Source organism: Bradyrhizobium yuanmingense, from assembly GCF_900094575.1.
In the GTDB taxonomy this organism is placed as follows: domain Bacteria; phylum Pseudomonadota; class Alphaproteobacteria; order Rhizobiales; family Xanthobacteraceae; genus Bradyrhizobium; species Bradyrhizobium yuanmingense.
The window spans coordinates 618787-673082 of record NZ_FMAE01000003.1 but is presented as its reverse complement, the minus strand read 5'-3'; the positions used below and the strand labels follow the sequence as shown (position 1 = coordinate 673082).

Genomic DNA, 54296 nt, shown 5'->3' with positions numbered 1-54296 from the left:
GCAACATGTGGGAGAAGCTCTCCAACGTGCAGGAAGAGGTTCTCGCCAACTATCTCAAGAACGAATACCCGCAGACCATCGCCGTGGTGCTGTCGAAGCTGAAGCCGGAGCACGCCGCGCGCGTGCTCGGCATCCTGCCCGAGGAGCTCGCGCTCGACGTCGTCAACCGCATGCTGAAGATGGAGGCGGTGCAGAAGGAGGTGATCGAGAGTGTCGAGAAGACGCTGCGCACCGAATTCATGTCCAACCTGTCGCAGACCCGCCGCCGCGACGCCCACGAGGTCATGGCGGAAATCTTCAACAATTTCGATCGCCAGACCGAGACCCGCTTCATCACCTCTCTGGAAGAGGACAACCGCGAATCGGCCGAGCGCATCAAGGCGCTGATGTTCACCTTCGACGACCTCGTGAAGCTCGATTCCGGCTCGGCGCAGACCCTAATGCGCAACGTCGACAAGGACAAGCTCGGCGTCGCGCTCAAGAGCGCCAACGAGGACGTCCGCAATTTCTTCTTCGGAAACATGTCCTCGCGCGCGGCCAAGATGCTCCAGGACGACATGGCGGCCATGGGCCCCGTGCGCCTGCGCGACGTCGACGAAGCCCAGGCGCTGCTGGTCAATCTCGCCAAGGACCTCGCCGCCAAGGGTGAGATCATGCTGACCAAGAACCGCGCCGACGACGAGCTGGTGTACTGATGGCCGCTCCGGCAAAATTCCTGTTCGATACCGACTTCGCGGCGCCCGAACGGGCGACGCGCGAGAAGGCCGCGACCGCGGCCGAGATCGCCCAGAAGGTCGCGGAAGCCGAGGCGCGCGCCTACCAGGACGGCTTTGCCGCCGGCCAGCGCGAGGCTAAGGCCGAGAGCGACCGCCGCGTTGCGCTCGCCATGGAAGAGATCAACATCGCGATTCGGGGCGTCGCCTCCGGCATCGGCAACATCGAGACCAGGATGGAGACCGAGGCGGTCGAGGTCGCGATCGCGGTGGCGCGCAAGCTGTGCGCCGACCTCGTCGCCGCCGAGCCGCTCGGCGAGGTCATCGCGCTGGTCAAGGACTGCTTCTCGCATCTGGTCGCGACGCCGCATCTCGTCGTCCGCATCAACGATTCGCTCTACGACAGCGCGCGCGAGAAGATCGAGCGGCTCGCCAAGCAGAGCGGCTTCGAGGGCCGGCTGGTGATCCTGGCCGAGCCGGAAATTGCCACCGGCGACTGCCGGATCGAATGGGCCGATGGCGGCGTCGTGCTGGAGCGCGGCGCCATCGCGGCCAAGATCGACGAAATGGTCGGACGCTATATCGCGTCCCGCAGGGGGAGCTAAACCATGAGCGACACCGACGGACAGGTCCCGCTGCCCGATCTCAACGGCCCGATGCCGCCTGCCGGCACCGACGTCGGCTACAACGAGGACGAATATGCGGCGCGTGCCGCCGCCGACCTCGAGGCGGTGTTCGACGTGCCGGTGCAGGTCTCGGCCGTGCTCGGCCGCTCCAAGATGGACGTCGGCGAGCTCCTGAAGCTCGGACCGGGCACCGTGCTAGAGCTCGACCGGCGCGTCGGCGAGGCCATCGACATCTACGTCAACAACAAGCTGGTCGCCCGCGGCGAGGTCGTCCTGGTCGAGGACAAGCTCGGCGTGACCATGACGGAAATCATCAAGGCCGAACGCGGCTGAGACGCAAGGACATGACGCGCGACGGCGCGAGCAGACGGACAGGAGACTGACATGCGGCTTCTCATCGTTGGCACATTGAAGGGCCAGCTCACCACCGCCACCAAGATCGCGATGGAGAACGGCGCCACCGTGACCCATGCCGAGGATCACGAGCAGGCGATGCGCGTGCTGCGCGGGGGCAAGGGCGCCGACCTCCTGCTGGTCGACGTCGCGCTCGACATCCGCGACCTCGTGCTGCGGCTGGAAGCCGAGCACATCCACGCCCCGATCGTCGCCTGCGGCATCACCAACGACGCCCGCGCCGCGGTCGCTGCGATCCATGCCGGGGCCAAGGAATACATCCCGCTGCCGCCAGATCCGGAGCTGATCGCCGCGGTGCTGGCTGCCGTCGCCAACGATTCCCGCGAGCTGGTCTACCGTGACGACGCCATGGCAAAGGTGATCAAGCTCGCCCAGCAGATCGCCGGCTCGGACGCCTCGGTGATGATCACCGGCGAATCCGGCACCGGCAAGGAAGTGCTGGCGCGCTACGTTCACTCCCGCTCGGCCCGGGCCAAGCGTCCGTTCATCTCGATCAACTGCGCCGCCATCCCGGAGCACCTGCTGGAATCCGAGCTGTTCGGCCACGAGAAGGGCGCCTTCACCGGCGCGGTCGCCCGCCGCATCGGCAAGTTCGAGGAGGCGACCGGCGGCACGCTGCTGCTCGACGAAATCTCGGAGATGGACGTCCGCCTGCAATCGAAACTGCTGCGCGCCATCCAGGAGCGTGTGATCGATCGCGTCGGCGGCACCAAGCCGGTTCCGGTCGACATCCGCATCATCGCGACCTCGAACCGCAATCTCGCCGAGGCCGTGCGAGAGGGCACGTTCCGCGAGGACTTGCTGTTCCGCCTCAACGTCGTGAATTTGAAGATCCCGCCGCTGCGCGAGCGTCCCGCCGACATCCTCGAGCTCGCCCAGCACTTCGTGAAGAAATATGCCGAGGCCAACGGCGTGCCGCTGCGTCCGCTCTCGGCCGAGGCGCGGCGCGTGCTCTCCGCCAACCGCTGGCAGGGCAACGTCCGCGAGCTCGAAAACACCATGCACCGCGCGGTGCTGATGGCCCAGGGCGACGAGATCGGGCCCGACGCCATCATCACGCCGGACGGCGACCGCCTCGACCTCGCCAAGACCGCCCCGGCCGTGGCGCATGCCACTATGGCCGCCGAGCAGGTGACGCGCGCGCTGGTGGGGCGCACCGTCGCCGATGTCGAACGCGACCTGATCCTGGAGACGCTGAAGCACTGCCTCGGCAACCGCACCCATGCCGCCAACATCCTCGGCATCTCGATCCGCACGCTGCGCAACAAGCTCAACGAATATGCCGACGGCGGCATCCCGATCCCGCCCGCAGGCACGCCCGGGGAATATCCGCGGATGCCGATGATGGGGGCGTAGGCGCCCGCGACCATCGAGCGGACGCGAATGCCCGGGCCAAGTCCGGGCATTTTTCGTTTGGCACAGGCCGCCACCCCGTCATTGCGAGCGCAGCGAAGCAATCCAGAATCCCTCGGCGGCGACAGACCGGATTGCTTCGCTGCGCTCGCAATGACGAACCTCAAGAGCATCCTTCGCATGACCGAACCGCGCCACGTGACTATGCCATCCGCGCGGCACGCCCTATAACCCCGCCCGAAAACCACGCGAGGGACCACATGTCTGAAGCTCAAATCACGGATTGGCTGGCGTCGCAGAAGCAGGCGATGATCGACCTGCTCCGCGACGTCGTGAACATCGATTCCGGCTCCTACGACAAGGAAGGCGTCGATGCCGTCGGTGCGCGGTTCGAGCGGCATTTTGCCGAGCACGGCATTCCGTTCCGGCGCGAAAGCCACGGCACGTTCGGCGACGCGATCCATGCCGAGGTGGCAAAGCCCGGCAGCAACGAGAAGCCGGTGCTGTTGATGGGACACCGCGACACGGTGTTCGGCAAGGGCGAGGCCGGGCGGCGGCCGTTCACGATCCGGGATGGCCGCGCCTATGGACCCGGTGTCGCCGACATGAAGTCCGGCCTCGTCATGAACGTGTTCGTGGCCGCCGCCTTCCACAAGTTCGGCGGCGCACCGCATCCGATCAAGGTGCTGATCACCTCCGACGAGGAGATCGGCTCGCCCTCCTCGCGCCCGGTGATCGAGCGCGAGGGACGCGCGGCACGCGCGGTGTTCAATTCCGAGCCGGGCCGGCCCACGGGCAACGTCGTCACCGGGCGCAAGGGTGGCATCTTCATGCACATGGCCATCACCGGCAAGGCCGCGCATTCCGGCGCCAACTTCGCCGCCGGCGTCAGCGCCATTGGCGAGCTCGCACACAAGATCGTCCAGATCCACGCGCTCACCGACCTCGACAAGGGCATCACGCTCAATGTCGGCCTCGTCTCGGGTGGGCAGTCCGTCAACACGACGGCGCCTTACGCGGAAGGGCAGATCGACCTGCGCTATGTCGATCCGGCCGATCGCGCGCGGATCATGGGTGCGATCGAAAAGATCGTCGCGACGCCTTACGTGCCCGGCACCAGCGCGACGCTCTCGATCAAGGGCGAGTTCGTGCCGGTGGTGCAGAGCGCGGACTCGAAGGCGCTGTTCGAAGGCTATCAGGCGGCCGCAAGGCAGGTGGGCCTCACCACGCTGCAGGGCGAGTTCTCCGGCGGCTGCGCCGATTCCGGCTTCACCGCCGCGGTCGGCACGCCGACCATTTGCGGTCTCGGCCCGGTCGGCGGGCTCGCGCACACGCCGGAGGAATATCTGGAGATCGACAGCATCGTGCCGCGCGCGCAGGCGCTGGCGCTGGCGATTCTGCGGGGGTGAACGGAGGTGCGTAGGGTGGGCAAAGCGAAGCGTGCCCACCGTTCCGGTTGCTGCCTTGGAGAGATGGTGGGCACGGCGCAAGGGTTGCCCACCCTACGAGACCGTCACGAATAGCTCGGCGCATCCGGCTTGCGGAAGATGTGGATGGGATCGCCCGGCACGATCGGAGAGCCAGAGAACATCGCGTAGGCGTAGAGCGCGAGATAGGCGATCGCGAGCGCGCCGATGGCGTAGAAGATCAAGGTAGCCACGCGCTTCATCGTTCCGCTCCATGCGTCCGGCGGGACAGTCAGGAGCGCTTCTAGAGCGACGAGGCGGAAAAGGCCAGCCTTGCGCGAGGCTCGCCGACGGCGATCAAATGCCGCGCCGGCCGCGCGCGGGAAGGCTGACATCGGCCAGCCGGGCCGCGTCTTCGTCCTGGTCGACCGCCACATATTGGCCGTGCCAATAGGCCAGCGCGGCGGTGCGGGTCGAGCTCCTGATGTCCCGGACACGGCCGATGACGATGCCGTGCGAGTGCCGCTCGACGATCTCCTCGACTTCGCAATCGAAGGCCGAGAGCGCGCCGACCAGCAGCGGGACACCAGAGACTGCCGTCACCCACTGGCTGCCTGCAAAGCGATCCGCACCCTTCAGCCCGCCCTTGCCGGCAAAGCGTTCGGCAATGTCGAGTTGGTCAGCATTGAGGATGTTCACGCCGAAGGCGCCGTGGCGGCGGATCAGCGGAAACGACGAGGCGTCGCGGTTGATGCTGACCAGCAGCGTCGGCGGCTCGACCGACAGCGAGGTGACCGAGGTCACCGTCATGCCGGAGATGTCCTTGCCCCGCCCGGCCGTGATGATGCTGACGCCGCCGGTGAGGTGGCGCATGGCGCCGCGGAAATCGGCGGACGAGACGGGAATTTCGGTCATGAGCTCGCGGGGCACTACATTCATGGCGCTACTCCCCGCAAGCGGGGGTTCCCTTTATTTAGGTACGATCGTCCGCCGACAACAGGTGGCTCAGGATGGAGCCTTCGAGCCCGGCAAGCTCGGCCGAGCCGCGCTGGCGCGGCCGGGCGGCGTTAACCGTGACGTCATGGGCGATGCGGCCCTCCTCGATGACGAGCACGCGGTCGGCCAGCGCCACGGCTTCCGAGACATCGTGGGTCACCAGGATCGCGGTAAAGCCCTGATCGCGCCAGACCCGCTCCAAGAGGCGCTGCATTGAGATACGGGTCAGCGCATCCAGCGCGCCGAGCGGCTCGTCGAAGGCGAGCACGCGCGGGCGCGAGACCAGCGCACGGCCGAGCGCGACGCGCTGCTTCTGGCCCCCTGAGAGCACCGAGGGCCATTGATCGCGCTTGTCGGCGAGGCCGACCTCGATCAGCGCCTTCTCGGCGCGGGCATGCGCATCGCTCGAGGCACGATCGCGGCCGAGGCCGACCTCGACATTGGCGAGCACGCGGGCCCAGGGCAGCAGCCGCGGCTCCTGGAACATCACGCGGATGTCCTCGGGCTGGATCTCCTGACCGAAGCTGATGCTGCCCGCATCGATCTTGTCGAGGCCGGCGATCAGGCGCAGCAGGGTGCTCTTGCCGCAGCCGCTCTTGCCGACGATCGCGACGAACTGGCCGGCGGGAATGTGCAGGTCGATGCCGCGCAGCACCTCGTTGTCACCGAAGGATTTGCGCAAGCCGCGGATGCTGAGCGGCAGGCCGCTGGCCTGAACTCGGTGTTCTTCTTGCCGCTCCTCGCGCACCACGCGGGCGTGAGGGGCGAAAGTGGCGCGGCCGGCGAGCTCGGTCTCGGGAAGAGAGGTACGAAGCGCTGTCTGCATGTGATTCCCAGTATTTTCGCTCAACGTTTCTGGAAGGCGGGGTGCCAGGAGAGCGTCAGACGCTCCAGCACGCGGGAGGCGCTGTCGGCGAGCTTGCCGAGCAGGGCGTAGATCAGGATCGAGAGCACGACGACGTCGATCAGCATGAACTCGCGCGCTTGCATCGCCATGTAGCCGAGGCCGGAAGAGGCCGCGATGGTCTCGGCGACGATCAGCGTCAGCCACATGATGCCGAGCGCAAAGCGGATGCCGACGAAGATCGAAGGCAGCGCGCCCGGGAAGATGACGCGGCGGAACAGTTCGCCATCGGTCATGCCGTAGATGCGGCCCATCTCGATCAGCTGCGGATCGACGGTGCGGATGCCGTGCAGCGTGTTGAGATAGATCGGGAAGAACACCCCGAGCGCCACCAGGAAGAGCTTTGCGCTTTCGTCGATGCCGAACCGGAGGATGACCAGCGGGATCAGCGCCAGATGCGGCACGTTGCGCACCATCTGCAGGGTGGTATCGGTGAGCCTGGCCGAGAGCTGCGACAGGCCGTTGGCGAGGCCGAAGGCGAAGCCGATGCTGCCGCCGATCAAAAAGCCGACCGAGGCGCGCCAGAACGACACCCAGATGTTGCGGACGAGCTCACCGGAGACCAGCAGCTTCCAGCCCGCGAGCACGACGTCGCTCGGGGCCGGCAGCACCCGCGTCGGCACGAAGCCGGTGACGCTCGCGACCTGCCAGACCGCGATGATGGCGAGCGGCACGATCCACTGGATCAGGCCGTCGGCCCGCGGCAGGCGGATGCTGCGCGGAAGCGAAATGCTGTCGATCAGGCTCATGACTGCGACACCCGGTGCTGCGGACGGAAATCGCTGCCGACGGTCTCGCCGAACGGACCGCCGTTGAAATGCAGCTTCGTCACGTTGGAAGGCTGATCCAGCGCGAGCAGCGGAAACACCAGCTCGGCGAAGCGATAGGCTTCCTCGAGATGCGGGTAGCCCGACATGATGAAGGTATCGATGCCGAGATCCTGGTACTCCTTGATGCGGGCCGCCACCGTCTGGGCGTCGCCGACCAGCGCCGTGCCGGCGCCGCCGCGGACGAGGCCGACGCCGGCCCACAGGTTCGGCGCGATCTCGAGCTTGTCGCGCTTGCCGCCGTGGAGCTGCGCCATGCGGTGCTGACCGACCGAGTCCATACGGGCAAAGTTCTTCTGCGCCAGCGCGATGGTGTCGTCGCTGACATGCCTGATCAGCTCGTTCGCGGCGTGCCAGGCTTCTTCGTTGGTCTCGCGGACGATGACGTGAAGGCGGATGCCGAAGGAGAGTTTGCGGCCACGAGCGGCGGCAACCTCCCTCACCTTCGCGATCTTCTCGGCGACCAGCGCCGGCGGCTCGCCCCAGGTGAGATATTTGTCGACGGTGTCCGCCGCGACGTCGATGCCGGCATCGGAGGAGCCGCCAAAATACAGCGGGGGCCGCGGCGACTGCACGGGCGGAAACAGCAGCTTGCCACCCTCGATGCGGATGTGCCTGCCCTCGACGTTCACCGTCTTGCCGGCGAGCAGGTCGCTGTAGACGCTGAGGAACTCGCGGGTGACCTCGTAGCGCTCGTCGTGGCCGAGGAAGATGCCGTCGCCCTTGTTCTCGACGGGATCGCCGCCGGTGACGACGTTGACGAGAAGCCGGCCGTTCGAGACGCGATCGAGCGTCGCGGTCATGCGCGCGGCGACGCTCGGCGATTGCAGGCCGGGCCGAACGGCGACGAGATAGCGCAGCCGCTCAGTGAACGGCGCGACTGAGGACGCGACGATCCAGGAATCCTCGCAGGACCGGCCGGTCGGCAACAGCACGCCGAAATAGCCGAGCTGATCGGCGGCCTGCGCGACCTGGCGCAGATAGTTGAAATTGACCTCGCGGCCGCCGATGCCGGTGCCGAGATAGCGGCCGTCGCCATGCGTCGGCAGGAACCAGAGGATGTTGGCGTTGGATTGGCTCATGGATTGCCCCTAGCCGTAAGTCGTGCCGACGGCGGCCGCGACGATGCCGATCGACAGCACGATGGCTGCGATCACGCGTTGAACGATGCGCTTCATGTTCAGACCTTTTTGAACGGGAAGAGTTGTCGGCACGGTCAGGCTGCCGGGTTGCGCCAGACGATGTCGCGAATATGAATCGGCTTCGGGATCAGGCCGAGCTTGTAGAAGCGGTCGGCGACGCCCTGCTGGGTCGCGACGATCTCGTCGGTGACGGGACCGACCACGAAATTTGCGCGATTGGCGGCGACGGTCTGGATATCCAAGGGAACGCCGGTAATCGCGGCGAGCGATCTGGCGACCTCGTCGCGGTGCTGCTCGGCCCATTGGCCTGCCGCGGTCGTCACGTCGACGATCTGCTGCAGGATCGCCCCATGGTTCTTCGCGAACTCGCGGTTGGCGATGTAGAAGGAATTGGTCTTGGTGACCTCGCGCGCATTGATCAGGATGCGGCCGTTCTGCTTGGTCTCGCCGATCGCGAAATACGGATCCCAGATCGCCCAGGCCTCGATGCTGCCATTGGCGAAGGCGGGGCCGGCATCCGGCGGCGTCAGGTAGACCGGGGTGATGTCGGCATAGGTGAGGCCGGCCTTCTCCAGCGTCTGCACCACGACGTTGTGGGCGCTGGAGCCCTTGGTGAAGCCGATGCGCTTGCCCTTGAGATCGGCGATGTCGCGGATTGGCGAATCCTTGGGCACCAGGATGCCCTGGCCGTTGGTGATGGGCTGGCCGGCGGCGTAGACGATCGCCGCGCCCGCGGCCTGGGCAAACACTGGCGGGGAATCACCCACCGCGCCGAAATCGACGCTGCCGACGTTCATCGCCTCCATCATCGGCGGCCCCGAGGAGAACTCGATCCACTTCACCTCGATGCCTGAGGCTGCGAAATGTCTTTCCAGGGCAGCCTGCTGGCGCGTGATGACCAGCACGCCGGTCTTCTGGTAGCCGATGCGAATTTCCTTCACCGCGCCTTGCGCGATCGCAGGCGATGCGAACGCAGCGGCGGCCGCAGTTCCAACCGAAAGTTTCAGAAAGTCTCGACGCTGCATCCCACACTCCCGGCCGCGTGCGGCTGTCATCATTCACGTTTGCCGAATGATGGTGCGCGTCATCGGAGCTGTCGAGACGTCCGGGAAAATAGCGATGCGAGCACTGCGCTGCATGCCGCGCGCGTGACTAATCTTTCAAGCGGCGAAGCGAATGAGGATGGAATTTTTCTGCACGCGAATGTGAGGGCTCCACGGATTTGGTCGAGCCCGGACCGGCGGAACATAAAAAGTCGCAAAACAACCCCATGCACAGTAGCCGGGCGTGCGAAAACAACGACTTACGTATTATCCGAAGTGCGGTTGACTCGTCGGGCAAAACAGCGGCAGAATGGCATGATTTCGTAGTGGGTGCCGAGGCGCGGAGCTCCCTCCACCCTCTCGCCGTCATTCCCCGCGAAGGCGGGGAATCCAGTACGCCGCGGCCCGGCGATTCAACCACAACTGTCTCGGAGTACTGGATCGCCCGGTCAAGCCGGGCGATGACACCGAACGTGTGACGGGCGACGTGCCACGAGCACCACCGGCCTATTGCTCCCACCTCACCGGCAGATTCTGCAGCCCGCGGAAGGCCCAGCCGCCGATCCGCAACGCTTCGTCCTCGGCGAGCTCGATGCGCGAGGCGCGCGCGAACAATGTCGGCAGCGCGACGTCGGCGATCATGGCGCGCGAGGCGAAGGCGCCGGCGCAGAAATGCGGGCCGGCGCCGAAGGCGACGCTCTTGGAGGTGTCGCGCCGCACGTCGAACTGATCGGCGCGCTCGAAATGCTTCTCGTCGCGGTTGGCGGAGCCGAACATCAGGAACACGCGCTCGTCGAGCTCGAACGCCACATCGCGAATGGTCCAGGGTTTTGCGATGCGGCGCGGCGACATGCCGATCGGCGAGATCCAGCGGGCATATTCCTCGAAGGCCTGCAGCCACGACACGTCGCCGCGCAGGACCAGATCGAGCTGGTCGGGATGGGTCAGCAGCGCCCAGACCGTGCCGGCGATCGCCTTGCGCGGCTCGTTCTGGCCGCCGGAGATGGCGAGCTTGACGTTGGCGCGCACACTCTCCATCGGCATATCCGAGGCGAGCAGCACGCCCAAAATGCTCTGGTCGGGATGCTTGCGCATCACCGGCAGGATGTCGTCGATCGCGGCGTCGATGCCCGCGGTCGCCGCATGACAGCGCGCCTCGACCTCAGGGTCGCCGGCATAATTGGCGATGCCTTCGATCATGCCTTGCGACCACGCGTCCATGTCCTGAAAGCCGATATTGGTAAGGCCGGTGATCGACTTCAGGCATTCGCCGGAGAACGGCAGCGCGAAGTCGCGCATGAGATCGATCCGGCCCGGTTCGAGTGAAGCGATGATGCGATCCGCATGGGCCTGGAACTGTGCGGTCCAGTAGCCCTTCACCGTCTTCGGTGACACCGTCGGAAACATCGCCCGGCGCTCGACGAGATGCGCCTCGCCATCCTTGCGCATCATGTTGTGGCCCATCAGCCGGTTCATCAGGCCGGCGGGCTGGTGCGAGGAGAACACGTCGATCTGCTTCTCCGAGATCGAGATGTCGTCGCGGCTCGTCAGCAGCGTCGAGCCGAGCTGCGGCACGAAGGCGATCGGCGCCTCCTTCCGCATCTTGGCGAGCATCGGATAGGGGTCGGCCCAGAAGGCAGCCGGGTCGATCTCGATGCGCGGCGCGGTGCTCAAGCTTCGCTCCCTTGTCGTCTCCTCGATGCCGAGGCTAGCGCCTTTCAGTTGCCGCCGTCTGTCCCCATGGATTGGGACAGGCGGGCCCCAAAAAGCTGCCTTTGTCTGCTTTCAACTCAGATGGCAGCTCCGGCCAGCAAGAAAGCGCCGCCAAGCGCGACCATCACAAGTCCAGGCCAGTTCGATTTGACGCCGAAGCCGCTGCCGGGCCTTTCAGGCTCCAGCGTGTCACGTCCGGAGCGAAGCCACTTCCCACCACTGAATCGACCTCGCCAAATGGGCTGAAACGCCATTTGGAGTACGCCGCCGAAAACAAGGAGCACTCCAAGCCATATGAGGATCATGCTCGCCTCCTCTATCCGCGAACGCCGATAGGTTGATGCGCCGAGAACCGTGGTCCATTCAGCGCTGCCCCCGGCTTACGGGATCAGACCGACCTTGAAAGCCGCCGGGACAACCTCTGACCTGTCAAATAGTTGATATATGGACATGATTTCTGCTAGCCGTCCATCCGGGCCGGCTTGGGAAATAGTAGCAATTGGTTCCGCCGAAGCGGATTGGTATCAAGGGCCTTGGGCGGGCGAAGCACGAAGGCTGCTGCAGAAATGCACGCCGCGCGTCTGAAAGATCGGTCGAATCTGATGGGTCCAGCGCAGCAATGACGGGCATCGACTTCGAGCAGATCGTGGACCGCATCCACGAGGCAGCGACCGTTCCGGAGCTCTGGCCGGACGTCCTGGAGAACATCGCTCATGCCGCGGGCGCGCATGGCATGGTCATGATCACCTCGGACTCCGATCAGTGGTCCGGTGTCTGGAATGGTGTCGTGACGTCGCCGTCGATCCGCGAGGCTTTCTCGGCGTTCCTGCGTGGCGACCTCTCCAGCCGGACGGAGACGACCCCGCGACTCCTGGCGCTTGATCACCCCGGCTTCGTCGGCGAGCACGAGGCATTTTCGCCGGAGGAATGGGAGCGCGATCCATATCGGGTGGAATGGAACAAGAAGTGGGGCTTCGAACACGCCTGCGCGACGGCGGTCCGCAGCCCGTCCGGTGAGATCATCGTCTTCCACATGGAAAGACTGGCCGGCCGCCCCGCCTTTTCGCGGCAGGACCTCGATTTTCTCGACCGCTTTCGCCCCCATCTCGCGCGGGCGGCTTTGCTGTCGACACGCTGGCGCCTCACCCGGATGCGGGCGGCAACCGAGGCGCTGTCGCTGGTCGGCTTGCCGGCCCTCGCGATCACGCGCTCCGGGCGGGTTCTGACCGCCAACGCCTTGATCGAAGCCATGACCGACCTTCTGCAATGGTTGCCGAAGGACCGGATCGCGATCAAGGACCGCGCCGCCGACACCCTGCTGCGCGCCGGCCTCGCCCAACTCGATGCGCCGGACAAGGCCGTGTGCTCCTTCGCCGCGCGTCGCGCCAGCGATCTCGATCGGGTGGTGCTTCATCTGGTTTCGATGCCGGGCGAGGCCCGCGATCTCTTCGATGGAGCGGTTGGCCTCCTCATCGCGACGCCGGTCACCGCCTCACAGGCCCCGAGCCTCGCCCTCATTCGCGGCCTGTTCGACCTCACCCCGAGCGAGGCGCGCGTTGCGCGCGGAATCGCGCAAGGACAGACGATCGGCGACATCGCCGCGCATCACGGGCTCAGCCGCGAAACCATCCGCACCCAGGTCAAGGCCGTCCTCGCCAAGACGGGAACGCGCAACCAGAAGAGCGCAGCTGCCCTCTTCGGTGCGATCCCCAAATTACCGCTGAGAGATTGACGCCGGACTTGTCCGGTGGCGTGCGTCGGCAGGGACAAGCTTCGCTTCACCCAAATGGGTGAAGACACAGGCCGGCGCTCCGGGTTCAACTCCGCCCAAATTGGATGTCTGGCGAGAAGCGGCGGCGATGGCGGGACCGGAATTTCCGATTTTCGAAGTGACCCTGGCGCAGCGCAGGCGCAGGACATGGAGCTGGAGCGTCTGCACCATTCAAGGCGCGGTGGTGATGCAGGGCCGGGAAGCCAGTCGACCCGCAGCAAAGTACCAGGCCGAGAGAGCGCTGTTCATGCTGCTGCTCACCGCGCCCTATCGTTCCCGACTTTCCGCATAGCAAGGGGCTCCTCGAGCGCTGCAGGGTTGCCAGTGTGCGGGACAGCAAGCTAAGCGTCGGTCGGCGAGCGACCATGCGTCAGCCAATGGTCGATCTGCCAGGTCTCGTAACCGAGCAATTCGCCGAAGCGCCGTTCTCGATCATCGGACCAGGCTCCGGCCTCGTTCAGCAGCGCAAGCATGGCGTCAATCCGCCACTCGTGACCGGGCAATGTGTAGAACAGCATCCGATATTCGAGCTGCGGCGCCCCAGGACATGGCTCGATCAGCTCGCGCTTCGTCAGGCGGCCTTCAGCGACATGCCGGTCGAACATGCGCCAATACCGAATACAGATGTCCGGCTCCTGGCCGACGATATCCATGAAATATGCGAGGGGCTTGGTGCCTCGGAGCATCAGGCCGAGCTCTCTTTTGGTGTGAACCAGATAGGGCACTTGACGACGCCGTTTGGAATGCATGTCGAGCATGTTGGCGACGCAACGTTAATTTCCGCTGAGGGACCCCGCGCGAACGTTCTGAGCGAAAGGCAACGACGGCTTCCGGCCCAATCCGGACAATTGCAACGAATTTCACGGTGTGCCCTCGTGACGGTGGGCGTCATGATGGCCAAGGCGTACAGCAAAGAAACGGCTAACCACGTTGCAACGACCGCATGCGCGAGAGCATGGAGGAGAAATCAACTCATGATAGTATCGGCCTTGTCAGCCGACCAAAGGGAACTGCCGTGACTGAAATGACCAAGCTTCGATCTCGACTTCTGTTGATTGCCTTGTGGGTCAGTCTCGTCGGAGCTCTCGTCGTTTTCTTTGCGTTCGCCAACACACCAGGCGGAAGCGGTGGTTCATCCTGGGTCTTTAATCTGATCGTGTCCTGGTTGCCGTTCCTGGTGCTGGTGGGCGCCTGGCTATGGTACTCGCGCACGATCCGGCGCTCATCATCCGGGGCGAGCTGGGTCGATCTATACGAGCAGCAGGTCGCGGAAAACAGGCGAACCAATGCATTGCTGGAGAGGATCGCGACCGCTCTGGAAAAGCCGTCTCCTGGTTAGCGCGAACACCGGGCATCGCGGGGACGAAGTCATGCGCTCGGGCATTGCCGCCGACATCCTGCTAGTTGTTCTGGCACTCGCAGCCGCCGTCGTCAGCCGGCCAGCGGCTGCCGACGATCGACAAGTCTGTTTGGAACGGACGAAGGAAGCCTCTGCCGAGATCATCGCTGCCTGCACACGCGCGATCCAGAGCGGAGACTACAACGGCGAAGACCTGTCGAGTTTGTATCATGCGCGTGGCTGTTCCTGGCCATGGACAAGCTTCGCCGATCGCGATGACCGCGCCCTTGAAGATTTCACCGCGGCGATCCGGGTAAACCCGAAAGCTGGCGGCTCACTGCTCAACCGGTCGCACATCTACAACCAACGGCACGACCACGACCGGGCAATAGCCGACGTCGACCAGGCATTCGAAGCCGGCCTGTCAGACCATGGAAAGCGGGTCGGATACGGCGAGCGCGGCTACGCCTATCAAAGGAAAGGGGACAACGACCGCGCCATTGCCGACTATACCGCCACCATCCAGCTGAATGCGAACAATAGCTTCGCTCTCATGGCCCGGGGCAACGCCTATTTTGCCAAAGGCGATTTTGACCGTGCCATTGCCGACTACAACCGGGTGATCGCAGTTGATCCCGAATATGCCCACGACTATGCCGCCTACGGCAGCCGCGCGATTGCGTACCTGCGCAAGGGCGACCTCCGCCAGGCCTTCGCGGACGTCGACCGGAAGCAGGCGCTATCCTGGCTCGCTGCCGGCGTCTTTCTGGCAGCGCTGATCTGGCTTTGTTGCCGAGGGGGCGCACGGTCGTTCGGATGGCGGTCTGGACGAACGATCATCGAGATGTGCGAACAGCAGCTGGTCGACTTGCGGCACACAAACGCCGCCCTGGAGAAAATCGCGGCGGCTGTCGAGAAGCGATCGTCGGGTTAGCTCGGGTTCGTCGGACGTTCGGCCGCGCCGACGTTGCTAACTTCCGGAATGGCCGTCAGAGCCGCCGGACCAACCATCATTCTGGCCGGGTCCAAAGTTCGTATTGTTTCGATCCGGCGGGACCCTCATGCCCTGGTAAAAGGCGTAGCCAATGACTCCCAGCAAGGCGACCAGGCAGATAGGTGCAAGAAGCCAGTCTGGCATGTTCTCATCCTCGGATCGGCCCTACGTGCCGCAACCGCATCGGATGATAGGCCAAATGCTTCAACTAAAGTTGGATGGACACAGACATCGCGGACTTGGAGCCCCTAGTTCAGGCCGCGCGGACCCGTCAGCAGGCGCAGCACAATTCCGAATAATTCGCTCTGCGAGGAGATGCCGAGCCGCTCATAGGCGCGCTTGCGGTAGGTCAGGATCGAATGCAGGCTGATGCCGAGCGCCTGCGAAATCGCCTCCGAGCTGAAGCCTCCGAGGATATGGCGGCAGACCTCCTGCTCGCGCAGGGTGAGCGCGGAGAGCGGCTTGCGCGTCGCGAACAGGGACGCAAGATCGGACGTCGGCTTCTCCTGGAAATGGCGGGCGACGCTGGCTGCGATCGCCGGTGCGATCGCCCCGAGCCGCTCGCGCTGGGCGGCGCTGAAGCGGCCCTGCGCGGCGATCCGATAGAAGTTGACGTAGAAGCAGGTGTCACCGGTCCAGATCGCGGTCGCACATTTGTCGACGATGCCGGAATCCTGGAAGAAGATCTTGCGGTAGCGCGCGCCGTACATGCGCGGCGCGAAGCGAGGCAGCATGATCGGCGCGCCGCCCTCGCCTTCGAACAGCGCATCGCGGTTGGGATCCGTTTCGTGGAACTGGCCGGCATAGGCGGCGCCGAGATCGGCGCCGATCGGGATGTTGCCGGCATCGAGCAGGCAGCTTGCCGCGCCTGCCCGGCTCAGCGCGAACACCATGCAATGGCCGACATCGGCCTGCCGGCGCAGCGTGTCGATGAGCACATCGGGAAAATCGGAGCGGCCGATGGCGAGCACCGCGGGCGTGACATCGCCGGCCGACGGATGAAAGGTTGTCCCGTTGGGTCGCACCGTATTCCTCCGCAAGACGCTCTTTTGCGAGAGGATAGCAGCAACGGAATCTTACCGGAAGCGCTCACGAGCACCGCCGCCCAGGGCCGCTCGGCTGTTGCAGACACCATTGGCGGGTCTCACGCTGCGCCTCCCCCTTCGAGACGGCATCGTCGCGATTTTCTCAGATGAGGCTGATCCGATGGCCCCACCGAGTCACTTCACCCTGTGCCTGAAAGCAATCTCGCGCAGATGACTGAAAAGCTTTGAGAGCCGCTTCAAGCGCTCACTGACCAGCGCGCAAAGAAGCATCAGCCACGTTGCGAGCGCGACACACCACAACAGAAATTCCAATGCTGCGGGCATGAGGGCACCTTTCGAAACGAGTTGCGAAACAAAGGCGGGGCACTGATGCTCGTTGAAAAACGCGAGCACTGCGTCTGCGTTATCAGCCTTTATGGCCTCTCGCGCTGCCGCGATCATGATCGCCTCCGCTGCCGACCGCATTCGAAGGCTATTACGACCTCCTGAATTGCACTAGAATTAATGCTGAAAGTCACAATTCCATTTCGGGGAATGATCCGATGGACAGGCTCGATGAACTTGCGACATTCGTCGCGATAGTTGAGGTTGGAAGTCTGGTAGGCGCAGCAAAGCGATTGAAGCGTTCGCCTCCCGCGGTCACTCGCGCGCTTGCGGCCCTCGAGGAAAGGGTCGGAAGACGATTGGTGGAGCGAACAACCCGCCGCCTTGCACCGACGGATGCCGGACGCCACTTTGCTGAGCGCGCCCGCGAGCTGGTCAACGGCTACTCGACCGTCATGAGCAGGCTTGTCGAGACGGAGGGGGCTCCGCTGCACGGTATCCTGCGAATAGCCGCTCCCACCATCTTCGGACGCCGTCATGTCGCCCCGATCGTATCGAGCTTCCTTGACGCTCATCCGGCGATCCGTATCGAGCTCGTCATGGGCGAAAGGTCGCTCGACCTGATCAGTGAAGGCATCGATGTTGCGGTCAGGATAGGTCAGCCGCGCGACTCGCGCCTCGTCGTCAGATCAGTGGGGTCGGTCCGTCGCGTCCTGGTGGCCAGCCCTTCCTACTTGCGCAGGCAACCTGAGCCTCGACATCCGCGAGACATACCGAAGCACGATGTCGTGTTCTTTTCCGGATTTGCGGGGCCGACCGAACTGCGTTTTCAAAATCGAGGTCGCTTGCACACGGTTCGCGTGATGCCGCGCCTCATGACGACAGATCTCGACACGGTCATTGCCGCCGTGACATCGGGCCAAGGCATCGCTCGACTTTTATCCTATCAGGTCGAAGCCGAGATTTCGTCAGGCAAGCTCGTGCGTCTTCTTCCGGCCTATGAGCCGGCCGTACCGGTTCAAGTCGTGATTCCCGGTTCCCGGCGCACCGCACCGGCTGTGAGGGCATTCGCGGATCACGCCGCTGCGTCGCTCCGTACCCTTTCGATCATCCGCCATTGACTTCAAGGGAGCTGCGCGGGGCGGGGTGTCCGGTTCTCTGCCTGCAGCCAAACCCATCAGTTCCCCCGCGAGGAACGATTGCAGCCCCGCTTTATTGGTCCGTATCTTCAAGGCTTGATCAGGGCGTTGCCCAGGCCGCTCATCGAAGGATCAGTCGATGCGCATCCTTCTCGTCGGGGCTACAGGACTCATCGGATCGGCGATCCACGCCAGGCTGTCCGCCGAAGGACATGACTGCATCTTGGTGTCGCGTCATCCCGCGGCGGCGCACGATCCTCGCCACGTCGCGCTCGACGTCGCCCGGACCACCGATGTGTCGAAATGGAAGGGCCTTCTCGCCGGCGTCGATGCCGTGATCAATGCAGCGGGTGCGCTGCAGGGACAGGACATGCAAGGCGTTCATGTCGCCGGCAGCGCGGCACTCTATGCGGCCTGCGAGACCGCCGGGGTCCGCAGGGTCATCCTGTTCTCGGCAATCGGCAGCAATGTCGATGCGCTCAGCGATTTTTCCCGCACCAAGCGCGAGGGCGAAGCCGCCTTGATGGCGCGGGAGCTCGATTGGGTGGTGCTGCGGCCTTCTGTCGTGGTCGGCCGGCCCGCCTATGGTGGCAGCGCGCTGCTGCGCGGGCTGGCGGCGCTGCCGGTTCTGCCGGTCATGCCGGACACGGCGGCGATTCAACCGGTGCATCTCGACGACGTCGTTGAGACCGTGCTGTTCTTCCTGCAGCCCGGCGCGCCTTCACGGGTCGCGGTCGATCTGGCCGGCCCGCGGCGGATCGCCTTCAGCGATGCGGTCGCGCTGTTTCGCGCCTGGCTGCGCTGGCGCCCGGCCTATCGCCTGCAGCTGCCGCGCTGGGCGGCTTCAATTGCCTATCGTGCGGGCGACGTTGCGCAGATGCTGGGATGGCCAACGCCCATCAACACGACGGCACAGGCGGAAATGCGCCGCGGTGCGACCGGCGATCCCGAGCCCTGGCGTCGATTGACCGGCACTCCACCGCGCGATCTCGAAGTCGCGCTCGCACGCGAGCCTGCGTCGGTGCAGGAACGCTGGTTTGCACAGCTGTATGCGCTCAAGCCGCTGATCTTTGGCGTCTTCGGCGCGTTCTGGATCGCCACCGGCATCATCTCGCTGAGCGCGGGCTGGAATATCGGCATGTCGTTGCTGCTTGAAGGCGGGCTGCAAGGGAACGTCGCGGCGCTCGTCGTCACCGCGGGCGCGCTCGCCGACATCGTCATCGGCATCGCCATTCTCTGGCGGCCTCTGAGCCGCTACGGACTCTGGGCCGCACTGATCATCTCGCTCACCTATGCCGTGATCGGCACCGTCCTGGTGCCGCGACTGTGGGCCGATCCGCTGGGACCGATGCTGAAGATCTGGCCGGTGATCATGCTCAATCTGGTCGCCATGGCCATCCGCGAGGATCGCTGATGATCTATTTCCTCGTGAAGATGGCGCACATCATCGGCGCTGCCGTGCTGCTCGGCACCGGGGCCGGCATCGCCTTCTTCATGCTGGTGGCACATCTGCGCGGCGACCCGCGCGAGATCGCGGGAGTCGCGCGGACGGTGGTGCTGGCCGACTTCCTGTTCACGGCGAGTGCCGTGATCCTGCAGCCGATCACCGGGACATGGCTCGCCTGGTCGAGCGGGTATTCCCTCGGCGACGGCTGGGTGGCGGCGTCGATTGCACTGTATCTCGTGATCGGCGCCTTCTGGCTGCCGGTGGTGTGGATGCAGATGCAGATGCGCGATCTCGCCGTCGCAGCGGTCGCGAGCAACGGCAAGCTGCCCGCCCGCTATCACCGTCTGTTCTGGTGGTGGTTCGCCTTCGGCTTTCCGGCGTTCGCGGCCGTGCTGATGATCTTCTGGCTGATGATCGCCCGTCCGGCCATTCCATACTGGGATTAGGTTCGCCTTCAGGACAACCCACCTGCCTGATCACCCAACCAGAGCGAGGCGCGTGGCCAGCGCACCCCGCTCTCCGTCGCCTCACTACGGAGCCTTCACCTCGGCGCGGGCAGCTGCCGCGGCGTCCATCCCGGCCTGCTTGACTCGGTCCACAATCTCGGCGCCGGTATCGCTGATTTCCGAGACAACCGTGTCCGAGGCTTCACGCAGGGCCTGCGAGACCGCACCGGCGCGCCGGTTCAGGTCAGCCTTCACGTCGTCGCTGACGTCTCCGATATACTGGTTCTCGATCTCGGAGGCGCGGAACGCGCCCGCCACGGCCGCACCAATTGCGATGCCCACGACCCCTAGCACGAGCGGTTGCCGCTCCAGCATGTCCGCCAGTGACGACTTCGCACTCGCCATGGTGTCCTTGTTCGGAAGCGCATTGCCCAGCTTGCTGAATTGCTCCTGCGCGAAGGCGACGCCCTCGTCGAAACGATCCCGGACGCCCTCGGCGGCCTGCGACATAGTATCGGAAGCGGCGGCGGTCGCGCCACGCAGGGTCTCCCCGACCCCTTGCGAGCCGTCGTTGTCCATTTCGGGGGCGGTCGGCGGCGCCACGGTCCGCTTGATCGCGGATGCTGCCGAGCTGAAGCCGCGCGTCCCTAAGTCGGCAACGGGTTCGACGGCCTCGGCAGCAGAACGCGCTACAGTCTTTAACTTCTGGTCGCCGGCCAATAGCCAAAGCGCGCCGCCTCCGATGAGGGCCGCGGCAAGCGGATTGTCCGTGGCGGCCGTTACCAGATTGTCGATAAAACCGGTTTTCGTGCTGCTCATCGCACCATTCCCTTCACGGTGTCCTTGTCTTTTTCCAGCTGGCCGATCGTTTCGCGGGGAGCCAGCTGACGCATATCAAGCCGGTTCATGCCCATGGCCACCAGCGCGGCGGCGATGGCCGCAGCGATGACTGCCGATGTCAGATATGACAGTGGCTGCGACCATCCTGCGGAGATCAATGCGGCCGAGAGGGCAAACAAGGCCATGACGATGGCCGGGATCACCAGAACGGCGCCGCCTACGATCAAGCCGACGGCGCCGCCGATCTTCTGGAGCTTCTCGCCAACTTCTGCCTTTGCCAGGTCGATCTCGTTCTGGAACAGCTTGGCGAACTGCGACATGGCATCGCCGAGCAGCGTCGAGATTTCCCTGAACTCGCTTTTGCTGGTTTTGATATCGCGCTCGATGCTCATGGTAACGTGCTGCCCTGGAAGGATGAGGATTGTTGCGTATGGGGGTTACGGGTCCCGGACTCCCGATTCCAGTTTTGCTCTCCCGCCGAAAACGGTCTCCCGCCCGACGTTTGCCCGCTCCCCGACGTGCTGCCGGGGGTGTTGCGCTGCCCTTGGGATGACGACTGTCCGCCCGATGCCTTCAGGAAGCGAACGGCCGCGAAGCCAGCCAGCACCGATATGCCAAGAAAGGCGGCCGGCTGACGTTTGGCGAAATCGGTCGCGCCTGCGACAAGATCTCGGAAGCTTCCGTCCCGAATCTTCTGGGCGGCATCCTCGACATAGTCCGCCGCCGAACCGATGCCGCGTGCGGCGAAGGGTACGTCGCTCTCGAAAGCCCGTCCGGCCTCGCGGATGTTGGCCGCGAGGCGCTCGACGAAATCGGCGCCCGATCGCTGCTGTTCGCGCGCCTGGCTCTGAATCTGGTCCATGGTTCCGTCCGCGACGCCCTTTGCTGCATCCGCGGCCTCGCCGAACTTGTCTCGCGCGACGTCGGCCGATGCCCGGAACGCATCGCCGGCGCGCTGCTTCATCTCCGCTCCGGCATCGCCGATCTGCTCTTTCATGTCCTTCGCGGTGCCCTTGTCCTGGTTCTTTGTGAACTGCTTCACGTTCTGCGGGTCCAAATCGCTCATGATGGTTTCCTTCAGGTTTTGGTTTGAGAGGGGCTAAAGGCAGCTTTGACGACGTCGTCCGCAGCCTCCTTCAGAGTGTCCGCCATGTTCTGCGTCATGCGGCTGGCATGGGTGCCGAGATCAGCATCGGCGACCCTTTGCGCCGCAGCATCGGCCGCCGACGTGGTGGCGTCTCTTGCGGCCTCGAACCCGGATTGCGCCGCGGCGGCAGCAGCCTGCTTCACCCCGTCGCTCGTCCGGCCCATAACCTTAGCTTCGACCTTGGTCTCGGGAAGAGCAGCCGCAATGATGGCGCCGATCGCGATGCCCAGGCCGCCGATGAGCGCAGCATTGTCGCCAATGGCCTGCCGGGCCTGGTCAGGCGCGCTCGCGGCGGCATCCCTGGTTGCATTCATGCCACTCTTGAGCTTTTCACTCGCAAAAGTGGCAGCACGCGCCGCGCTCTCCCGCAGATCAGCGGCAATGCCGGCGGCCTTCTCCTGCGCGTCATCAGCCATGCCAGCGGTTCGGCTTTGCGCGGAGGACAGCGTCTCCTTGGCATCACCCTGCATCGCCCGTGCGCCCTCGGCCACCCCCTCAAGCATGTGCCCGGCTTTGTCCAAGACCGGGCCGGTGACGTCTGCAGCACGATCGCGCACCGTCTTCGAGGTCAGGGCGAGTCCTGCGCCGATCATGAGAAGTGGCAACGGCGTACCTCGCACCAACCGAAGCAACGGAACGCCCACTGCGGCGCCCGCGGCCACTGCGCCCATCGGGTTGTCCATGATCTGTTGCTTGAGCCCTTCGACCCAGCTCTGGGTCTTGTGGCTGACGTATTCGGTGACTTCGGATTTGATGTGCTGCGGCGAGACTTTGTGGCGAATGTCCTCGGCGGTGTCCGATATCTGCTCCTTCAACCGTCCGACCGTCGCCGCCAGCTCCGCGCGGCTACGCTCGGACTCCCGTCTCAACTCCTCCACGGATCGTGTCATCGCGTTACCCTCTTGCTTTGTTTCTTGGATTTGAGGTCGAACTCACGCTGTGTTGAATCGTTCCTCGCGCCGCTTGGGCGCTTGCTGGGACGACGATATGCGTGAAGCAGCGCAAGGGAGAGCGACGTCGAGCGCCCAGCCATTGCTGGATGCAGAGAGTTCGAAAGGTCTGCTCCGGGTCAAAACGCCGCACTCCTGCGCGGCTCACCGCACCGGCTTCAGCGCCAGGAAGCAGGACCTGTCGTGGCTTACACGCTACCCCGCCGCCGCCTTCGCGGGGGCCACGTTGATCGCCAGCTTGCCGTAGCGATCGGTGAAGGCCTCGGTATCGATCTCTTCCAGCTCGATCTCGCCGCTCATCACGCCCTGCTTCCAGGCCGCCTGCGCCGGATCGTTCTGGAACTCCGGCATCACCTCGCGACCGAACAGCTCCAGCGACTCGCAGATATGCTCGTGACTGTTCTTGCCGGCCTGGTTGAGCAAGATGACCTGGTCGATGTGCGAGGACTGGAAGCGCTTCAGCTTCTTCCGGATCGTCTCGGGCGAGCCGATCAGGCCGCCACGCAGCGCCGCCTCCTGGGCTTGCGGATTGTCGCGCTTCCACTTGTTGTACTCGTCCCACATGTTGACGGTGTAGGGCGCGGGGCGCTGGCGGCTCTGCGAAGCGCCGTAGAAGCGCAGCGCAAACTGGAAGAAGGTGGCGCCGTCGGCGCGGGCGCGCGCCTCTTCATCCGTCTTCGCGCACATGAAGAACGAGACCAGCGCCATGTTCGGATTGATCTCGTAGTCGGCGAGCTTGTGCAGCCGCTTGGTGATGGCGTTGTAATAGGCGTGCACCCAGGCATGCGCGGCATCGGCGCTGACGAACTGGAAGCCGAGCGCACCGAAGCCGTGGCGGCCGGCACGTTCGATGGTCGGCAGCTGCGAGCAGGCCATCCACAGCGGCGGGTGCGGCTTCTGCACCGGCTTGGGCACGACGTTGCGCAAGGGGATGTCGAAATATTTGCCGTGATGCTCTGAGCCTGCGTCCTTGAACATCGGGAAGATGGCCGCGACCGCCTCCTCGAACACCTCCTTCTTGGTCTCCATGTCGCGGCCGAACGGCTCGAGCTCGGTGATCGAGGCGCTCTCGCCCATGCCGAACTCGCAGCGGCCGTTCGAGAGCAGATCCAGCACCGCGACGCGCTCGGCGACGCGCGCCGGATGGTTGGTGGTGAGCTGGAGGATGCCGTGGCCGAGCCGGATGTTCTTGGTGCGCTGGCTTGCGGCAGCCAGGAACGATTCCGGCGAGGGCGAGTGCGAATATTCTTCGAGGAAGTGATGCTCGACCACCCAGGCATGGTCGTAGCCGAGCTTGTCGGCGAGCTCCATCTGCGAGAGCGCATTCTGATAAAGGGCGAGTTCGTCGCCGGCCGCCCAGGGCCGCGGCAGCTGCAGCTCGTAGAAGATGCCGAACTTCATGGCGTCGCTCTCCCGCTTGTTGTTGTTAACGGCATCTTAATGCGCGAGGCGACGCTGTCTACGGATGCGCAATTCCGCCACGTGGGAGACGATCCATCCTCCGGCGCAGCGAGAGGCAGCCAACCGACATTGATCCAAATCAACGCGCTGTCGGGTGGAACGTATCTAAAGTGCAGCAAGGCGACGGCCCGGATGCCGTCACGATTCCCCACAGCTTCAAGAGACCGAATATGTCGGCCCCTGACGACACGACGTCGCGCGTGCGCCGTAAGCGCATGGAGATTTTCGCCTTCCTGTTCCTGACCGCGATCGTGATGCCCGTCCTCGCGGTCGGGACGGTCGGCAGTTACGGGCTCGGCGTCTGGATCTACCAGATGTTCGCCGGCCCTCCCGGCCCGCCGCCCTCCCCGCATTGATCGGCAACTAGCGAAAGACAGGCATCATGGCTCACGCCACACTCAACCGCCGCGCCTTGATCACCGGCCGGGTGCTCAGCGCCGACCGCGTCATCGCGCCGCCGGGCGCCGAGATCGCCAGCATCATCGTGCAGGCGCGGCCCGAACGCCTTGCCGAACTCGAAGCCGAGATTGCCGCGCTGCCCGGCTGCGAGATCCACGGCCGCGACGCGCGCGGAAAGCTCGTCGTCGTGGCTGAAGCGGCGGATGCCGGCAGCCTTGGCACCATGCTCAACACCATCCAGTCGCTGCCGAACGTCTATTCCGCAGCGCTCGTCTTCCACGCCATTGAAACCGCCTGAGTCAGGAAGAGCCATCATGACATCGCCGAAGCTCGACCGCCGCCAGATGCTCAAGCTCGAGGCCGCCGCGATCGCCGCGGCCGCCGCCGGCCTGCCGGCACCGGCGCTCGCCGCCAACCTCGCCGCCGAGCGGAAGGAGAGCGAATTGAAATGGGACAAGGCCGCCTGCCGCTTCTGCGGCACAGGCTGCTCGGTGATGGTCGCGACCAAGGACAACCGCGTCGTCGCCACCCATGGCGACATCAAGGCCGAGGTCAATCGCGGCCTCAACTGCGTCAAGGGCTACTTCCTCTCCAAGATCATGTACGGCCATGACCGGCTGACGCAGCCGATGCTGCGCAAGACGGGCGGCAAGTACGACAAGAACGGCGAGTTCACGCCCGTCACCTGGACCGAAGCCTTCGACATCATGGAGCTGAAGTGGAAGGAAGCGATCAAGAAGCGCGGCCCCAACGGCGTCGCCATGTTCGGCTCCGGCCAGTGGACGATCTGGGAAGGCTATGCCGCCGTCAAGCTGTTCAAGGCCGGCTTCCGCACCAACAACATCGATCCCAATGCGCGGCACTGCATGGCCTCGGCGGTCGCCGGCATGATGCGCACCTTCGGCATCGACGAGCCGGCCGGCTGCTACGACGACATCGAGGCCACCGATGCCTTCGTGCTGTGGGGCTCCAACATGGCGGAGATGCATCCGATCCTGTGGACGCGCATCGCCGACCGCCGGCTGTCCGCACCGCATGTCCGCGTCGCCGTGCTCTCCACCTTCGAGCACCGCTCGTTCGACCTCGCCGACATCGGCATGGTGTTCAAGCCGCACACCGACCTGTACATCCTCAACGCCATCGCCAACCACATCATCAAGACCGGTCGCGTCAACAAGGACTTCGTTGCCGCACATACCGTGTTCAAGCGCGGCCAGACCGACATCGGCTACGGCCTGCGGCCCGAGCATCCGCTGCAGAAGAAGGCGACGGGCGCGGCGAAACCCAACGACGCCACCGACATGAGCTATGACGAATTCGCCAAGTTCGTGTCGGAGTACACGCTGGAGAAAGCCGCCCAAATGTCGGGCGTGCCGCTGAACCGGCTCGAGGCGCTGGCCGAGTTGTATGCCGACCCGAAGACAAAAGTGGTCTCGTTCTGGACCATGGGCTTCAACCAGCACACCCGCGGCGTCTGGTGCAACAACCTCGTCTACAACATCCACCTTTTGACCGGAAAGATCTCCGCGCCCGGCAACAGCCCGTTCTCGCTGACCGGCCAGCCCTCGGCCTGCGGCACCGCGCGCGAGGTCGGCACCTTCTCGCACCGTCTGCCCGCGGACATGGTGGTGACCAACAAGAAGCATCGCGACCACACGGAGCAGATCTGGCAGCTGCCCGAAGGCACCATTCCGGACAAGCCGGGCGCGCACGCCGTGCTGCAAAGCCGGATGCTGAAGGACGGCCTGATCAACGCCTATTGGGTGCAGGTCAACAACAACCTGCAGGCCGGTCCCAACGTCAACGAGGAGATCTATCCAGGCTTCCGCAACCCCGACAATTTCATCGTGGTCTCCGATGCCTATCCAACCGTGACGGCGCTCGCCGCCGATCTGATCCTGCCCACCGCGATGTGGGTGGAGAAGGAAGGCGCCTACGGCAATGCCGAGCGGCGCACCCAGTTCTGGCACCAGCTCGTCCCCGCGCCGGGCGATTCGAAGTCGGATCTCTGGCAACTCATGGAGTTCTCCAAGCGCTTTAGAATCGAGGAGGTCTGGCCCGCGGAGCTGATCGCCAAGAAGCCGGAATATCGCGGCAAGACCCTGTTCGACGTGCTCTACAAGAATGGCCAGGTCGACAAATTCCCGGTCACCGATATCGAGCCGGGCTATGCCAACGACGAATCCAAGGCGTTCGGCTTCTACGTCCACAAGGGCCTGTTCGAGGAATATGCTCAGTTCGGCCGCGGCCATGGCCACGACCTCGCGCCGTTCGACACCTATCACCGGGAGCGCGGCCTGCGCTGGCCCGTCGTCAACGGCCAGGAGACCAAGTGGCGCTTCCGCGAAGGCAGCGACCCCTACGTCAAGCAGGGCACCAACGTGCAGTTCTACGGCCATGCCGACGGCAAGGCCCGCATCTTCGCGCTGCCCTACGAGCCGCCGGCGGAATCGCCCGACAACGAATATCCCTACTGGCTCTCGACCGGCCGCGTGCTGGAGCACTGGCATTCCGGCACCATGACGCGCCGCGTGCCCGAACTGTTCAAGGCTTTTCCAGAAGCGGTCTGCTTCATGCATCCGGACGATGCGCAGGAGGCGAAGCTGCGCCGCGGCGACGAGGTGAAGGTGGTCTCCCGCCGCGGCTTCATCCGCGCCCGCGTCGAGACGCGCGGCCGCGACCGGCCGCCGCGCGGCCTCGTCTTCGTGCCGTGGTTCGACGAATCCAAGCTGATCAACAAGGTGACGCTCGACGCCACCGATCCGATCTCGCTGCAGACCGACTTCAAGAAATGCGCCGTGCGCATCGAGCGGGTGAACATGTCATGATGAAACGATCCGCAATCATCCTGCTCGCCTTCGCGATCGCAGCCGGCACAAGCTCGCTGACGGCGCAGACCGTGAGCTCCGGCCTGCGCGGCCCGACCCCGCTCAACGACGAGGGCCCGGCGCCGCCGATGCTGCCGAACCGCAACACCTCCGAGAAGGAGGTGCGCAACTATCCGGAGCAGCCGCCCGTCATCCCGCACAATATCGACGGCTATCAGGTCGATCTCAACGGCAACAAATGCCTGTCCTGCCATGCACGGGCGCGCACGGCGGAGTCGCAGGCGCCGATGGTGTCGATCACGCACTTCATGGATCGCGACGGCCAGTTCCTGGCCTCGGTCTCGCCGCGCCGCTTCTTCTGCACCGAATGCCACGTGCCGCAGAACACCGCCAATCCGCCGGTCAGCAACGATTTCACCGACATCGACACGCTGCTGTCGCGCGCAAGCCCGGGTGGCCGCAGATGACGACGACTGCCGACGATCCCAACGCGGAGCTGAATGCCAAGCGCGGCGTCATCGCGCGCAGCCGGGCGTTCCTGCTCGAGCTGTGGCAGGTGCTGACCCGGCCGAGCTCGGTGTTCGCGCTCGGCACCCTGGTGCTGGCCGGTTTCGTCGCCGGAGTGATCTTCTGGGGCGGCTTCAACACCGCGCTGGAGATCACCAACACCGAGAAGTTCTGCACCGGCTGCCACGAGATGAAGGACAATGTCTACGCCGAGCTGAAGTCGACCGTCCACTTCACCAACCGCTCCGGCGTGCGCGCGACCTGCCCGGACTGCCACGTGCCGCACAACTGGACCGACAAGATCGCGCGAAAGATGCAGGCCTCCAAGGAGGTCTGGGGCAAGATCTTCGGCACGATCGACACCCGCGAGAAATTCCAGGATCACCGGCTCGAGCTCGCCGCGCACGAATGGGCGCGCTTCAAGGCCAACGACTCGCTGGAATGCCGCAACTGCCACAGCGCCGATTCCATGGACATCACGAAGCAGTCGCCGCGGGCCTCGGTGGCGCACCAGCGCTTCCTGTTCACCAAGGAAAAGACCTGCATCGACTGCCACAAGGGCATCGCCCACCAGCTGCCCGACATGCGCGGCGTTCCCGGCTGGCAGTAGGGTTTGGCGACGCCTGAGTGAACGCCTCGTCCTTCGAGATGGCTGCTTCGCAGCCTCCTCAGGATGAGGCTCAACGGCATCTTGCCCGCCAAAAATGCCGCCGCGCACTCAGCCCTCATCCTGAGGGCCCGCCAAAGGCGGGCGTCTCGAAGGATGGCGGCCGGGAACGGACTTCAAATGCGACGGGCCCGCGCTTGAACCAGCGGGGCGAATGGTTAGTTTGGGGGAAGGCGAATCGCCTCATTCGCCGCTCCCTCAAGACAGACATGGCCACTTTCACCCCGCATCAGGATGCTGCGCTCAAGGCCGTCGGCGACTGGCTCAAGGCCAAGCCGGGACGGGGCGGCACGCCGCCGGTGTTCCGCCTGTTCGGCTTTGCCGGCACCGGCAAGACCACGTTGGCGCGGCACATCGCCGAGGGCGTCGACGGCGAGGTGAAGTTCGCCGCCTTCACCGGCAAGGCGGCCCTCGTCATGCGCAACAAGGGCTGCGACGGCGCCTCCACCATCCATTCGCTGATCTACCGCGCCCGCGAATCCGGCGAGGAGCAGCCGAGCTTCGAATTGTGGGACGATGCGCCGGCGTCGAAGGCGAAGCTGATCGTAATCGACGAATGCTCGATGGTCGATGCCGAATTGGGGCGCGACCTGATGTCGTTCGACTGTCCGCTGCTGGTGCTCGGCGATCCCGCGCAGTTGCCTCCGATCCAGGGCGGCGGCTTCTTCACCAATTCCGAGCCGGACGCGATGCTGACCGAGGTGCATCGCCAGGCCCAGGACGATCCGATCGTGCGGATGTCGATGGACGTCCGCGAGGGACGCGAGCTCGACATTGGCCGTTACGGCGAGAGCGAGGTCGTCTCGCGCAAGGAGCTCGATCCCGATCGCGTCATGGGCGCCGACCAGATCCTGGTCGGCCGCAACAACACGCGCCGCGCCTACAACATGCGGGTGCGCCAGCGCCAGAACATCGAGGACCAGTTCCCGGTCGCCGGCGACAAGCTGGTGTGCCTGCGCAACAACCGCAAGAAGGGCCTGTTCAATGGCGGCCTGTGGCGCGTCAAGTCGCGCAACACCTCGCGATCGAAATCGCGCATCCTCTCAATGCGGTTGTCGCCGGATGAGGATTTCGGTCACAAGGTGACCAAGGTCTCAGTGCGCGCCGATTGCTTCGAGGGCGGCGTCGAGCAGATCGCTTGGGAGCAGCGCAAGCCCTATGACGAGTTCGACTACGGCTACGTCCTGACCGTGCACAAATCGCAGGGCTCGCAATGGGACGACGTCGTGCTGTTCGACGAGAGCTTTGCGTTCCAGGATTCGCGGGCGCGGTGGCTCTATACCGGCATCACGCGTGCCGCGAAACGGCTGAGCGTGGTGGTATGAAGCTGCCGTAGCGCGGATGAGCGTAGCGATATCCGCCGCTTGTAGCTGCGCTCATCCGGGCCACGGACCCGCACAATGAGCAGCCACGACGAGGTGCGTTCACCGCCCGCTAGGCTTTGTGCTGTATCAGCTTGCGATCTGCCTCGGAGTGGAACGCATGACCTCTCGCGCGACAAAGCCTGATGACCTCGATCGCCGGCTCGATGATGTTGCAGTGAGCCGCCGGAGCTTCCTCAAGTCCGGAAGCGCGGCAGCGGGCCTTGCGCTCTCGAGCACAATTCCGGACACCGCTTTTGCATTGCCGGCGCAGGTACGACGCACGGATGCGGGCAAGCCTGTGCGCGTCTCCAAGGAACGGCTCAATACGCTGGCCGCAAAGTTCTATGCCGTCTTCAACGAAGGCAATATCCTGCCAGCTGCCTTTCCCGAAAGATATGCGGCACGAAACGACGTGGAGCTGCGGCGCATCGTCACCTCCACGCGCATCCCGGATATCGGAGAACGCGTCAAGGTCAGCGGCCTGCTTGCGGTTCCGGTCGGCGCGCGCGGCACCTTGCCGCTCCTGTCATGGCAGCACGGCACGATCCTCTCCTTCGATCAGGTCCCGTCGAACCTGCTGCGGCTGAAGGACGAAAATTACGAGCTGCGCGACAATGTCGATTCGATCGAGACCCTGTTCAATATTCAGCGCTTCGCCGGCAACGGCTATGCGGTCGTCGCGGCCGATTATGTCGGCAAGGGCCCTTATCGCAACGGTCGGAGCGAAGCCTATGCCGTGAAGGGCGCGACGGTGCAATGCTGCCTCGACATCCTGACGGCAGGGTTGCACGAATTGCGGACACTGAGCCTGCGCCAATCAAACCTGTTCCTGAACGGTTGGTCGCAAGGCGCCTTGAACACGCGGTGGCTGAAACAGGAGCTGCAGCGCCGCGGCATCAAGGTGCGGGCGACCGCCACACAGAGTCCGTTCAATGATCTCGCCGAGAGCTTTCACTATTGGACGAACCCCACGGCCTATATTCCGGCCTCGGAAACCTCCTACCCGATGCCGCCGGCCTGGATCACACCCTGCCTGATCGTCCTGCTCGGCAGCTATCGCCGCTACTACGGGCTGACCGACTTATTCAAGACGGCGGTCAAGCTCCAATATCAAGCCTTCGCGGAGAAATACTGGTCCGATTACAGCCTCGAGGGCGAGATCGCGAAGAGCATTCCGCCCGCCGGCGATTTCCTGGTCGAAGGCTTCTTCGATCGCTTCACCAACGAGACCAACAGCGCATTGCTGCGCCGCCTTGGTGGCAATGGTGCGACGTACTGGCAGTACGATTCCCCGATCAGATTTTACTACGGGCTGGCCGATGAGGCGCTGCATCCCCGGCTGGTGCGGCCCGCAATCGCCGCCGGTGGGCATTTCGCCGCGGGCGTCGCGGTCAATGGCGCAAGCCATCGCGGCACGTTCCTGTCGAGCCTCTATGGCGAAGCGGCCGTTCTGAACGGACACGCGACGGCGTTCGACTGGTTCAATTCGCTGGCGTGAGCGCGGCTACTTCCCCGCGACGAAGTAAAAATCTTCCCGCCCTGGCGGCGACCCATACGTGAACGGCTGCTGCTCGTGCCTGGTCGCGGCCCAGACGTCGTCGCGCACGATGTCGAACAATTTTCGGATCTCGACCTTCGGCTGCTTGATCTCGCGCGCGAGCGCGGTGGCGAACGGGCTGTTGGGGCTACCATCGCCATCCATCGCGGTCTGGCCGTGCTTGGCGGCGTAGACCACCATGAAGCCCGCACCTGGCTCGATGTTGGAAAAGCCCTTCTCGACCAGCTTCAGCGACAGCGTGCGCTGCATGGCTGGCGCGAACGGATTGTCGCGGCAGGCATCGAGGACCACGAGGCGCACTTTTCGCGCCGCGCCGACCGCGGCGATCACCTGCTCGAGCGCGACGGCCTCGGTCTCGGCGTCCTTGTCGGCGGTGAGCTTGGCGTCGACCGGAACGAGATAGTTCACCCCGCCGATCTCGAAACCATGGCCGGCATAATACACCATGGCCCAATCGGCCTTTTCCGCTTCCTCGGCGAAGGCCTTCAGCGTCTGGAAAAACGCATCGCGGGTGAGGTCCCTGGTGTCCATCACGGTCTGGAAGCCGAGGTCGCGCAGCACGCCGGCGATCAGCTTCGAGTCGCGCGGCGGATTTGGCAACGCATGGACGTTCTTGTAGGCGCCGTTGCCGACCACCAGCGCGACGCGACGGCCGGTCGTCGCGCTCGCCGCCTCCTTCGGCGTCAGGGCGGCGAGCCGCTCCTGCGCCATGGCGCGGGCGCGCGCAACCTCGGTCTCGTCGAACCTCGTCAGCGAATAGGCGGCGGCGCGATAATCGGCGCGGGCCTGCGCGAGATCCTTCCTGCGCTCGTAGATCTGGCCGCGGCCGGAATGGGCGCGGACATTGTTCGGGTTGATCTGGATGACCGTGTTGTAATCCTTCAGCGCGGCGTCGAGATCGCCCTTCATCATGTTGACGTCGGCGCGGCTGTTGATCGCGAACGCGTTCCTGGGCTGCTTTTCGATCAGGCCATTGCAATCGGCCAGGGCGCGGTCGAACTTGCCCATCATGCCGTAAGTGACGCAGCGGTTGCCGGCGATCTGCGGCGCAGCCGCATCAATCTTCTCGGCCTCGGCGAAATCGGCGATGGCGCCGTCGAAATCCTTCAACAGCGTGCGCGCGCGGGCGCGATTGGTCCAGGCGAGCAGGAATTTCGGGGTGTACTTGATCGACAGGCTGAAATCGTCGATCGCGCTCTGCAGCGCGCCGCGGCGCGCGTGGATGACGCCGCGGTTGTTGTAGGGAACGCCATAGGCCGGGCGTTTCCGGAGCGCGAGATTGTAGTCGGCCATCGCGAGATCCTCCTGCCCGCTCCGCTCATAGGCGAGGCCGCGCAGGTTGAGCGCGACGACGTTGTCGGGATCGAGGTCGATGGCCATGGACAGCGTCTCGATCGCGTGGACATGGTCGCGCTTGTTGAGCAGGACATTGCCACGCGCGGACAGGGCGATCGCCTTGTCCTTGGCGGTGAGGCGATCGGCGCTCAGCAGATTCTCGCAGGCGGCGGCGCGGGCCTGCAGCTCAGCCTGGCGGTCGCGGCACAAAGCGAGATCGTCGCCGGCTCGGGGATCGGCCGCGGCAAAGCAAGTGCCGGCGGCGAGGACGGCCAGGATCAGGAGTACGACGCGCAGCATATTGTCAGGCCAGCTCCAGCCACCATTTGGTCGATCACCGATCGCGCCGGTTCATCTAGCGCGGAGTTCCGCATCCCGCCAAGCCGGCCCGTCGCCGCGTCAGCCGCGTCCTCACGGTCTCGTGTCCGCCCCGGCGTAACAATCTGCGGTACGGCCCGTATCTCGGATGATGCGAAAACGCGGCCGGGCAGGCTGTTCGCCCGGTCCCGACCGCCCTAGACTGTCAGCCCTTCCGAAAGAGGATGCCATGCGCCGAACCGCCCTCGCCACCCTGCTCGCCGCAACCACCGCCCTGACGCTGGCTTTCGTGATGCCGTCGCGGGCCGCGGAGGAGGCGGTCGTGATCCCAGCCCCTACATTGGACGCGGCGCCCGCGAGCGGCGTCCAGACCGCCGTGCTCGCCGGCGGCTGCTTCTGGGGCGTGCAAGGCGTCTTCCAGCACACCGCAGGCGTGGTCAACGCGGTCTCCGGCTATGCCGGCGGCACCAAGGCGACCGCCGATTACAAGACCGTGTCGAGCGGCCGCTCCGGCCATGCCGAGGTGGTCGAGATCAAGTACGACCCGAAGAAGATCTCCTACGGCAAGATCCTGCAGATCTACTTCTCGGTGGTGCACGACCCGACCCAGCTCAACCGCCAGGGTCCCGACGTCGGCCCGCAATATCGCTCGGCCATCTTCACCACGTCGGACGAGCAGAAGAAGATCGCGGAGGCCTATATTGCCCAGCTCAACGGCGCCAAGGTGTTCAACAAGCCGATCGTGACCAAGATCGGCGCGCTGGAGGCGTTCTATCCGGCGGAGGCCTATCACCAAGATTATCTGACGCTGCACCCGAACCAGCCCTACATCGTCTATAACGACATCCCGAAGGTCGAGAACCTGAAAAAGCTGTTCGCGGATAACTACATCGAGAAGCCGACGCTGGTGAATGCCGGCAAGGCCACCAACTGATCGCGAGATCCCCAAAGCAACGGGAGACCCATGCCCGACACCAAGACGAAAGCGACCGACGACAAGGTCATCAAGAGTGAAGAGCAGTGGCGGCGCGAGCTGACGCCGATGCAATACGCCGTGCTGCGCGAGAAGGCGACCGAGCGTCCCTTCTCGGGCGAATATGAGCACGACCACCGTACCGGCACCTATGTCTGTGCCGGCTGCGGCAATGTGCTGTTCGAGTCGGATGCCAAGTTCGATTCCGGCTGCGGCTGGCCGAGCTTCACCCAGCCCGCAGTCGAGAGCCACATCGACGAGGAGCGGGACACCAGCCACGGCATGATCCGCACCGAGGTGCTCTGCTCCAAATGCAGCGGCCATCTCGGCCACGTCTTTCCCGACGGCCCCGGGCCGACCGGCCTGCGCTACTGCATCAATTCCGTGGCCCTGAAGCTCGAGCCCAAATAAACCCAAGCCCGCCGCCGGGTTCCCCCATGGAACCCGGCGGCGCGATGTGCTTTTCTGCTCTGGCGGTGCGGCCGATCATCGCATTTCGGTGGCCGCCAGGGAGGATGCCATGGCGCTTGGGACCATCCTGATCATCCTGGTGATCATCTATCTCGTCGGCGGCCTGTCCGGCCGGTTCGGCGGCTACGGCTATGGCCTTGGCCATTCCGGCATCGGGCTCGGCGGAGTCGTGCTGGTGATCCTGGTCGTGCTGCTGCTTCTTGGCAAAGTTTAAGCCATATAAGTCTTTGAAACATTGATAAGTTTCGTCTCCGCGGGGCTGCCATGCGCTGATTCATCATCTCGCATCGCGGGGGTCGCATTTTTGTCAAATCGGCCTATATTAGAGGGCGACAACGACATGCGGCGGGCCCGCTCGATTGCGGCCCCTGCCCTCCCCAACCCCACGCGCTTAAAGCCCCAGAGAAGATCACGAGGTCTTTGACCATGCGTCCACTGCGTCCGTTCAACTTCAACACCTCCGCCGAGCTCTTCCCCGCCGCCATCCGCAAGAAGAAGCGCGCGGGCTTCACCTATCGGCGGTTCGGCACTGCGGCCGAGGCCGTGCAGTTCGCGATGGAGCAGTTGCCGACGGACTCGCTGAACGGCGCCTATCTCCAGGTCGAGGAAGCGCGCTTCGACCAGAACGGCATCCGCTCGCTGTACGAGAGCGATGCCTTCCCGCTGCCCCGCCGGCCCAAGCCGGCCCCGGCCGCGGAGACCGACGCCGACGCTGCGTAAGCTTTCGCAACAAAGTTCGATGTACGCAGAAGGCGCGATGGCCGAAAGGTCGTCGCGCCTTTTGTGTTTGGGGGCTTTCTCACCCGCTATCTCTCATCCGTCATTGCGAGCGCAGCGAAGCAATCCAGCGTCCCTCCGCGGAAAGATTCTGGATTGCTTCGCTGCGCTCGCAATGACGACGCAGGGAGATCGAGCGCATTGTCGACCAGTCGGACTCGCGGCGAGCGCTCTCAGCCAGGCTACATCCGCGGCTGCTTTTCCAGCCAGCGCTGGAGCAGGCGGACGTTGCGCGTGTTGGCGCGGAACATGACGTCGAAGGCGTCGCCCGCGAACGGGACGAGGCCGACCACGCCGTCAACCGCGACATTGCCGAGCATGCGCGCCGTGATGTGCCAGGGCGCGCCCAGCGCGCGGGCTTCGCGCACCAGCCACAGCGAGATCGCGGTGGTGATGACGTCGCCGACGACGGGAATCAATCCGATCAGCCCGTCGATGCCGTAGCGGATGTTGGTGCCGGGCAGGATGAAGGCGACGTCGAGCAGCTTGGCGATCGCCTCGAGCCGCGCGATCCGCTGCTCGCGCGTCAGATTGCCGAACGGGCTGCCTTGACCGAACTCGAAACGAAACTCGCGAAATCCCTGCTCCAAGCTTTCCGGCCTGATCTCGTGGCCGTCCTGGTCGATGATCGGGCCGCGCGCCTCGTCGCGCGAAAAGCGCGCATGCGAGCCGCTCCCGGAACGGGATTTGCGCGGAGCGAGGATGTCGTCGTCTTGCATGGCCATGGCCTTCAGTGAACGCGCCAGCGCGGCGGAGGTTGCGGCCGCGCCCGAACGCCGCGCGTCAGGTCGGCACCGGCGCCGCTTGCGGCTCCTCGACGTAGCGATGCACCAGCCAGGATGAAATCACCGCCGGCACGAAACCGACGAGCCCGTACAGGATGAACTGCACCGCGCCCGAATCCGGCCCGCGCGAGCTGTGGGTGAGCGAGGCCAGAGCGAAGGCGAACAGGCCGACCAGGAGCATCCGCAAGACCGGCCCAATCCGGCGGATGTGGATCAGGATGTCATCGACTGCGCCGATCATCAGCGCAGGCAAGAACCCGAACAGGTAGCTGTATTGGAGCGTCTTGAAGAACACCGCGAACAGCTTGCCGACCTCGCCGAGGTTGGTCTGGGCCCAATAGCCGGACTGGTAGGTCGTCGTCAGCAGCAGCAGGAACCCGCCGATGAATGGGACGACCAGCGCAAATACCAGATAGCGTTTCATCAAGCACCTCACACTCTGCAGGCGTTATAGCAGCGCAGCGGGAACCTTGAACAGCGGGCGCCGGGCTCCTTTAAGGGGAACAAGTGGCAAGGCGATGAGTTCATGCTGGACCTGAATTGACCCCTGGCAGACTGGAGCCGCCGATGGCCCGCAAATTTCTCCTGGCGACGATCGCGCTGGCGGCCCTGAGCAGCCTGCCGACGGCACCCGCGCTGGCCCAAGGCCATATGGGCACGCCGCAGGAGCGGCAGGCTTGCACGCGCGATGCCCAGCGCTTCTGCCGCAAGGACCTCGGCAATGACGGCGCGGTGCAGAGCTGCCTGCAAGCCAACCGGGCCAAGCTGTCGAAGTCCTGCAGCAAGGTGTTTCAGAGCCACGGCATGTGAGGACGGACCCATACCCGCGAACGGAGAGTGACGCCATGTTGCACGACGAAGAGCTCTCGATCCTGCGGGACATCAGCCAATCCGTTGCCTTTGCCGACGACCGGCATGGCAAGATGGGGCAATTGATCGCCGACGGCTACGTGATGAAAGACGGCGATCTGTTCGAACTGACGCCCAAGGGCGTTACCGCTGTCGAGGAGCACGCCGCCGCTCTCGGCGCGAGCGATGAGGAACAAGCGTCTCCGATCGGCTGATCTGATCGCGCGACGTGACTGGCGTGCAACAATTGCGAATTCCTTTGTGCCGGCCATTGCGGGCGCGTGACAATGGCGCATACTTCGCTCGGGCGGCGCAGCACTTTCGATTCGAGCATCAAGAAGTCGAGCGACCACACGCGGGATCGAAGCTCCCGATGTGAAGGCTGCGACATGCGGCAGATCAAGCCGCGTGCGGCGCCCCAAAACCAAGCGGCTCAAGCCTTAAGGGAACTCGGGGATCCATTCCACATGACACGCCTTCAGACCATCGCTTCGCTCTTCGCAGTCGCCACCACCTTCGCTCTCCAAACCTCACCCAGTTTCGCCTTCACGCAAGAAGCCCAGCAGATGTGCTCGGGTGACGCCATGCGGCTGTGCTCCAGCGAGATTCCCGACATCCCGCGGATCACCGCCTGCATGGTGCGGAACAAGGCGCAGGTCAGCCCCGGCTGCCGCGCCGTGATGGACCGCCAGCACGCCGCCGCCGCGGCATCGCGCAAGCGGGAAGCCGCGGCGCAGTAGTCCTCTCGGACGTCATTCCGGGGCGTGCGAAGCACGAGCCCGGAATCCATCGGGCGGCATGTGACGCGGTGAAATGGATTCCGGGTTCGCGCTACGCGCGCCCCGGAATGACAGAAGAGCCTCAATCGCCCCACTGCGCGAAGGCGTCGTTGAAGGCGCGCTCGCCGGGGGCGCCCTTCTCGATGGCGATGATGGCACGGCGCTGGTTGGCGTAGACCAGCGGCACGTCGAACCAGGAGCGCTCCTTCAGGAGCTGGACGTTGCGGGCGCGGTCGGCGTCGACATTGGAGAGGCCGACCAGGAAGAAGCCGTCGGTGACCTTGACCGCGAGGCCGGCGAGCGGCGTGCCGCGGGCCTGCTCGTTCGACTTCATCAAGATGCCCGGCACGTTGGAGACGCTGCCGCCGGGGAAATCCTGCGGCAGGATGAAGGTCAGCTCCGCCGTGTGGCTCGCCGGCAACGAGGAATCGGTGTTGCGGCGGAACGACATCGTCATCTTGAACTTGCGGTCGGGAATCTCGATGTCGGCGCGCACGGCGACGTCGGCCTTCTGGTTGCCCGAGGCCTTGATCGGCTCGAGCCGCCACACCACCGAGCCGACATATTGCTTGCCCTTCGGATCGGACGGATCCTCATCGTAGAGCACGACCTTCTGCGCCACCGGCGCGACCGGCTGGTCCGCCGAGGGCTGACCGACGCGATCGGGAATCTTGGGCTTGCTCTGCGGCTGCGCCGGGGTCGGCGTATCCGCAACTTGCGGCGCGGACGGCTTGAGAAAGCCGTTGACGATCTGGACCAGTTGCTTGCCCCAGAGGATGCCGGCGCCGACCAGGATGAGCACGATGCCGACGGCAATCGCGCTCTTGAACGGAAAGGCGGAGCCGGTGCGGGCGCGCTTCTTGACGTCGCGATCGGGGGCGATGCGCGGACGCGGCGACGGCGGCTGCGGCGCGTAGCGCTCGGCCTCCTCGATCGACTCGTCGTAGGAATAGGGCGCTTCGGTCTCGCCGGCGCGGTTTTCCAGACTCGGCTCCAGCCGGTCGAATTCCGGCGAGGGCGAGGGCACGTTGGCGTAGGTGCGGCGCGCGGCGCGGCTGGCCTGCGCGGCGGCACCGCCGAGATCGTTGGCGTCGGCCGTGATGTCACGGAAGCCGCGCACGCCGGGTGAGGACGGCAGCGGCGGCGGTGGGCCGACGTCGGGCGGACGCCGCCCACCCTGGCGATCGCGGCCGGCCGGCGGCTCCGGCGGCGGGGCGGCGGGGCCAGGTGGGCGCGGGGCGTCGAAACGGGGCGCGCGCGGCGGCCGCGGGGCCTCGCCTTGATCATCGACGTTGAAGGACGGGCGGTCGGCGCGCGGCGGCGTCGGGGCCGGACGCGTGCGCGGCGGCACTGCTGCCGGGTTGGCCTCGGTGGCACGGGTGCTGGCGCGGCGGAAGGCATCGCCACTCGAGCCGGAGCGGGCGGCGCCACCGGGACGCGAGGCCTCGCGGGCCCGCTGGGCGGCCTCCGATTCGACCTTGCGGACGGCCTCCTCCAGCGACAACCGTTCCCGGGTGATCTCGGATTCGGAGAGCGGCGGCTGCACGCTGCGCAGCTGCGCGATCAGGGCCGTGCGCGCCCGTTCATAGAGCGCGCGACGGCTTTCGCCGGGAGCGTTGGGGTCCAGGGCGGCAATAGCGCGGGCGATCAGCGGATAGTAATCAGCCATTTCTACTCAACTATACGCGCGTCCCGGTAAGATATCGTTAAGCCTCAAACGGATTTTGCACCAGGATAGTATCTTCGCGTTCCGGGCTGGTGGAAAGCAGCGCGACCGGACATCCCACCAATTCCTCGATCCGCCGGACATATTTGATGGCCTGCGCCGGCAGGTCGGCCCAGGACCGCGCATTGGCGGTCGGCTCCTTCCAGCCCTCGATGGTCTCGTAGATCGGCTCGACCCGGCTTTGCGCGCCCTCGCCGGCCGGGAAATGGTCGATCTCCTTGCCGTCGAGCCTGTAGCCGGTGCAGACCTCGATCGAATCGAAGCCGTCGAGGATGTCGAGCTTGGTCAGCGCCAGGCCATTGATGCCGCAGGTCCGGACCGCCTGGCGGACCAGCACGGCGTCGAACCAGCCGCAGCGGCGCGGACGGCCGGTATTGGTGCCGAACTCGCGGCCGCGCTCGCCGATCTTGCGGCCGATCTCGTTGTCCTGCTCGGTCGGGAACGGGCCCTGGCCGACGCGGGTCGTGTAGGCCTTGCACAGGCCGAGCACGTAGCCGACCGCGCCCGGCCCGAGGCCGGCGCCGGTCGCGGCCTGCGCCGCCACCGTGTTGGACGAGGTGACGTAGGGATAGGTGCCGTGGTCGACGTCGAGCAGCGCGCCTTGCGCGCCCTCGAACAACATGCGCTTGCCGGCGCGCCGCTCGATATCGAGCAGCCGCCAGACCGTCTCGGCATAGGGCAGGAGCTGCGGCGCCATCGCCATCAGCTCCTTCAGGATCACCGCGCTGTCGAATTCCGGCAAATTGAGGCCGCGGCGCAGCGCGTTGTGGTGCGCCAGCAGGCGGTCGATCTTGTGCGGCAGCGTCTGATGATCGGCCAGATCCATCAGGCGGATGGCACGGCGGCCGACCTTGTCTTCATAGGCCGGCCCGATGCCGCGGCGGGTGGTGCCGATCGCAGTCGCGGCGCTGGCGGATTCGCGGTGCGCGTCGAGCTCGCGGTGCAGCGGCAGGATCAACGTGACGTTTTCCGCGACACGCAGGTTGTCGGGGCCGACATCGACGCCCTGCGACCTGAGCCTGGCGACCTCGTCGAGGAAGGCGGCGGGGTCGAACACGACGCCGTTGCCGATCACCGACAGCTTGCCCTCGCGCAGCACGCCGGAGGGCAGCAGCGCGAGCTTGTAGGTCTTGCCGTTGATCACCAGCGTATGGCCGGCGTTGTGGCCGCCCTGGAAGCGGACGACGATATCCGCCTGCTCCGACAACCAATCGACGATCTTGCCCTTCCCTTCGTCGCCCCACTGGGCGCCGACGACGACAACATTGGCCATTCGCGGGTAATCCTGTTCAATCTGTCTCTAGAAGGCATGATCCTCGCGGAAAACCGGTGCCCACTCTTCCGGGATCACGCCTGCGCCCAGCCCAATCGGCAGCCGGAGCCGCCCGCACGCAAGGCAGCCAACCGGATAAAGGAAGCAGCCCTTCTAGGCAAGCAAGAACGGGGCTTTTTCGGGGTCCAACGTCCGGTCCAAGCCCTTGATATCCGCGGAAAATCCCGAACCCTGGCAGGCCGGCGCAACAGCTTCGACCAAAGCGGGAGAGGCCGCCTTCGCCGCCAGCATGGTCGCGATGCGCCCGTCGGCGTTGATGCAACCTCGATTTCCGTGTCTTTGGACCTGCCGGGTGATCAGCCGGCCCGGACCTCGCCGGGCCGGAGGGCTCGGCGTACTCGACGCGGGGCCCAACCGTCACAATGTCCGCCACCGGCCAGACCACGCCCGCGGAAACATCCGGCCACAGCTGGATCGCCAACCAGCCTTACCTGCTGCTCAGCATCACCGCGCTGTGCTGGGCCGGCAACGCCATCGTCGGTAGGCTCGCTGCCGGCCACATTCCGCCGGTGACGCTGTCGTTCCTGCGCTGGTTCTTCGCCTTCCTGCTGGTGCTGCCGTTCGCCTTCAAGCACCTCGTGCAGGACTGGCCGGCGATCCGCGGCAAGCTCGGCCTGATGGTCACGCTCTCGGTCACCGGCATCGGCGCCTTCAACACGCTGCAATATTGGGCGCTGGAGCACACCCAGGCGCTCAACACGCTGCTGCTGCAGTCGGCCGCGCCGCTGCTGGTGGCGTTGTGGTCGCTGGTCATCCTCGGCATTCGTCTCACCGCCGCGCAGGCCTTCGGCGTGCTGCTGTCGATGTGCGGCGTGCTGACCATCCTGCTGCACGGCGATTTCACCACGCTGTCGAGCATCGACTTCAACAAGGGCGACCTGATCTTCCTGCTCGCGCTCCTGATCTTCGCGCTCTATTCGGTGCTGTCACTGAGGCGGCCGCCGATGCACGGCCTCTCGTTCCTCGCCTTCACCTTCGGCTGCGGCGCCGCCTGTCTCATTCCGCTGGAGATCTGGGAACTGTCCGCTCGCCCGGTGATGAAGCTCGACGGGCCGAACCTCCTGACGCTGTTCTACGTCGCCGTCTTTCCCTCGACGCTCGCCTATCTCTGCTTCAATCGCGGCGTGCGCCTGATCGGCGCCAACCGCGCCGCACCGTTCTTCCACGTCGTGCCGGTGTTCGGCTCGATCATGGCGATGGCGTTTCTGGGCGAGCACCCGCAGGCGTTCCACTTCATCGGTTTCGCATTGGTGCTGGCGGGCGTGTTCGCGGCGTCGCGAAAGCAGGCAAGTTAGGCGGCTTCATCGAAGCGCTCGCTGCACTTCCCTTCTCCCCTTGTGGGAGAAGGTGGCGCGAAGCGCCGGATGAGGGGTTCTCTCCGCGCATTCAATTGGGAGTGGACTCGCGGAGAGAGACCCCTCACCCGTCTCGCCGCTACGCGGCGAGCCACCCTCTCCCACAAGGGGAGAGGGGAAAAGTGCACGCGCTGCTACTTCGTCTTGAACTTGCTGTACGCCTCGCTCGTCGCAATGATCACGTGCTCGGCGCAGCCGTTGACGCGATGCGGATCGGCTTCGCGCTCGTAGGCTTGCGAGGTCATCATGTCGAGAAAGGCCGAGACGGACGGGTAATGGACCAGCGCGACGAAGTCCCAATCGTTGCCCGCGTGCGGACCGAGTGCGACCGCCTTGCCTTCACCGGTCCAGAGCAGCGTGCCGCCGCGCGCCTTGATCATCGGCACCGTGATCGCGCTGTAGCGCAAGTATGCGTCCCAGCCCGACCCGTCGCCATCGAGCGAGCGCGCGTGGAAGCGCATCAGGTTCAGCATCACCACCGGCGCATTCGGATCGAGCCGCTCCAGGCCCTCGATGTTCAACATATTGACCGCCAATGGCACCTCCTTAGGGCTCGGCTGCATTGTAGCATTGCGGCGCTGTGACTTGTGCCATCGCGGCAATCGGGCGCAAGTTGTATCCAACGCCCATGACGACCGCTTCGCCCGCGCCACCGGCCGCCAATCCGGCCAGCTGGCTCAACAACCAGCCTTATCTGCTGCTCAGCCTTAGCTCGCTGTTCTGGGCCGGCAACATCGTGCTCGCGCGCCATGTCGGGGCGCATGTGCCGCCGCTGACGATCACCACGATCCGCTGGTTCGGCGTGTTCCTGATCCTGTTGCCGTTCGCCTGGCCGCATCTGAAGCGCGACTGGCCTGCGTTGCGCAAGAGCATGCCCCTGATGCTGTTCCTGTCGCTGGTCGGCTTTGCCTTCAACAACGCGATCTCGTACTGGGCGCTGCAATACACCGAGGCGCTGAATGCGCTGCTGATCCAGTCGGCGGGTCCGCTGTTCGTGGCGCTGTGGTCGCTGGTGCTGTTCGGCGTGCGGCTGACCGGCGCGCAGCTCGGCGGCATCGCGATCTCGCTGCTCGGCGTGCTGATCATCATCCTGCGCGGCGACCTCGCGGCGCTGGCAAGCATCAGCTTCAACAGAGGCGACATCATGTTCGCCTCCTCGCTGGTGGCGTTCGGGCTCTACTCGGCCTTCATCCCGCGCCGGCCGAAGATCCACCAGCTCTCCTTCCTGTCCTTCACCACCTGCTGCGGCGCGACGATGCTGCTGCCGACGGCAATCTGGGAGGCGGCGAGCGGCCGCGTGTTGCAATTCGACGCGACCACGCTGGCGACACTGGGCTACATCCTGATCTTCCCCTCCACACTCGCCTATCTCTTCTTCAACCGCGGCGTGGCGCTGATCGGGCCGAACCGGGCGGCGCCGTTCTTCCATTTGGTGCCGGTGTTCGGCTCGGCGCTGGCGATCGTGCTGCTGGGCGAGAAGCTCCAGCCGTTCCACCTGATCGGTTACGCCCTGGTGCTCGCCGGAGTCGTGCTTGCATCGCGGCGGGGCTCGGCGATGACATAATTCCGCGCGACGGACGCGGTCACGACCTATAGCCATCTTCCGATTCCCCTTTGGACAAGCTAGGTTCCCCGCCAACCAAAAAGAGGGAACGACCGACATGATTTCAGGGCTGATTCGAAACCTGCGGACCGTCGCCGCGGCCGCGCTATGCCTCACGGCAGCATCCACCGCTCACGCCGACACCTATCCCAGCCGCAACATCACGCTGGTGCTGCCCTTCGCGGCCGGCAGCGGCACCGACACCACGACGCGGCTGATTTCGCAGCATCTGTCGCAGGCGCTCGGCGTTCCCATCGTGATCGAGAACAAGGCGGGGGCCAACGGCATGCTTGCCGCGACCTATGTCGCGAAGGCTGCTCCCGACGGCTACACGCTGCTGGTGACGACCAACACGACGCATTCGGCCAATCCCTATCTGCTCAAGAGCCTCACTTACGATCCGGTCAAGGATTTCACCCCGATTGCCCGCACCGGCGATCTGCCCTTCATGCTGGTCATCAATCCCGAGGTGCCGGCCAAGACGGTCGGAGAGCTGGTGGCCTATGGCAAGGCCAATCCGGGCAAGCTGAGCTACGCCTCGGGCTCGTCGGCGGCGATCGTATCGGGCGCGACCTTCGCGCACAATGCCGGGCTCGACCTGCTGCACGTGCCCTACAAGAGCTCGCCGCCGGCGCTCAACGACGTCATGGGCGGCCGCGTGTCGATGATGTTCGTCGACATCCTGACCGGCCTGCCCCATGTCAACGGCAACGCGCTGCGCGCGCTCGCCGTCACCACCAAGAACCGCACGCCGCTGGTGCCACACCTGCCCTCGATGCAGGAGGCCGGCGTGCCGGACTTCGACATCACGTCCTGGCAGGGCTATTTCGGCCCGGCCGGCATGCCGAAGGAGATCGTGACCCGGCTCAACACCGAGATCCGCAAGATCATCGAGAACCCGGAGATCAAGGCCAAGCTCGCCACGCTCGGCATGGACGCTTTTTCCGGCACGCCGGAGCAGCTCGGCACCTTCGTGAACGAGCAGCTGGTGCTGTGGGAGAAGCTGATCGCCAACGCGAAGATCGAGAAGCAGTAGAACGGTCTCGTAGGGTGGGCAAAGCGCAGCGTGCCCACGAAGAGTCGCACCGTACTCAAAAAGAAAAGGTGGGCACGACGCTTCGCGTCTTTGCCCACCCTACGAATTCAGCGTAAGAATTTACGCCGCGCGGACCTTGGCGAGGAAGCCATCGACGGCATCGCGCAGCGCGCCGGACTGGGTGTCCAGCTCGCGGGCGTTGGTGAGCACATCGCTGGCCGCGCTGCCGGTCGCTTCGGCGGCCGAGGTGACGCTGCCGATATGGGCGTTGATCTCGCTCGAGCCGGCCGCGACCGACTGGATGTTGCGGGCGATCTCGCGCGTCGCCTCGCCCTGCTGCTCGATCGATGCGGAAATGCCGGCTGTGATCTCGCTCATCTCGGCGATCGTCTGGGTGATGCCGGAGATGGCCGACACCGCATCGCTGGTCGAGGTCTGCATCGCCGCGACCTGGGCGGAGATCTCCTCGGTCGCCTTCGCGGTCTGGTTGGCGAGCGCCTTGACCTCGGAGGCGACCACGGCGAAGCCGCGGCCGGACTCGCCGGCACGCGCCGCCTCGATGGTGGCGTTGAGCGCGAGCAGGTTGGTCTGCGCCGCGATCGAGTGAATGAGCTTGACCACCTCGCCGATCTTCTCGGCACCGGTGGAGAGCTCCTGCACCGTGGCGTTGGTGCGCTCGGCATCGCTGACGGCACGGCTCGCAACTTCAGTCGAGCGCGTCACCTGCCGGGAGATTTCCGCAACCGAGCTCGACAGCTCTTCGGCGGCGGCCGCAACGGTGCCAACATTGCCGGACGCCTTCTGCGAGGCGGCACCGACGGTCGCCGCGCGCGAGGAGGCATCGCTGGCGGTCGCGGTCATCGATTGCGCCGTGGTCTGCATGCCGGCTGCGGCCGAGGAGACCGAGCGGACGATGCCGTTGACGCTGCGCTCGAAATCGTTGGCGATCTCCTCCATGGCGCTGCGGCGATCCGCCGCGGCGCGTTCCTTGGCGTCCGCGTCGGTCTTCTCGAGGTCGCGGATGCGGATCGCGTTGTCCTTGAAGATCTGCACGGTCGATGCCATCGCGCCGATCTCGTCGCCACGACCGACGCCGGGGATGTCGCCTTCGAGCTTGCCGTCGGCCAGCTCCCGCATCCGGGTGCCGAGCAGCCCGAGCGGAGCACTGATGCTGCGGCCGATCATCCAGGCGACGCTGCCGGCAACGATGACGATGCCGAGCACCGCCAGGCCGAGCAGCCAGTAGACCGGACCCATCTTGGCGTCGATGTCATCCAGATAGGCGCCGGTGCCGAGATACATATCGAAGCCGGGGACCGCGACCGCGTAACCGATCTTGCGGATCGGCGTTTCCTGGCCGGGCTTCATATATTCATAGTGAAGCAGGATCTCGCCGTTGGCCTTGACGCCGTTCATCAATTCCAGCGACAGCTTGCGGCCGTTGGTCACGACGTCCATTCGGTTGGTGCCGATCACCTTCGGATCGGGCGCAAGCTGGGTGAGACCGTCATAGGACGTGCCGAACAGGTAGCCGGCACCCTTGTCATAGGTCATCGCGTTGCCGTAGCGGCGAAGCTCGGCCATAGCGGCGTCCTTCGTCATTTCGCCGGCATCGACGCGCTTCTTCAACGCGGCGGCATAGTTGCGCGCCAGCTCGACGATCGCCTTGGCCTGGTCGATGCGCGCATTCACCATCTCGCGCTTCATCAGATAGCCAGCGAGAACTCCGGAGATGCAGAGGCCGAACAGCGTGACTCCAACGAGAATGCCAAGCTTCGGGGCGATCTTCAGATTGCTCAACTTCACGGGGTTAGCTCCGGCAATATTGGGGTACGGGCGCATGACGAGATCGATCAAATTCGAATCAAGTCTTAGTGGCGGAGCCCTTAGCAAGTTACTTACGCACCTCCGTAGAAGCCCGGGGCTTGCACGGAAAAACGGAAATATACCTCACCCGCAACAACCGTGAATTGTACGCACCTGCCCGAATTTCGCGTAAAAGACGCAAAGGCCCGCTCGTCGAGGCGGACCACGACAAGAAACCAAATCGGGAGCAGATAATGCCGAAATACAGGGTGGTGACGCCGAAGGGTGCGAGCTTCACGGTCGCCGGCAGCGATTATTCCTATGAGCGCGAGGCGCTCGATCCGATCGATGCCGAGATCGTCGAGGCGCCCGCCGACGAGGCCGGGTTCATCGCCGCCGCGAAGAACGCCGACGCGATCTACGCCAAGGGCATCCCGATCACCAAGACCATCATCGACGCGCTCGAGAGCTGCAAGGTGATCACGCTCGGCTCGGTCGGCGTCGACAGTGTCGACGTCAAGGCCGCCACGGCCCGCGGCATTCCGGTCACCAACATTCCCGACACCTTCATCGAGGAGGTCGCCGACCACGCCATGATGCTGCTGCTCGCCGGCTTCCGCCGCCTGGTCGAGCAGGACCGCATGGTGCGCGACGGCCGCTGGGCCGAGGGCCGGCCGGCGCTGCTGAAAATCCCGAGGCTGATGGGCCAGACGCTTGGCTTCATCTCGTTCGGCCGGGTTGCGCGTGCGGTCGCGAAACGCGCCGCGCCTTTCGGCCTGCGAATGATGGCCTACGATCCCTTCATCCAGGAAACGCTGATGTACGAACACGGCGTGATCCCGGCGACGCTGAACGAGGTGCTGTCGCAATCCGACTTCGTCTCGATGCATGCCCCGGCGCGGCCCGAGGTGCACCACATGCTGACCGAGAAGCACTTCCGACAGATGAAGAAAGGCTCGATCTTCATCAACACCGGCCGCGGTGCCACCGTGGACGAGGAGAGCCTGATCAAGGCGCTGCAGGAGGGCTGGATCGCGCACGCCGCCCTCGACGTGCTGGAAAAGGAGCCGCCCTCGCACAACAATCCCCTGCTCGGCATGGAGAACGTGACCCTGACCGCCCATGTCGCCTCGGCCTCGGCACGGTTCGACGAGGCGCGCAAGCGCCGGGTGGGCTACGAATTGTCACTGGTGCTCCAGGGCATGTGGCCGGTAAGCTGCGTCAATCCGTCGGTGCTGCAGAACACCGCGCTCCGCCGCTGGCAGCCCGTCAGCATGGACCGCGGGCCGAACAGCTAGGCGGGCGGCGCAGCAAGCGCCCACGACCGAAACGGCCCTTCACCGGCGATCAACGCCGGGAAGGGAGACATCATAGGGAGGTACTGATGAGGAACGACATCACACGTCGTGATGCCTTGGCGCTGGGCCTGTCCGCTGCAACGCTCGCGGCCACCGGTGCTGCAGCGCAAACATCCGCTATCAAGGCTGCCGACGTCCCGGCACCCAAGCGCGAGATCGAAAAGGGCGCGTCCTTGCGCATGCTGCGCCCGGTGCGCTTCGTCCAGGCGGACGAGGACGTGTTCCGCGCCAATGCGGCAAAGTTCACCAAGGACACCGGGGTCGAGGTCAAGGTCGACTTCGTCGGCTGGGAGGACATCAACCAGCAGACCGCGGTGACCTCGAATTCCGGCGCCGGCCCCGATATCATCATCGGCTTCTCCGACGCGCCTCACATCTACATCGACAAGCTGATCGAGCTCACCGACGTCGCCGACTATCTCGGCAAGAAGTACGGCGGCTGGCTGCCGCTGGCGCAACGCTACGGCAAGAAGAACAAGAGCGAGTCCTGGATCGGACTGCCGTTCGGCGCCACCGCAGGTCCCCTGATCTACCGCAAGTCGGTCCTGCAATCGGTCGGCTTCGACAAGGTTCCGGAAGATCATGCCGGCGTGCTCGACCTCTGCCGCAAACTGCAAAAGGCCGGCAAGCCGGCCGGCTTCGCACTCGGCAACGCCAAGGGCGACGGCAACGGCTTCGCCAACTGGGCGCTGTGGTCGCACAACGCCTCGCTGCTCGACGAGGAAGGCAACGTCACCATCAATAGCAAGGAGACGATCGCCGCACTGAACTGGGTCAAGGAACTGTATCCGACCTTCATCGCCGGCACGCCGTCCTGGAACGACGTCAGCAACAACCGGGCCTATTCCTCTCAGGAGATCGCGCTGACGGCCAACGGCGTCTCACTGTACTTCTCGCTGAAGAACGATCCGGCCACCAAGGCCATCGCCGAGGACAGCGAGCATCAGCTGCTGCCCAAGGGCCTCGCCAAGGTCTCGCCGATGGCGGGCCTGACGCTGAACGCCATGGTGTTCAAGCACAGCCCGTACCCCAATGCCGCCAAGGCCTTCCTGCAATACATGCTGGAGAAGGACCAATACGAGCCGTGGCTCAACGCCAATTCCGGCTATTGGTCGCAGCCGCTGGCCGCCTATGCCGAGGCCGCCGTGTGGTCGCAGGATCCGAAGGTGAGCCTGTTCAAGAACACGATGAACAGCACTTACTATGACGGCTACAAGGGGCCGATCTCGACGGCGACCGGCGCGGTCAGCGCCGATTACGTGCTGATTCAGATGTGCGCCTCCGTCGCCACAGGCGCCGCCACGCCGGAGGCCGCGGCCGCCGAAGCCGAGCAGCGCTGCAAGCGCTACTTCCGGCGACAGCGGTAGAGCGACGACGACAGAGCCGCCGTCATTGCGAGGAGCACTTGCGACGACGCAATCCAGACGATCACTGCGGAGACAGACTGGATTGCTTCGCTTCGCTCGCAATGACGGTGTCGTGACACTTCAGACGGGACAAACCAATCTATGTCCGTGACCACCCTCTCCTCCCACGCACTGGCGCAACGACAGCCGAACTGGATCGTGCGCCTGTTCGACTACAAGCCGTTCCTGATCGTGATGTGCCTCGCGCCCGCGCTCGGGCTGCTCACGGTATTCCTGACCTACCCGCTCGGCCTCGGCGTCTGGCTCGCCTTCACCGACACCACGATCGGCCGTCGCGGCATCTATGTCGGGATCGAGAATTTCCAGTACCTGCTCACGGATCCCTTGTGGTGGAACGCGGTGTTCTACAGCGTGTTCTACACGGCCGTGGCGACCTTCGGAAAATTCGCGCTCGGCTTCTGGCTCGCCCTGCTGCTCAACAACCATTTCCCGTTCAAGAGCCTGCTGCGCGCCATCGTGCTGCTGCCCTGGATCGTCCCGACGGTGCTGTCGGCGCTGGCGTTCTGGTGGATCTACGATCCGCAGTTCTCGATCATCTCGTACCTCTTGGTCGACGTTCTGCATTGGCGCGACAGCAATATCGACTTCCTCGGCTCGCCCTGGCCGGCGCGGTTCTCGCTGATCGCCGCCAACATCTGGCGCGGCATTCCCTTCGTCGCGATCTCGCTGCTGGCGGGCTTGCAGACCATCTCGCCCTCGCTCTACGAGGCCGCGATGCTGGACGGCGCCAGCGCCTGGCAGCGCTTCCGCTACATCACCTTCCCGATGATGCTGCCGATCCTCGCCATCGTCATGACGTTCTCGATCATCTTCACCTTCACTGACTTCCAGCTGGTCTACGCCATTACCCGCGGCGGTCCGGTGAACTCGACGCATTTGCTGGCGACGCTGGCGTTCCAGCGCGGCATCGCCGGCGGCGAGCTCGGCGAAGGCGCGGCGATCGCGGTGTCGATGATCCCGTTCCTGGTGTTCGCGACGCTGTTCTCCTATTTCGGCCTGGCGCGCCGCAAATGGCAGCAGGGAGAGGCCAATGACTGAAACCGTCGCGCAATCGACCGTCGCGGACGCAAAAGCGCCGCCCGACACCATGGCCTGGGATTCCGGGCTGCGGCGGCTGATGATGATCTACCTGCCGCTCGGCTGCTTCGTTCTGATCCTGCTGTTTCCGTTCTATTGGATGGCGATCACCTCGTTCAAGCCGAACGCGGAGCTGATGAACTACCGGGACAACAACCCGTTCTGGATCTCCTCGCCGACCCTGGCGCACATCAAGCATCTGTTGTTCAACACCGCCTATCCGCAATGGCTGAAGACGACGATGCTGGTCGCGATCGGCTCGACCACGCTGTCGCTGATCGCGTCGACGCTGGCGGCCTACGCGATCGAGCGCCTGCGCTTCCGCGGCAGCCCCTATGTCGGCCTCGGCATCTATCTCGCCTATCTGGTGCCGCCGTCGATCCTGTTCATTCCGCTCGCCACCGTGGTGGTGCAGTTCGGCCTGTTCGACTCGCCGCTGGCCCTGATCCTGGTCTATCCGACCTTCCTGGTGCCGTTCTGCACCTGGCTCCTGATCGGCTATTTCAAGTCGATTCCTTACGAGCTCGAGGAATGCGCGCTGGTCGATGGCGCCACGCGGCTGCAGATCCTGCGCCGGATCACGCTGCCGCTCGCGGTGCCCGGGCTGATCTCGGCCGGCATCTTCTCCTTCACGCTGTCCTGGAACGAGTTCATCTACGCGCTCGCCTTCATCCAGAGCGGCGCCAACAAGACGGTGCCGGTCGCGATCCTGACCGAGCTCGTCACCGGCGACGTCTATCAATGGGGTGCGCTGATGGCGGGATCGCTGCTCGGCTCGCTCCCGGTCGCGATCTTCTACTCGCTGTTCGTGGATTACTACGTCTCTTCGCTGACGGGTGCGGTGAAGGAGTAGCCCCGCTCTCTCGTCCCCCTCTCCCCGTTCTCACGGTCTGCAGGCGGGGAGAGGCGAAGAGCGCTGCGGCCTTTGGCCCGGCTTCACAATACTGCAACATGCGATCCGCATAAGCGTTGCGTCCGCCAACAGGAGACGCACATGCGCGCGACTTTTCTTTGCACCGTCGCCACGATCATCCTCACCGCGAGCACAGCGCTCGCGCAGAGCGAGGGCGAATTCCCCGCCAAGCTCGCCGGCCACGCGGTGATGCCCGCCGAAACCTTCATCGAGGCGCCGGCTGATGCCCCCGCCGATCTCAAGGCGGCGGGCAAATATACCACCGGCAAGCGGGTCGACGCGCTCGGCACCGTGATGGGCAAGTCCTTCGAGCGTCCGACCGGCGTGTCGCTGCCGTTCAAGGGCCAGCCGCTGCAAGGCCATTCCGGCATCAAGACCATGCCCGACGGCACGTTCTGGGTCCTCACCGACAACGGCATGGGCGCGCGCGCCAACTCGCCGGATTCGATGCTGTACCTCAACCGCTACAAGATGGACTGGGCCAGCGGCAAGATGGAGCGGCTGGAGACCATCTTCCTGCACGACCCCGACAGACGCGTCCCCTTCCGCATCGTGCATGAGGACACCCAGAAGCGCTATCTCACCGGCTCCGATTTCGACACCGAAGGTTTCCAGATTGTCGGCGACACCTTCTGGATCGGCGACGAGTTCGGCCCCTATGTCCTGAAGGCGGACAAGTCAGGCAAAATCCTCGGCGTGTTCGATACGGTCGCCGACGGCAAGCCGGTGCGCTCGCCCGACAATTGGGCGGCGGGGACGCCGGCCGCGCCGGGCGCGACCTACACCAATGTCAATCTCCGCCGCTCCAAGGGCTATGAGGGCTTCGCCGCGTCCAAAGACGGCAAGTTCCTCTACGGCCTGCTCGAGGGACCGCTGTGGGATGCCGACAAGAAGGACTGGGAGAAGGTCGACGGCAAGGAAGCCTCGCGCATCCTCGAATTCGACGTCGCCGCCGAGAAATTCACCGGCCGCTACTGGCATTATGTGTTCGAGCAGAACGGCAACGCCATCGGCGACTTCAACATGATCGACCAGGCCTCCGGCCTCGTCATCGAGCGCGACAATGGCGAGGGCACCGCCGACAAGGCCTGCCCGCAAGGCCAGCGCGGCGAGAACTGCTTCCCCGACCTCGCCAAGTTCAAGCGCGTCTACAAGATCGAGCTGACCGACGCCAATGTCGGCAAGCCCGTGCGCAAGATCGGCTATATCGACCTGATGAAGATCAGGGATCCCGACAAGAAGGCGCGGAAGCCGCTCAACGACGGCGTCTACACCTTCCCGTTCTTCACCATCGAGAACGTCGATCGCGTCGACGACACCCACATCATCGTCGGCAACGACAACAACCTGCCGTTCTCCTCCAGTCGCGATCCCAACAAGGCCGACGACAACGAGTTCGTGCTGCTCGAGGTCGCGGATTTCCTGAAGGCGAAGTGAGGCGAGGCTCGCTCTCTCTCCCTCCCGCTTTTCCGCGGGAGGGAGAGTCATTGCCCATGGCTACTTCCCGAAAATCACCGGGACGTTGATGGGTATGGTTGCATAACTGATCTCGGCCGGCACCGGCGGGAATGGTTGGGCCTGGCGCACCATGGCCATCGCCTGGGCATCGAGCGCTGCGACGCCCGAGGAGCCGCCGAGGCGGCTGGACAATACCTGACCGTTACGGCCGAGCGTGAAGCTCACCTTGACCACGCCCCTCTGGCCATTCGCGCTCGTCGGATACTGGTGGAAGCGCATGAGATGCGCGCGGACGCGCTGATAATAGGTCGCCATCGCAGACGCGAGCGAGCCGGCATTGACGGCAGAGGCCAGCGGAGCCTGCCGCTCCGCGCGCGGCGGTGCGCTGGTGCGCGGCGCCGGAAGGGCATCCGACGGCTTCCGGGCGTCGAGGCGGACCGCCTTGGGCTTCGCCGGGGCGGGCTTCTCCACGGGCACAACTTTCGCGGGCTCGGGCTGCGGCGGGCTCGGCTCGAGCTTCTGTTCCGGTGGAGCCAACACCTCCGGCCGCTCCTGCGGCGGTGTCGGCGGGATCATTTCCTCGACAGCCTGCTGCTGCACCGGCTCGGGCGGTGACGCATCCGCCTGCTGCATCATCGGTCCCGGCGCGATGTCCAGCGGCGTTGACTGCGGTGCCGACGTCTCCGGCGTCATGTCGATCAGGATGGCCGGCATGTTGACGCCCTCGTCCGGCACCTGCTTCAGCCAGTTCATCGCAAGCAGCGCGGCGCCGAGATGCAGCGCCACGATCATCGCCGCCGAGGCGCCCCAGCGCGCGCCCTCCCGCTCGTCAAGCGGCTGATGCAAGGCAAAGGCGTTCGCTGCCATCAGCTGCGTCCGTCGAGCCCGACGAGGGCGACCTTGAGATAGCCGGCGTTGCGCAGGGTGTTCATCACCTCCATCAGGTCGCCATAGGAGACGGCCTTGTCGGCGCGCAGATAGATGCGCTCGTCCTTGCGGCCCTTGGTGGCGGCATCGAGTGAGGTGCTGAGCCCGTCGCGAGCGACGATATCCTCACCCACGGCGATCGAAAGGTCCGGCTTGACGGTGACGAAGACCGGCTTGTCGGGCCGCGGTGCCGGCTCGGCGGCGGTCGCCGGGAGATCGACGCCGATGTCGACGGTGGCGAGCGGTGCGGCCACCATGAAGATGATCAGGAGCACCAGCATCACGTCGATGAACGGCGTGACGTTGATCTCGTGGGTGACGTCGAAATCGCTCGTCTCGCCGCGCGAGCCGAGCTTCGATGTTCCGAGCTTGACGGCCATGGCTACTCCGCTGCCCGCGTCAGACGGAAATGGCCGTGGTCGCGCTGGCGGCTCACCAGCAGCATGAGCTGCGCCGAGGCGTCGCCGAGCAAAGCGCGGTAATTGGCAATGCCGCGGACGAGGTGATTGTAGATCACCACCGCCGGAATCGCGGCGACGAGACCGAGCGCGGTCGCGAGCAACGCTTCGGCAATGCCGGGCGCGACCACCGCCAGACTGGTGGTGTGGCTCTCGGAGATGCCGATG

The 54296-nt window shown here is 65.0% G+C and carries 61 protein-coding genes (2 of these 61 only partly in view); 34 read left to right on the top strand and 27 right to left on the bottom strand.

Translation table 11 applies throughout. The annotated features are described in order from the left end of the window. The 5 genes from fliG to GA0061099_RS12900 all read left to right on the top strand — a co-directional run. Positions 1–695: the 3' portion of a flagellar motor switch protein FliG gene (gene fliG, locus GA0061099_RS12920; RefSeq protein WP_035999044.1), read on the top strand. 400 nt of this gene lie to the left of the window's left edge; only the last 695 of its 1095 coding nucleotides appear in the window; its start codon lies beyond the left edge, outside the window; it ends in the stop codon at positions 693–695. Beyond that, positions 695–1318 carry a FliH/SctL family protein gene (locus tag GA0061099_RS12915; RefSeq protein WP_036022160.1) on the top strand — a complete coding sequence of 208 codons (624 nt, stop codon included), beginning with the start codon at positions 695–697 and terminating at the stop codon, positions 1316–1318. Before fliG ends, GA0061099_RS12915 begins: the two co-directional genes overlap by 1 nt. 3 nt (positions 1319–1321) lie before the next feature. Beyond that, the gene (gene fliN, locus GA0061099_RS12910; RefSeq protein WP_035704875.1) at positions 1322–1672 is read left to right on the top strand and encodes a flagellar motor switch protein FliN; all 351 of its coding nucleotides are present in this window, start codon (positions 1322–1324) and stop codon (positions 1670–1672) included. Positions 1673–1723: 51 nt separating this feature from the next. Next, a complete protein-coding gene (gene flbD / locus GA0061099_RS12905) occupies positions 1724–3109 on the top strand; it encodes a sigma-54-dependent transcriptional regulator FlbD (protein ID WP_025034232.1) in 1386 nt (461 codons plus the stop codon). Between the two features lie 257 nt (positions 3110–3366). Beyond that, positions 3367–4515, top strand: coding sequence for a M20 family metallopeptidase (locus GA0061099_RS12900; protein ID WP_036022158.1), 1149 nt, complete (start codon positions 3367–3369; stop codon positions 4513–4515). A gap of 104 nt (positions 4516–4619) precedes the next feature. Here GA0061099_RS12900 and GA0061099_RS41095 read toward each other — a convergent pair whose 3' ends face one another. The 9 genes from GA0061099_RS41095 to GA0061099_RS12865 all read right to left on the bottom strand — a co-directional run bounded on the left by GA0061099_RS41095 (position 4620) and on the right by GA0061099_RS12865 (position 11442). Continuing rightward, complete coding sequence (locus GA0061099_RS41095; protein WP_035999067.1) at positions 4620–4775, bottom strand: hypothetical protein; 156 nt, start codon at positions 4773–4775, stop codon at positions 4620–4622. Between the two features lie 94 nt (positions 4776–4869). Beyond that, positions 4870–5451 carry a flavin reductase family protein gene (locus GA0061099_RS12895; RefSeq protein WP_036022156.1) on the bottom strand — a complete coding sequence of 194 codons (582 nt, stop codon included), beginning with the start codon at positions 5449–5451 and terminating at the stop codon, positions 4870–4872. Positions 5452–5485: 34 nt separating this feature from the next. Continuing rightward, positions 5486–6334 (bottom strand): ATP-binding cassette domain-containing protein, encoded by an 849-nt coding sequence (locus tag GA0061099_RS12890; RefSeq protein WP_036022154.1) that lies wholly within the window; start codon positions 6332–6334, stop codon positions 5486–5488. Between the two features lie 20 nt (positions 6335–6354). Beyond that, complete coding sequence (gene ssuC, locus GA0061099_RS12885) at positions 6355–7161, bottom strand: aliphatic sulfonate ABC transporter permease SsuC (protein ID WP_074447712.1); 807 nt, start codon at positions 7159–7161, stop codon at positions 6355–6357. Next, the gene (gene ssuD / locus GA0061099_RS12880) at positions 7158–8321 is read right to left on the bottom strand and encodes an FMNH2-dependent alkanesulfonate monooxygenase (protein WP_074447711.1); all 1164 of its coding nucleotides are present in this window, start codon (positions 8319–8321) and stop codon (positions 7158–7160) included. The genes ssuC and ssuD overlap by 4 nt, the downstream gene beginning before the upstream one ends. 9 nt (positions 8322–8330) lie before the next feature. Continuing rightward, a complete protein-coding gene (locus GA0061099_RS42745) occupies positions 8331–8453 on the bottom strand; it encodes a hypothetical protein (protein ID WP_260344179.1) in 123 nt (40 codons plus the stop codon). 2 nt (positions 8454–8455) lie between these two features. Next, the gene (locus GA0061099_RS12875) at positions 8456–9406 is read right to left on the bottom strand and encodes a sulfonate ABC transporter substrate-binding protein (protein WP_036022150.1); all 951 of its coding nucleotides are present in this window, start codon (positions 9404–9406) and stop codon (positions 8456–8458) included. Positions 9407–9931: 525 nt separating this feature from the next. Continuing rightward, entirely contained in the window at positions 9932–11098 is a 1167-nt protein-coding gene (locus GA0061099_RS12870) for a cytochrome P450 (protein ID WP_036022148.1), read from the bottom strand. Positions 11099–11214: 116 nt separating this feature from the next. Further along, on the bottom strand, positions 11215–11442 hold the full coding sequence (locus GA0061099_RS12865) for a hypothetical protein (protein ID WP_036022145.1): 228 nt from the start codon (positions 11440–11442) through the stop codon (positions 11215–11217). 314 nt (positions 11443–11756) lie between these two features. Here GA0061099_RS12865 and GA0061099_RS12860 point away from each other — a divergent pair, with 314 nt between their 5' ends. Both GA0061099_RS12860 and GA0061099_RS12855 read left to right on the top strand, forming a co-directional pair. Continuing rightward, complete coding sequence (locus GA0061099_RS12860) at positions 11757–12869, top strand: helix-turn-helix transcriptional regulator (RefSeq protein ID WP_036022142.1); 1113 nt, start codon at positions 11757–11759, stop codon at positions 12867–12869. A 127-nt stretch (positions 12870–12996) separates the two neighbouring features. Further along, positions 12997–13200 (top strand): hypothetical protein, encoded by a 204-nt coding sequence (locus GA0061099_RS12855; protein ID WP_050995847.1) that lies wholly within the window; start codon positions 12997–12999, stop codon positions 13198–13200. Positions 13201–13249: 49 nt separating this feature from the next. Here the strand turns inward: GA0061099_RS12855 and GA0061099_RS12850 are convergent, their stop codons facing one another. After that, positions 13250–13594: a hypothetical protein gene (locus tag GA0061099_RS12850; RefSeq protein ID WP_225184190.1), complete on the bottom strand. Its 345-nt coding sequence runs from the start codon at positions 13592–13594 to the stop codon at positions 13250–13252. A gap of 329 nt (positions 13595–13923) precedes the next feature. On the opposite strand from GA0061099_RS12850, the gene GA0061099_RS42065 reads away from it, so the two are divergent. Continuing rightward, complete coding sequence (locus GA0061099_RS42065) at positions 13924–14247, top strand: hypothetical protein (RefSeq protein ID WP_225126228.1); 324 nt, start codon at positions 13924–13926, stop codon at positions 14245–14247. A gap of 31 nt (positions 14248–14278) precedes the next feature. Next, entirely contained in the window at positions 14279–15181 is a 903-nt protein-coding gene (locus tag GA0061099_RS12840; protein ID WP_074447710.1) for a tetratricopeptide repeat protein, read from the top strand. Between the two features lie 308 nt (positions 15182–15489). On the opposite strand, the gene GA0061099_RS12835 is transcribed toward GA0061099_RS12840, so the two are convergent. Then, positions 15490–16266, bottom strand: coding sequence for a helix-turn-helix transcriptional regulator (locus GA0061099_RS12835; protein WP_036022134.1), 777 nt, complete (start codon positions 16264–16266; stop codon positions 15490–15492). 195 nt (positions 16267–16461) lie between these two features. Beyond that, positions 16462–16728, bottom strand: coding sequence for a hypothetical protein (locus tag GA0061099_RS12830; protein ID WP_141697582.1), 267 nt, complete (start codon positions 16726–16728; stop codon positions 16462–16464). 101 nt (positions 16729–16829) lie between these two features. Here GA0061099_RS12830 and GA0061099_RS12825 point away from each other — a divergent pair, with 101 nt between their 5' ends. The 3 genes from GA0061099_RS12825 (at position 16830) to GA0061099_RS12815 (ending at position 19643) form a co-directional block, all read left to right on the top strand. Beyond that, positions 16830–17732 (top strand): LysR family transcriptional regulator, encoded by a 903-nt coding sequence (locus tag GA0061099_RS12825; protein WP_036022131.1) that lies wholly within the window; start codon positions 16830–16832, stop codon positions 17730–17732. Positions 17733–17889: 157 nt separating this feature from the next. Continuing rightward, the gene (locus GA0061099_RS12820) at positions 17890–19164 is read left to right on the top strand and encodes an SDR family oxidoreductase (RefSeq protein ID WP_036022129.1); all 1275 of its coding nucleotides are present in this window, start codon (positions 17890–17892) and stop codon (positions 19162–19164) included. Next, positions 19164–19643 carry a DUF2269 family protein gene (locus GA0061099_RS12815; RefSeq protein WP_036022126.1) on the top strand — a complete coding sequence of 160 codons (480 nt, stop codon included), beginning with the start codon at positions 19164–19166 and terminating at the stop codon, positions 19641–19643. The genes GA0061099_RS12820 and GA0061099_RS12815 overlap by 1 nt, the downstream gene beginning before the upstream one ends. A gap of 84 nt (positions 19644–19727) precedes the next feature. Here the strand turns inward: GA0061099_RS12815 and GA0061099_RS12810 are convergent, their stop codons facing one another. The 5 genes from GA0061099_RS12810 to GA0061099_RS12790 all read right to left on the bottom strand — a co-directional run bounded on the left by GA0061099_RS12810 (position 19728) and on the right by GA0061099_RS12790 (position 23981). Continuing rightward, positions 19728–20462 (bottom strand): hypothetical protein, encoded by a 735-nt coding sequence (locus GA0061099_RS12810; RefSeq protein ID WP_036022124.1) that lies wholly within the window; start codon positions 20460–20462, stop codon positions 19728–19730. Then, entirely contained in the window at positions 20459–20875 is a 417-nt protein-coding gene (locus GA0061099_RS12805) for a phage holin family protein (protein WP_036022122.1), read from the bottom strand. The genes GA0061099_RS12810 and GA0061099_RS12805 overlap by 4 nt, the downstream gene beginning before the upstream one ends. Further along, complete coding sequence (locus GA0061099_RS12800) at positions 20872–21549, bottom strand: hypothetical protein (RefSeq protein WP_036022119.1); 678 nt, start codon at positions 21547–21549, stop codon at positions 20872–20874. Before GA0061099_RS12800 ends, GA0061099_RS12805 begins: the two co-directional genes overlap by 4 nt. A gap of 11 nt (positions 21550–21560) precedes the next feature. Continuing rightward, the gene (locus GA0061099_RS12795) at positions 21561–22520 is read right to left on the bottom strand and encodes a DUF3618 domain-containing protein (RefSeq protein WP_036022116.1); all 960 of its coding nucleotides are present in this window, start codon (positions 22518–22520) and stop codon (positions 21561–21563) included. A gap of 255 nt (positions 22521–22775) precedes the next feature. Then, entirely contained in the window at positions 22776–23981 is a 1206-nt protein-coding gene (locus GA0061099_RS12790; RefSeq protein ID WP_036022114.1) for an LLM class flavin-dependent oxidoreductase, read from the bottom strand. 230 nt (positions 23982–24211) lie between these two features. On the opposite strand from GA0061099_RS12790, the gene napE reads away from it, so the two are divergent. The 7 genes from napE to GA0061099_RS12755 all read left to right on the top strand — a co-directional run bounded on the left by napE (position 24212) and on the right by GA0061099_RS12755 (position 31304). Beyond that, a complete protein-coding gene (gene napE / locus GA0061099_RS12785; protein WP_018318384.1) occupies positions 24212–24397 on the top strand; it encodes a periplasmic nitrate reductase, NapE protein in 186 nt (61 codons plus the stop codon). 26 nt (positions 24398–24423) lie between these two features. Next, entirely contained in the window at positions 24424–24738 is a 315-nt protein-coding gene (locus GA0061099_RS12780; protein WP_036022112.1) for a chaperone NapD, read from the top strand. A 16-nt stretch (positions 24739–24754) separates the two neighbouring features. Continuing rightward, positions 24755–27268, top strand: a complete 2514-nt coding sequence (gene napA, locus GA0061099_RS12775) for a nitrate reductase catalytic subunit NapA (protein ID WP_074447709.1) — start codon at positions 24755–24757, stop codon at positions 27266–27268. After that, positions 27265–27735: a nitrate reductase cytochrome c-type subunit gene (locus tag GA0061099_RS12770; protein WP_036022095.1), complete on the top strand. Its 471-nt coding sequence runs from the start codon at positions 27265–27267 to the stop codon at positions 27733–27735. Before napA ends, GA0061099_RS12770 begins: the two co-directional genes overlap by 4 nt. Further along, a complete protein-coding gene (locus tag GA0061099_RS12765; protein WP_035998932.1) occupies positions 27732–28385 on the top strand; it encodes a NapC/NirT family cytochrome c in 654 nt (217 codons plus the stop codon). The genes GA0061099_RS12770 and GA0061099_RS12765 overlap by 4 nt, the downstream gene beginning before the upstream one ends. A gap of 266 nt (positions 28386–28651) precedes the next feature. Further along, positions 28652–29767 carry an ATP-dependent DNA helicase gene (locus GA0061099_RS12760; RefSeq protein WP_035998929.1) on the top strand — a complete coding sequence of 372 codons (1116 nt, stop codon included), beginning with the start codon at positions 28652–28654 and terminating at the stop codon, positions 29765–29767. 157 nt (positions 29768–29924) lie between these two features. Further along, entirely contained in the window at positions 29925–31304 is a 1380-nt protein-coding gene (locus GA0061099_RS12755) for an alpha/beta hydrolase family protein (RefSeq protein ID WP_050995845.1), read from the top strand. Between the two features lie 6 nt (positions 31305–31310). Here the strand turns inward: GA0061099_RS12755 and GA0061099_RS12750 are convergent, their stop codons facing one another. Then, on the bottom strand, positions 31311–32999 hold the full coding sequence (locus GA0061099_RS12750) for a caspase family protein (RefSeq protein WP_036022093.1): 1689 nt from the start codon (positions 32997–32999) through the stop codon (positions 31311–31313). A gap of 247 nt (positions 33000–33246) precedes the next feature. Here GA0061099_RS12750 and msrA point away from each other — a divergent pair, with 247 nt between their 5' ends. The 4 genes from msrA (at position 33247) to GA0061099_RS12730 (ending at position 35181) form a co-directional block, all read left to right on the top strand. Further along, positions 33247–33951, top strand: a complete 705-nt coding sequence (gene msrA / locus GA0061099_RS12745) for a peptide-methionine (S)-S-oxide reductase MsrA (protein WP_036022090.1) — start codon at positions 33247–33249, stop codon at positions 33949–33951. 30 nt (positions 33952–33981) lie between these two features. Beyond that, on the top strand, positions 33982–34401 hold the full coding sequence (gene msrB / locus GA0061099_RS12740) for a peptide-methionine (R)-S-oxide reductase MsrB (RefSeq protein ID WP_036022087.1): 420 nt from the start codon (positions 33982–33984) through the stop codon (positions 34399–34401). Positions 34402–34510: 109 nt separating this feature from the next. After that, on the top strand, positions 34511–34675 hold the full coding sequence (locus tag GA0061099_RS12735) for a DUF3309 family protein (protein ID WP_036022085.1): 165 nt from the start codon (positions 34511–34513) through the stop codon (positions 34673–34675). Between the two features lie 212 nt (positions 34676–34887). After that, a complete protein-coding gene (locus GA0061099_RS12730) occupies positions 34888–35181 on the top strand; it encodes a hypothetical protein (protein WP_024337713.1) in 294 nt (97 codons plus the stop codon). A gap of 239 nt (positions 35182–35420) precedes the next feature. Here GA0061099_RS12730 and GA0061099_RS12725 read toward each other — a convergent pair whose 3' ends face one another. Together GA0061099_RS12725 and GA0061099_RS12720 are read right to left on the bottom strand one after the other, a co-directional pair. Continuing rightward, positions 35421–35963, bottom strand: coding sequence for a DUF4112 domain-containing protein (locus tag GA0061099_RS12725; RefSeq protein ID WP_085972009.1), 543 nt, complete (start codon positions 35961–35963; stop codon positions 35421–35423). Positions 35964–36021: 58 nt separating this feature from the next. Further along, positions 36022–36447 (bottom strand): DUF5413 family protein, encoded by a 426-nt coding sequence (locus GA0061099_RS12720; protein ID WP_035998913.1) that lies wholly within the window; start codon positions 36445–36447, stop codon positions 36022–36024. 143 nt (positions 36448–36590) lie between these two features. Between GA0061099_RS12720 and GA0061099_RS12715 the strand changes: the two genes are divergently transcribed. From GA0061099_RS12715 to GA0061099_RS12705, 3 genes are all read left to right on the top strand, one after another. Continuing rightward, on the top strand, positions 36591–36833 hold the full coding sequence (locus GA0061099_RS12715) for a hypothetical protein (protein ID WP_036022082.1): 243 nt from the start codon (positions 36591–36593) through the stop codon (positions 36831–36833). A 35-nt stretch (positions 36834–36868) separates the two neighbouring features. Further along, complete coding sequence (locus GA0061099_RS12710) at positions 36869–37087, top strand: PIN domain-containing protein (protein WP_036022080.1); 219 nt, start codon at positions 36869–36871, stop codon at positions 37085–37087. A 252-nt stretch (positions 37088–37339) separates the two neighbouring features. After that, positions 37340–37612: a hypothetical protein gene (locus GA0061099_RS12705; protein ID WP_036022099.1), complete on the top strand. Its 273-nt coding sequence runs from the start codon at positions 37340–37342 to the stop codon at positions 37610–37612. Positions 37613–37733: 121 nt separating this feature from the next. On the opposite strand, the gene GA0061099_RS12700 is transcribed toward GA0061099_RS12705, so the two are convergent. Together GA0061099_RS12700 and GA0061099_RS12695 are read right to left on the bottom strand one after the other, a co-directional pair. Further along, positions 37734–39320, bottom strand: coding sequence for a hypothetical protein (locus GA0061099_RS12700; RefSeq protein WP_074447708.1), 1587 nt, complete (start codon positions 39318–39320; stop codon positions 37734–37736). Between the two features lie 37 nt (positions 39321–39357). Then, positions 39358–40650 (bottom strand): adenylosuccinate synthase, encoded by a 1293-nt coding sequence (locus GA0061099_RS12695; RefSeq protein WP_036022070.1) that lies wholly within the window; start codon positions 40648–40650, stop codon positions 39358–39360. A 422-nt stretch (positions 40651–41072) separates the two neighbouring features. On the opposite strand from GA0061099_RS12695, the gene GA0061099_RS12690 reads away from it, so the two are divergent. Next, complete coding sequence (locus tag GA0061099_RS12690; RefSeq protein ID WP_035998893.1) at positions 41073–42005, top strand: DMT family transporter; 933 nt, start codon at positions 41073–41075, stop codon at positions 42003–42005. Between the two features lie 194 nt (positions 42006–42199). Here GA0061099_RS12690 and GA0061099_RS12685 read toward each other — a convergent pair whose 3' ends face one another. Further along, the gene (locus tag GA0061099_RS12685; RefSeq protein WP_192893391.1) at positions 42200–42589 is read right to left on the bottom strand and encodes a DUF1330 domain-containing protein; all 390 of its coding nucleotides are present in this window, start codon (positions 42587–42589) and stop codon (positions 42200–42202) included. A 104-nt stretch (positions 42590–42693) separates the two neighbouring features. Between GA0061099_RS12685 and GA0061099_RS12680 the strand changes: the two genes are divergently transcribed. Next, a complete protein-coding gene (locus GA0061099_RS12680) occupies positions 42694–43629 on the top strand; it encodes a DMT family transporter (protein WP_036022066.1) in 936 nt (311 codons plus the stop codon). Between the two features lie 97 nt (positions 43630–43726). Continuing rightward, positions 43727–44704 (top strand): Bug family tripartite tricarboxylate transporter substrate binding protein, encoded by a 978-nt coding sequence (locus tag GA0061099_RS12675; protein WP_035998887.1) that lies wholly within the window; start codon positions 43727–43729, stop codon positions 44702–44704. A 120-nt stretch (positions 44705–44824) separates the two neighbouring features. Here the strand turns inward: GA0061099_RS12675 and GA0061099_RS12670 are convergent, their stop codons facing one another. After that, positions 44825–46510 carry a methyl-accepting chemotaxis protein gene (locus GA0061099_RS12670; RefSeq protein WP_035998883.1) on the bottom strand — a complete coding sequence of 562 codons (1686 nt, stop codon included), beginning with the start codon at positions 46508–46510 and terminating at the stop codon, positions 44825–44827. Positions 46511–46764: 254 nt separating this feature from the next. Here GA0061099_RS12670 and GA0061099_RS12665 point away from each other — a divergent pair, with 254 nt between their 5' ends. From GA0061099_RS12665 to GA0061099_RS12645, 5 genes are all read left to right on the top strand, one after another. Beyond that, entirely contained in the window at positions 46765–47808 is a 1044-nt protein-coding gene (locus GA0061099_RS12665) for a C-terminal binding protein (RefSeq protein ID WP_036022064.1), read from the top strand. A gap of 86 nt (positions 47809–47894) precedes the next feature. Next, a complete protein-coding gene (locus GA0061099_RS12660; RefSeq protein WP_057028022.1) occupies positions 47895–49235 on the top strand; it encodes an ABC transporter substrate-binding protein in 1341 nt (446 codons plus the stop codon). Positions 49236–49376: 141 nt separating this feature from the next. Beyond that, positions 49377–50333 carry a carbohydrate ABC transporter permease gene (locus GA0061099_RS12655; RefSeq protein ID WP_035998865.1) on the top strand — a complete coding sequence of 319 codons (957 nt, stop codon included), beginning with the start codon at positions 49377–49379 and terminating at the stop codon, positions 50331–50333. Next, complete coding sequence (locus tag GA0061099_RS12650) at positions 50326–51225, top strand: carbohydrate ABC transporter permease (RefSeq protein WP_035998862.1); 900 nt, start codon at positions 50326–50328, stop codon at positions 51223–51225. Before GA0061099_RS12655 ends, GA0061099_RS12650 begins: the two co-directional genes overlap by 8 nt. A 141-nt stretch (positions 51226–51366) precedes the next feature. Continuing rightward, positions 51367–52722, top strand: coding sequence for an esterase-like activity of phytase family protein (locus GA0061099_RS12645; RefSeq protein WP_036022051.1), 1356 nt, complete (start codon positions 51367–51369; stop codon positions 52720–52722). Positions 52723–52782: 60 nt separating this feature from the next. On the opposite strand, the gene GA0061099_RS12640 is transcribed toward GA0061099_RS12645, so the two are convergent. The 3 genes in view from GA0061099_RS12640 to exbB are tightly spaced (at most 2 nt apart) and all read right to left on the bottom strand, a layout consistent with a single transcriptional unit that may run on beyond the window. Then, on the bottom strand, positions 52783–53610 hold the full coding sequence (locus GA0061099_RS12640; protein WP_074447707.1) for a TonB family protein: 828 nt from the start codon (positions 53608–53610) through the stop codon (positions 52783–52785). Next, the gene (exbD, locus tag GA0061099_RS12635) at positions 53610–54050 is read right to left on the bottom strand and encodes a TonB system transport protein ExbD (RefSeq protein WP_036022041.1); all 441 of its coding nucleotides are present in this window, start codon (positions 54048–54050) and stop codon (positions 53610–53612) included. Before exbD ends, GA0061099_RS12640 begins: the two co-directional genes overlap by 1 nt. A gap of 2 nt (positions 54051–54052) precedes the next feature. Beyond that, a protein-coding gene (gene exbB, locus GA0061099_RS12630; protein ID WP_036022039.1) for a tonB-system energizer ExbB crosses the window boundary here: on the bottom strand, positions 54053–54296 show its final stretch. Its footprint extends 533 nt past the window's final position; the window shows 244 of its 777 coding nt (coding positions 534–777); the start codon falls outside the window, past its right edge; it ends in the stop codon at positions 54053–54055.

Bases quoted from the DNA above. Each gene is read 5' to 3' on its own strand.
- GA0061099_RS12645 (WP_036022051.1), top strand. From the start codon at position 51,367: ATGCGCGCGACTTTTCTTTGCACCGTCGCCACGATCATCCTCACCGCG.
- GA0061099_RS12725 (WP_085972009.1), bottom strand. From the start codon at position 35,963: ATGGCCATGCAAGACGACGACATCCTCGCTCCGCGCAAATCCCGTTCC.
- GA0061099_RS12660 (WP_057028022.1), top strand. From the start codon at position 47,895: ATGAGGAACGACATCACACGTCGTGATGCCTTGGCGCTGGGCCTGTCC.
- GA0061099_RS12700 (WP_074447708.1), bottom strand. From the start codon at position 39,320: ATGGCTGATTACTATCCGCTGATCGCCCGCGCTATTGCCGCCCTGGAC.
- GA0061099_RS12790 (WP_036022114.1), bottom strand. From the start codon at position 23,981: ATGAAGTTCGGCATCTTCTACGAGCTGCAGCTGCCGCGGCCCTGGGCG.
- GA0061099_RS12855 (WP_050995847.1), top strand. From the start codon at position 12,997: ATGGCGGGACCGGAATTTCCGATTTTCGAAGTGACCCTGGCGCAGCGC.
- GA0061099_RS12770 (WP_036022095.1), top strand. From the start codon at position 27,265: ATGATGAAACGATCCGCAATCATCCTGCTCGCCTTCGCGATCGCAGCC.
- GA0061099_RS12640 (WP_074447707.1), bottom strand. From the start codon at position 53,610: ATGGCAGCGAACGCCTTTGCCTTGCATCAGCCGCTTGACGAGCGGGAG.
- GA0061099_RS12820 (WP_036022129.1), top strand. From the start codon at position 17,890: ATGCGCATCCTTCTCGTCGGGGCTACAGGACTCATCGGATCGGCGATC.
- GA0061099_RS12750 (WP_036022093.1), bottom strand. From the start codon at position 32,999: ATGCTGCGCGTCGTACTCCTGATCCTGGCCGTCCTCGCCGCCGGCACT.
- GA0061099_RS12850 (WP_225184190.1), bottom strand. From the start codon at position 13,594: ATGCTCCGAGGCACCAAGCCCCTCGCATATTTCATGGATATCGTCGGC.
- GA0061099_RS12710 (WP_036022080.1), top strand. From the start codon at position 36,869: ATGTTGCACGACGAAGAGCTCTCGATCCTGCGGGACATCAGCCAATCC.
- GA0061099_RS12685 (WP_192893391.1), bottom strand. From the start codon at position 42,589: ATGTTGAACATCGAGGGCCTGGAGCGGCTCGATCCGAATGCGCCGGTG.
- msrB (WP_036022087.1), top strand. From the start codon at position 33,982: ATGCCCGACACCAAGACGAAAGCGACCGACGACAAGGTCATCAAGAGT.
- msrA (WP_036022090.1), top strand. From the start codon at position 33,247: ATGCGCCGAACCGCCCTCGCCACCCTGCTCGCCGCAACCACCGCCCTG.
- GA0061099_RS12815 (WP_036022126.1), top strand. From the start codon at position 19,164: ATGATCTATTTCCTCGTGAAGATGGCGCACATCATCGGCGCTGCCGTG.
- GA0061099_RS12840 (WP_074447710.1), top strand. From the start codon at position 14,279: ATGCGCTCGGGCATTGCCGCCGACATCCTGCTAGTTGTTCTGGCACTC.
- GA0061099_RS12830 (WP_141697582.1), bottom strand. From the start codon at position 16,728: ATGATCGCGGCAGCGCGAGAGGCCATAAAGGCTGATAACGCAGACGCA.
- GA0061099_RS41095 (WP_035999067.1), bottom strand. From the start codon at position 4,775: ATGAAGCGCGTGGCTACCTTGATCTTCTACGCCATCGGCGCGCTCGCG.
- GA0061099_RS12760 (WP_035998929.1), top strand. From the start codon at position 28,652: ATGGCCACTTTCACCCCGCATCAGGATGCTGCGCTCAAGGCCGTCGGC.
- GA0061099_RS12865 (WP_036022145.1), bottom strand. From the start codon at position 11,442: ATGATCCTCATATGGCTTGGAGTGCTCCTTGTTTTCGGCGGCGTACTC.
- GA0061099_RS12690 (WP_035998893.1), top strand. From the start codon at position 41,073: ATGTCCGCCACCGGCCAGACCACGCCCGCGGAAACATCCGGCCACAGC.
- GA0061099_RS12795 (WP_036022116.1), bottom strand. From the start codon at position 22,520: ATGACACGATCCGTGGAGGAGTTGAGACGGGAGTCCGAGCGTAGCCGC.
- ssuC (WP_074447712.1), bottom strand. From the start codon at position 7,161: ATGAGCCTGATCGACAGCATTTCGCTTCCGCGCAGCATCCGCCTGCCG.
- GA0061099_RS12705 (WP_036022099.1), top strand. From the start codon at position 37,340: ATGACACGCCTTCAGACCATCGCTTCGCTCTTCGCAGTCGCCACCACC.
- GA0061099_RS12860 (WP_036022142.1), top strand. From the start codon at position 11,757: ATGACGGGCATCGACTTCGAGCAGATCGTGGACCGCATCCACGAGGCA.
- ssuD (WP_074447711.1), bottom strand. From the start codon at position 8,321: ATGAGCCAATCCAACGCCAACATCCTCTGGTTCCTGCCGACGCATGGC.
- GA0061099_RS12665 (WP_036022064.1), top strand. From the start codon at position 46,765: ATGCCGAAATACAGGGTGGTGACGCCGAAGGGTGCGAGCTTCACGGTC.
- GA0061099_RS12720 (WP_035998913.1), bottom strand. From the start codon at position 36,447: ATGAAACGCTATCTGGTATTTGCGCTGGTCGTCCCATTCATCGGCGGG.
- exbD (WP_036022041.1), bottom strand. From the start codon at position 54,050: ATGGCCGTCAAGCTCGGAACATCGAAGCTCGGCTCGCGCGGCGAGACG.
- GA0061099_RS12890 (WP_036022154.1), bottom strand. From the start codon at position 6,334: ATGCAGACAGCGCTTCGTACCTCTCTTCCCGAGACCGAGCTCGCCGGC.
- GA0061099_RS12915 (WP_036022160.1), top strand. From the start codon at position 695: ATGGCCGCTCCGGCAAAATTCCTGTTCGATACCGACTTCGCGGCGCCC.
- GA0061099_RS12680 (WP_036022066.1), top strand. From the start codon at position 42,694: ATGACGACCGCTTCGCCCGCGCCACCGGCCGCCAATCCGGCCAGCTGG.
- fliN (WP_035704875.1), top strand. From the start codon at position 1,322: ATGAGCGACACCGACGGACAGGTCCCGCTGCCCGATCTCAACGGCCCG.
- GA0061099_RS12805 (WP_036022122.1), bottom strand. From the start codon at position 20,875: ATGAGCATCGAGCGCGATATCAAAACCAGCAAAAGCGAGTTCAGGGAA.
- GA0061099_RS12755 (WP_050995845.1), top strand. From the start codon at position 29,925: ATGACCTCTCGCGCGACAAAGCCTGATGACCTCGATCGCCGGCTCGAT.
- GA0061099_RS12875 (WP_036022150.1), bottom strand. From the start codon at position 9,406: ATGCAGCGTCGAGACTTTCTGAAACTTTCGGTTGGAACTGCGGCCGCC.
- napA (WP_074447709.1), top strand. From the start codon at position 24,755: ATGACATCGCCGAAGCTCGACCGCCGCCAGATGCTCAAGCTCGAGGCC.
- GA0061099_RS12650 (WP_035998862.1), top strand. From the start codon at position 50,326: ATGACTGAAACCGTCGCGCAATCGACCGTCGCGGACGCAAAAGCGCCG.
- GA0061099_RS12810 (WP_036022124.1), bottom strand. From the start codon at position 20,462: ATGAGCAGCACGAAAACCGGTTTTATCGACAATCTGGTAACGGCCGCC.
- GA0061099_RS12735 (WP_036022085.1), top strand. From the start codon at position 34,511: ATGGCGCTTGGGACCATCCTGATCATCCTGGTGATCATCTATCTCGTC.
- napE (WP_018318384.1), top strand. From the start codon at position 24,212: ATGTCGGCCCCTGACGACACGACGTCGCGCGTGCGCCGTAAGCGCATG.
- GA0061099_RS12730 (WP_024337713.1), top strand. From the start codon at position 34,888: ATGCGTCCACTGCGTCCGTTCAACTTCAACACCTCCGCCGAGCTCTTC.
- GA0061099_RS12895 (WP_036022156.1), bottom strand. From the start codon at position 5,451: ATGAATGTAGTGCCCCGCGAGCTCATGACCGAAATTCCCGTCTCGTCC.
- GA0061099_RS12655 (WP_035998865.1), top strand. From the start codon at position 49,377: ATGTCCGTGACCACCCTCTCCTCCCACGCACTGGCGCAACGACAGCCG.
- GA0061099_RS12825 (WP_036022131.1), top strand. From the start codon at position 16,830: ATGGACAGGCTCGATGAACTTGCGACATTCGTCGCGATAGTTGAGGTT.
- flbD (WP_025034232.1), top strand. From the start codon at position 1,724: ATGCGGCTTCTCATCGTTGGCACATTGAAGGGCCAGCTCACCACCGCC.
- GA0061099_RS12765 (WP_035998932.1), top strand. From the start codon at position 27,732: ATGACGACGACTGCCGACGATCCCAACGCGGAGCTGAATGCCAAGCGC.
- GA0061099_RS12900 (WP_036022158.1), top strand. From the start codon at position 3,367: ATGTCTGAAGCTCAAATCACGGATTGGCTGGCGTCGCAGAAGCAGGCG.
- GA0061099_RS12800 (WP_036022119.1), bottom strand. From the start codon at position 21,549: ATGAGCGATTTGGACCCGCAGAACGTGAAGCAGTTCACAAAGAACCAG.
- GA0061099_RS12780 (WP_036022112.1), top strand. From the start codon at position 24,424: ATGGCTCACGCCACACTCAACCGCCGCGCCTTGATCACCGGCCGGGTG.
- GA0061099_RS12675 (WP_035998887.1), top strand. From the start codon at position 43,727: ATGATTTCAGGGCTGATTCGAAACCTGCGGACCGTCGCCGCGGCCGCG.
- GA0061099_RS12695 (WP_036022070.1), bottom strand. From the start codon at position 40,650: ATGGCCAATGTTGTCGTCGTCGGCGCCCAGTGGGGCGACGAAGGGAAG.
- GA0061099_RS12715 (WP_036022082.1), top strand. From the start codon at position 36,591: ATGGCCCGCAAATTTCTCCTGGCGACGATCGCGCTGGCGGCCCTGAGC.